Genomic DNA, 57,509 nt, shown 5'->3' with positions numbered 1-57,509 from the left:
AGCGCGAGATCGAGGTCGCGCGCGGCGATCGCTACGAGATTGCGCTCGACTGGCACGGGCCGCTGACGGTCGACGTCGGCCGCACGCTGCGCTACGCGTCGTCGCGGCAACTGCTGCGCGACGCGGGTGCGTGGCAGGACTAACGATCGACGGTTGGTTTCACGCACCGGCATTTCGACATCCATCACGATCATCAAGGAGACATCGCCATGACAGCCCCTCTCGAAGGACAGGTCGCCATCGTCACGGGCGGCGCGCGCGGCATCGGCCGCGGCATCGCGCTGACGCTCGCCGGCGCCGGCGCCGACATCCTGCTGGCCGACCTGCTCGACGACGCGCTCGACGCCACCGCGCGCGAGGTGCGCGCGCTCGGCCGGCGGGCCGCGATCGCGAAGGTCGACGTCACGCAGGCCGCGCAGGTCGACGCGATGGTCGCGCAGGCGCTCGCCGACCTCGGCGGGCTCGACATCCTCGTGAACTGCGCGGGCGTGATCAGCATTCATCCGGTCGCCGAACTGACCGAGCGCGACTGGGATTTCGTGATGGACGTGAACGCGAAGGGCACGTTCCTCGGCTGCCGGGCGGCGCTCGCGCACCTGAAGGCGCAGGGGCGCGGCCGGATCATCAACGTCGCGTCGATCGCGGGCAAGGAAGGCTTTCCGAATCTCGCGCATTACAGCGCATCGAAATTCGCGGTCGTCGGCTTCACCAACGCGCTGGCGAAGGAGCTTGCGCGCGACGGCGTGACCGTCAACGCGATCTGCCCGGGCATCGTCCGTACCTACATGTGGGACCGGCTGTCAGACGAATGGAAGACCGACGGCGAATCGGTCGAGGAATCGTGGCAGCGGCACCAGTTGACGCTGATTCCGCAGGGCCGCGCGCAGACCCCGGAAGACATGGGCCGGCTCGCGCTGTTCTTCGCGACGATGGACAACGTGACGGGCCAGGCCGTGAACGTCGACGGCGGCTTCACGTTCCACTGACGGCCCCAGGCCGTGCAATCCGCCGCCACGGCATGGCCGGGGCGGCATTCGCAGTCAGACCTACCAGGAGACACACATGACCGCTTCGACACAGCTCGGCAGGGACAAGCTGCTGGACGCCTATCGGCTGATGCGCACGATCCGCGAATTCGAGGAACGCCTGCACGTCGAATTCGCGACCGGCGAGATACCCGGCTTCGTTCACCTGTACGCGGGCGAGGAGGCGTCCGCCGTCGGCACGATCCTGCACCTCGGCCTCGACGACTACGTGGCCACCACGCACCGCGGCCACGGCCATTGCATCGCCAAGGGCGTCGACGTGCACGGGATGATGGCCGAGATCTACGGCAAGAAGACGGGCGTCTGCCACGGCAAGGGCGGCTCGATGCACATCGCCGACCTGTCGATGGGGATGCTCGGCGCGAACGGGATCGTCGGCGCGGGCGGCCCGCTCGTGTGCGGCGCGGCGCTCGCGGCCAAGCACAAGAAGACGGGCGGCGTCGGCGTGTGCTTCTTCGGCGACGGCGCGTCGAACCAGGGCGTGATCTTCGAATCGATGAACCTCGCGTCGGTGTGGCGGCTGCCCGCGATCTTCGTCGCCGAAAACAACGGCTATGCGGAAGCGACGTCGTCGAGCTGGTCGGTCGCGACCGACAACATCGCCGATCGCGCGAACGGGTTCGGGATGCCGGGCGTGATCGTCGACGGCTTCGACTTCTTCGCGGTGCACGAGGCGCTCGGCGAGGCCGTCGAACGGGCGCGCAACGGCGGCGGGCCGACGCTCGTCGAAGTGAAGTTCACGCGCTACTTCGGCCACTTCGAGGGCGATGCGCAAACCTACCGGGCGCCGGGCGAAGTGCAGAAGCTGCGCGACGAGAAGGACTGCCTGAAGCATTTCGAAGCCCGCGTCGTGCGCGCCGAAGCGCTGACGACCGACGACCTGCGTGCGGTCGACGCCCAGGTGAAGGCGCTGATCGACGACGCGGTCGCGCAGGCGAAGGCGGCGCCGCTGCCGGATGCCGCCGACCTGCTGGCCGACGTCTACGTGTCGTATCCGTGAGCGCGGCCTGATCCAGCAGCCGGCACGGCGAACCGAACATTCCAGGAGACAGACATGGCAAGGAAGATCACTTATTCGCAGGCGATCAACGAGGCGCTCGCGCAGGAAATGGCGCGCGACGACAGCGTGATCGTGATGGGCGAGGACAACGCGGGCGGTGCGGGCGCGCCGGGCGAGGACGACGCATGGGGCGGCGTGCTCGGCGTGACGAAGGGGCTGTTCCACAAGTTTCCGGGCCGCGTGCTCGATACGCCGCTGTCGGAGGGCGGCTACATCGGCGCGGCGGTCGGCGCCGCCGCGTGCGGGATGCGTCCCGTCGCGGAACTGATGTTCATCGATTTCATGGGCGTGTGTTTCGACCAGATCTTCAACCAGGCCGCGAAATTCCGCTACATGTTCGGCGGCAAGGCCGTGACGCCGGTCGTGATCCGCGCGATGTACGGCGCCGGCCTGCGCGCGGCCGCGCAGCACTCGCAGATGCTCACGTCGCTGTTCACGCATATCCCGGGGCTGAAGGTCGTGTGCCCGTCGACGCCGTACGACGCGAAGGGGCTGCTGATCCAGGCGATCCGCGACAACGATCCCGTGATCTTCCTCGAACACAAGCTGCTCTATACGCGTGAGGGCGACGTCCCGGAGGAATCCTATGCGATTCCGTTCGGCGAGGCGAACGTGCTGCGCGACGGCGACGACGCGACGATCGTCACGTACGGCCGGATGGTGCATCTCGCGATGGACGCGGCCGCGACGCTCGCGAAGGGCGGCATCCAGTGCGACGTGATCGACCTGCGCACGACGTCGCCGCTCGACGAGGAAACGATCCTCGAAAGCGCGGCGCGCACCGGGCGCGTGGTGGTGGTCGACGAAGCGAATCCGCGCTGCTCGATCGCGACCGACATCGCCGCGCTCGTCGCGCAGCGCGCGTTCCGGTCTCTGAAGGCGCCGATCGAGCTCGTCACCGCGCCGCATACGCCCGCGCCGTTCGCCGGCGTGCTGGAAGACCTGTATATCCCGTCCGCCGATGCAATTGCGCAGGCGGTACTCAAGACGAGGAGCTGACACGATGTCGATTCACATGATCACGATGCCCAAATGGGGGCTGTCGATGGAGCAGGGGCAGGTCAACGGCTGGCTGAAGGCGGTCGGCGAACGCGTGGCGAAGGGCGACGAAGTGCTCGACGTCGAGACCGACAAGATCTCGTCGGGTGTCGAATGCGCATTCGACGGCACGCTGCGCCGGCAGGTCGCGCAGGAGGGCGAGACGCTGCCCGTCGGCGCGCTGCTCGGTGTCGTCGCGGCCGCCGAGGCGAGCGATGCCGACATCGACGCGGCGATCGCCGATTTCCAGCGCGATTTCGTGCCGAGCGCGGCGTCCGACGAGGCGGCCGGCCCGCAGCCGGAGAAGGCGCAGATCGGCGGCCGCACGGTCCGCTTCCTGAAGCTGGGCGAGGGGTCGGGCACGCCCGCCGTGCTGATCCACGGCTTCGGCGGCGACCTGAACAACTGGCTGTTCAACCACGCGGAGCTCGCCGCGCACCGGCCGGTGTGGGCGCTCGATCTGCCCGGCCACGGCGAATCGGGCAAGGCGGTCGAGACCGGCAGCCTCGACGAACTGGCCGACGCGGTGCTCGCGCTGCTCGATGCGCAGCACATCGAGCGCGCGCACCTGATCGGCCATTCGATGGGCGGGGCGGTCGCGATGACGGTGGCCGAGCGCGCACCGCAACGCGTTGCATCGCTCACGCTGATCGCGAGCGCGGGGCTCGGCACCGACATCAACCGCGCGTACATCGACGGCTTCGTCGCCGGCAACAGCCGCAACACGCTGAAACCGCACCTCGGCGCGCTGTTCGCGGACGACGCGCTGGTCACGCGGCAACTCGTCGAGGACCTCGTCAAGTACAAGCGGCTCGAAGGCGTGCAGGCCGCGCTGGAGAAGATCGCGCACGCCGCGTTCGACGGCGCCGCGCAGCGGCGTGTGTTCCGTGACCGGCTCGCGACGCTGGCGCCGCGCACGCTCGTGATCTGGGGCGAGCGCGACCAGGTGATTCCCGCGCAGCATGCGCAGGGCTTGCCGGACGGCGTGCGTGCCGAGGTGATCGCCGGCAGCGGGCACATGGTGCAGATGGAAGCGGCCGCCGACGTGAACCGCCTGATCGTCGCGTTCCTCGGAGACTGACGATGACCGCCGCGCTCGAACGACCCAGCCGCACGGCGCTCGGCCAGCCCGGCGCGAGAAGTCGCGACAAGCTCGCGCGCATTCCGGTGCGCGTCGAGCCCGCGGCCGGCGCGGCGCTGCCGAAGCCGCCGTGGCTGCGCGCGCGGCCGATGATGAGCGCGGCGGTGGCCGACATGGCCGCCGTGCTGCGCGAGCATCGGCTGCATTCCGTCTGCGAGGAGGCGATGTGTCCGAACATCGGCGAATGCTTCGCGCAGCGCACCGCGACCTTCATGATCATGGGCGGACTGTGTACGCGGCGTTGCCCGTTCTGCGATGTCGCGCACGGCCGCCCCGAGCCGCTCGATCCCGACGAGCCCGCGCGGCTGGCCGACGCGGCGGCGGCGCTCGGGTTGCGCTACGTCGTGATCACGTCGGTCGACCGCGACGACCTGCGCGACGGCGGCGCCGCGCATTTCGCCGCGTGCATCGCGGCGGTGCGCGCGAGCGTGCCGGGTATCGGTGTCGAGGTGCTGACGCCGGACTTCCGCGGCCGTGTGGCGCGTGCGCTCGACGCGCTGTCGTCGGCGTGGCCCGATGTGTTCAACCACAACATCGAGACGGTGCCGTCGCTGTATCGCGCGGCGCGGCCGGGCGCCGACTATCGCGGCTCGCTCGAACTGCTCGCGCAGGCGAAGGCCGCGCGGCCGACGCTCGTGACGAAATCGGGCTTGATGCTCGGGCTCGGCGAGCGCGACGACGAGGTGCGCGACACGCTGCGCGACCTGCGCGCGCACGAGGTCGACGTGCTGACGCTCGGCCAGTATCTGGCGCCGTCGGAACACCATTTGCCGGTGCGGCGTTACGTGAGCCCGGAGGCTTTCGCCGCATGGCACGACGAGGCGCTCGCGCTCGGTTTCAGGGAAGTCGTCGCCGGCCCGCTCGTGCGGTCGTCGTATCACGCGGCCGACGTGCTGGAGAGCGCGTAGCGCGCCGCGCGTCAGGCCAAGGCGGCGTGCGCGCGACTGATGCGGCGCAGGTACAGCACGAGCCCCGCGCCCGCGAGCATCAGGCTGACCGTGTTCGCGAACCAGAAGCCGCGCGCGCCGGTCAGCCACGCGGGCGCGATCCCGCCCACGTCGAAGCCGAGCACGTAGCCGCCGCTGAGTCCGACACCCCACAGCGCGACCGCATAGATCACGGTCGGCACGACCGCCACCTTGTACGCGCGCAGCACGAACGCGGACGTGACCTGCAGCGCATCGAACATGTGGTAGCACGCGACGATCGCGACGAGCGGCATCGCGGCCGCGGCGACGGCCGGGTTCGGCGTATAGCCGCCGATGATCAGCGGGCGCAGCGCGAACACGAGCACGCCGTAGGCGGCCGCCACGCCGCACGCGAAGAACACGCTGTGCCGGCCGAGCAGCCGGGCTTCCTCGGCGCGTCCCGCGCCGAGCGCGCGCGCGACCAGCGTCGACGCCGCCACGCCGATCGACAGCGGCGTCATGTACAGCACCGCGCCGATGTTGCCGGCGATCTGGTGGCCGGCGAGCGTCGTCGTGCCGAACTGCGCGATGAACAGCGCCATGCACGTGTACGACGTGACCTCGATCAGGTACGACAGGCCCATCGGCACGCCGAGCTTCAGGATCGCCTTCTGGCGCGCCCAGACGGGCCAGCAGAAGCGCGAGAAGATCGCGAGCGGCGCGAACACGTCGAGCTTCGCGAGCAGCGTGTAGCCGATCAGCGCGAGCGCCCAGTTGATCAGCGTGCTGGCCAGCCCGCAGCCGGGGCCGCCGAGCGCCGGTACGCCGAAGCCGCCGAAGATGAACCACACGTTCAGCGGAAACTTGAGCAGCAGCGCGCCGATCTGGAGGATCATCGCGAGCCGCGGCTTGCCGGCCGCGTTGGTCAGCGCGTTATAGATGCGGAATACGAGGCTGGCGGGCAGCCCGTACGACAGGACGCGCAGGTAGTCGACGGTGCGATCGTGCAGCGCGGCGGGCGCGTGCGCGACGCGCAGCAGCGGCTCGGGAAAATGCAGCAGCAGGAAGCCCGGAATCGAGAGCAGCAGCGCGAGCCACAGCGCCTGGCGCACTTCCTCGCCGATCTCGGCATAGCGCCGCGCGCCGTACAGTTGCCCGGTGATCGGCTGCAGCGCGGACAGGATACCCGTCAGGCCGATGTAGATCGATACGTAGATCGACGAGCCGAGCCCGAGCGCGGCGAGATCGACGGCCGAGTAGCGGCCGACCATCGCGGTGTCGATCACGCCGAACGCGATGATCGCGAGCTGGCCGACCAGCACCGGCCACGCGAGACCGACGATCCGGCGGATGTCGCCGAACATCGTCAATCGGCCGCCTGGCGGCGCGGCGGACGCCGTTTGACGGGCGTCTTCGGCCGTTCGATGCGCTCGTACAGGCGGAAGCGCTCGTCGCGGTCGGCGACGCGGCGGCCTTCCCAGACGAGACGCCACACGTATTGCGACATCGCGCTCGGCTCGCCGAAGTCGGCGCGGTCCTGACGCAGGATCACGTCGCAGTCGCCGGAGAAATCGAAGCGCATGTTGCCGAAATACGCGAAGGTCGCGATCTGCGCGTCGCCGAGCCGCACCGGCGAAATGCACTCGTAGTCGGACGGCAGGTGCACGGCGATCTGTTGCGCGACGTCGCGATAGGTCCGGCCGTAGTTGACGATCGGCAGCCACAGCGTCATCAGCAGCACCCACATCAGCGTGGTGCCCGCGCTCGACAGCACGACGCTGCGCCACAGCACCTTAGGCTGTCGCGACACGCGCCAGCGCGCGAGGAAGCACCAGCACACGGTGACGATCACCGCGCAGATGAACGACAGGATCTTGAAATGCGGCTCGTAGCCGGGCACGAGGCGCGCGAGGTTGCGCGCGAGCGGATGCGGGAAGCCGGTGAGCGACGCGAGCCAGACGAGCCACACGAAGGTGCCGAGGATCGTGAAGCTCAGCACCGCGAACCAGTCGATCGCGTTGATCGCGCCGCGCTTGAGGGTCGGCAGCGCGAACGTCGCGAGCACCGCGAGCGGCGGTAGCAGCAGCATGTACATGCGGTTCGACTGCTGGCTTTGCAGGATCACGAGCGCGACGAGCGGCACGGCGACCGACAGCGGAATCGCGATGTGCGCCCGACGACGCATGCCGGCCCAGCTCCACCACGCCCAGATCGCGAGCGGCCACGCAGGCCACGTGAACAACGGCAGGTTCTTCGCCGCATAGCCGAGCACGGCCGTCGGCGGGCCCGAAAAGCGCATCAGGCTGCCGTGGATCCACTGGTTGAAGAACCACGCGGCGTCGTCGGGCGCCGCGACGAAGGCGGCGAGCGGCCACAGCGCGAAGATCGCGGCCGCGAGCGGCACGCCGACCAGCGGCAGGCGCAGGTTGCGCATCTCGGGCGTGACGAGCCACAGCGCGGCCGTGCCCGCGAGCAGTGCGACGACCAGCACCGGGTTGCCGGACAGCGCAACGAGGCCGATCGCGAGACCCCACCACAGTGCGCCTTGCAGCGGTTTGTCGATGCCGCGCACGATCCCGTACACGAGCATCGCGATCCACGCGAACTGCGCGAGCTGCGGCGTCGTTTCGTGCCCGCGTTCCGCGAGGCCGAAGCAGGCGACGAGCACCAGCAGCGCGCCGTCCGCGAGCGTGCGGCCGTAGTCGCGGGGCTCGGGTTCGCCGCCGAATGCGTATTTGAACGGTTGAACCTCGGCGCGCCGGCCGAGCAGGTAGGCCGCGTACCAGACGAATGCGCATGCGACGCAGAACAGCACGCCGGTATCGACGCGCGACGCGTTGCTCGCGTCGACCCAGGGGCCGAGGCCGCGGATCGACAGCGCACCGAGCCAGTAGCCGAGCGGCCCGTCGGTCGTGATGAACTTGCCGACCAGGTTCGGCAGCAGCCAGTCGTGCCAGCCGCCCTTGGCCATCGTCCACATCACGCCGAAGCCCGCCGCGTCCTCGTTTTTCCACGGGTCGCGGCCGAACAGGCCGAACGCCGCGTAGACGAAGCAGAGCGTGAGCAGCAGCCAGCGTGGCAGCGCACGCGTGGCGGAGGCGGTGAGGCGGACGACAGGCTTCATGCAGATGAGCGATTTGTTATGGGCAGGCGGCCGGCGCGGGTGCGCGCGGTCGAGCCGGTTTCGAGCATCCGGCATTGTAGTCGCGCCCGCTGTTGTGCGTCAGGTCGTTTCCCGGGCGCCGGGCGGCGTCTTTCCGGGCGAGCAGAGACAAAAAAGGGCAGCCTGGGCTGCCCTTTCGTGCGGTACCGGTGCGTAGCAACCACCGGAACGGTGCAAGGCTTACTTTGCTGCAGCCTTGCCGTTGGCGCGTGCGCCGAACTTGTTCTTGAACTTCTCGACACGGCCTGCCGTGTCCATGATCTTTTGCTGACCCGTGTAGAACGAGTGCGATTCCGACGACACTTCGATCTTGGCGAGCGGGTAGGTCTTGCCTTCGTGTTCGATGGTTTCACGCGTCTGGATCGTCGAGCGCGTGATGAACTTGAAGCCGTTCGACATGTCTTGGAAGACGACTTCGCGGTAGTCCGGGTGAATGCCAGGTTTCATGATTTTCCTTGGTGATAGCGGTAGCCAACCCGCCGCTTGCCGTGTCGAGCCGCCCCGATGGGAGCGATTCGGCCGACGCCAAGCCCGGCGCGAGCCACTTGCCTAAGGTCGAAAAACGGCGATTATGCCAGAAAATCAGACGGTTGACGAATAATTTTCACGGCGCGTCGAGGGCCCCGGTGCCGGCCGGGTCCTGCCGGTAGTAGCGCGCCAGCAGCCGGTACAGCTCCGGAAATTCGGACTCGAACGCTTTCGGCCGGACGAACAGCGCCTCGCTGCACACCGCGAAGAATTCCGACGGGTGATCGGCCGCATAGGGATCGATCAGCGAGTCCCGCTCGAAGCGCGCCCATGCGCGATCCGGCACCGCGTCGACGCGCGCGCAGAACTGGTCGTACGCATGTTCGAACACGTCGGCCCACGCCTGCGCGTCGAGGTGCGGCGCATGCCAGCGGCGAAACAGGGGCGGATAGCCGTCGGCCGCGCCGTTGACCATGTCGATCTTGTGCGCGAACTCGTGGATCACGACGTTGTACGCGTCCCGGCCGTCCGTCATCTGCGCGTCTTCCCACGACAGGATCACGGGGCCGCCTTCCCATGCCTCGCCGCTCGCATCCTGCTCGACTTCGTGGACGACGCCGTCCTCGTCCTGCACCGTCTTGCGGATCACGAATTCGCCCGGATACACGACGACGCCCACCCAGCCGTCGTACAGCGACAAATCGAGATTCAGCACGGGCAGGCAGGCCTGCGCGGCGATCGCGACGATCATCGCGTCGGTCAGTTCGAGCCCGTGCGCGGTCGAAAACGATTTTTTCGCGACGAACAGGCTCGTCAGCTCGCGCAGCCTGGCGAGCGCGTCAGGCGGCAGGGCGGCGAGGAACGGCAGGCGCTCGACGGTTTCCTGCCACAGCGCGTCGGGAACCGGATGGCTGCGCAGCGCGCGGTCGCGGCGGCGATCGTCGAACCAGCGGGTCAGTTTCGAAAGCATGGAGGCGGCGGACGAAAATCCAAAGCCTGTCTTTTAACTCAATCGATCTGTTTTTGCCATGCCGCGAAGAGACCGCCGACGAGCGCGACGCCCGCGAGGAAGTAAAAACCGTCGAGCGACGCGAGGAACGACGCCTGTTGCGCGACCATCCGCGCGATCGACGCGATCGCGAGGCCGTGCGCGTCGTTCAGCGCGTGGCCGGCGGCCGCATAGCTGCGCGTCAGTGCATCGACGGTCTGCTGGAACAGCGGGTCGAACACGCTCGCGCGCTCGACGAGCCGCGTCTGGTGCACGGCCACGCGGTGCTGCTCGACGATGATCACCGACGACGTCGCGAACGAGATCGTCAGTTGCCGCACGATGTTCTTCAGCCGGTAGCCGTGCGTGTATTCGTCGATCGCGAAGATCCGGAACGTGAGATTCGCGACCGGCAGCACGATGAAGAGCAGCAGCAGCCCGCGCAGCAGCAACGGGACGATCAGCGCGGCTTCGCCGATCTGCGGCGTCATCCGGGTCATCCACAGCGCGGCCGTGACGGCGATCGCGAACCCGGGCACGACGAACCACTTCTTGTGCGCGACGAATTTCGCGTAGCGCAGGTAGGCGAACAGCGCGGTGGCCGAGATCAGCGACATCGTGCCGACCAGGCGCCCGGCATTCTCGACCGGATAGCCGAGCCCGCCCTCGAGTAACCGGGACGTCAGGTAACTGAAGCCCGTCGTCTCGTAGTAATAGAACATGTAGAGCAGCAGCCCGACCTGGAACGTCCGCTCGCGAAACGCATGCAGCCGCACGAGCGGCGTCGGATGGTGCCACTGGTGATACGCGAACCACGCGAGCGCGCCGAGCCCGGCGAACGTCAGCATGATCAGCATCGGCGAGCCGCTGTAGAGCTGGTAATGCACCTGTTGCAGCACGATCTGCAGCGCCCCTTGCGCGAGCGCGAACACGACGTACGGCCAGAAATGTCCGGAACCGCGTTCGTCGTCCGGCGTGCGGCCGGAATCGGGCAGCGTGAGCAACGCGAGGATCGCGAACGCGATGCCGGCCGGCGCCGTGCACGCGAACAGTGCGCGCCACGTCGAATGCGCGACCAGCAGCCCGCCGACGATCGGCGCGAGCGCGCTGCCGAGCAGGATCATGATCAGGAACGCGCGCGTCGCGGGCGGCCGCTCCTGCGGCTTGAAGCTGATCTGGATCAGGATCCGGCACGCGCCCATCATCGGGCCGATGAAATAGCCCTGGAAGCCGCGCGCGAACGCGAGCTCCAGCGACGTGTCGGCCAGCGCCGCCGCGATCGCGCCGAACGAGAACATCAGCATGCAGCCCGCGACGTAGCGGCGATGGCCGAGCCGGTCGACCCACCATTGCTGCTGCAGGATGCCGAGCACGGCCGTGACCGCGTACGCGCTCGACGACCACACCAGTTCGTCGGGCGACGCGTTGATGCCGCCCGCGATGTAGCTCGCGAAGAACGAGAAGACGGCGTTGTCGAAGTAGTCGATGCCGGTGACGAGCGCGAGTGCCCACGGGAACAGGTCCCCCCGCAGGTTTGCGCGGCTCCACAGCGGCGGCCGGCCCGGCACCGCGTTCATTCGCGATCCTTGCGGGCGCGCCGCGCGCCGGCTTCGGCCCGCCGCTGCGCGATCAGTTCATCCGCGTTTTCGCCGGCGAGGCGCCGCTCGACGTAGTCGATGTCGTGCTGCAACTCCTTGCGCAGCGCGACGGCTTCCTTCAACTCGCGCTGGACGGCCGCGATCCGCCGGTCGAGCGTATCGATCTGCTCGGCGAGGCCGGTGCGGATGTCGCGCAGCGAGGCATCCGAATAGCGGCGCCGGCCGTCGCCCGTTTCTTCCAGCGGACGCTTCAGCATTTCGGTGATGCCGTGCAGCGAGAAGCCGAGCGCGCGCAGCCGCAGGATGCGCGCGAAGCGTTCGAGGTCGGCTTCGTCGTAGAGGCGGTAGCGGCCTTCGCTGCGCGATGGCGTGACGAGTCCGCGCTCTTCGTAATATTTGAGCGTGCGCGGCGTGACGCCGAGTCGCGACGCGGCGTCGCTGACGGTCAGGTGCGGGGTGGCTGCATCGTTCGGCATCGGGTGCGGGGAATTCGAAGGGACAATGACGCGATTATAGATCAACCTGTACGTTCACGTTCAGGTTGGGATCAAAAAACGGCCGCCGGGCAGGGTGCGCGGGCGGCCGTGTTGCGGAGCGGAGGCGATCAGCCGCCGCGGCGCATCAGGTCGAAGAACTCGGAGTTGCTCTTCGTCTGGCGGATCTTGTCGAGCAGGAATTCCATCGCCTCGACCTCGTCCATGTCGTGGATGAACTTGCGCAGCACCCAGATCTTCTGAAGGATCTCGGGTTTGATCAGCATTTCCTCGCGACGCGTGCCCGACTTGTTCAGGTTGATCGACGGGTACACGCGCTTTTCCGCGAGACGGCGCTCGAGGTGCACTTCCATGTTGCCGGTGCCCTTGAACTCTTCGTAGATCACGTCGTCCATGCGGCTGCCGGTTTCGATCAGCGCGGTGCCGATGATCGTCAGCGAGCCGCCTTCCTCGATGTTGCGCGCCGCACCGAAGAAGCGCTTCGGACGCTGCAGCGCGTTCGCGTCGACACCGCCCGTCAGCACCTTGCCCGACGCCGGGATCACGGTGTTGTACGCACGCGCGAGACGCGTGATCGAGTCGAGCAGAATCACGACGTCGTGCTTCATTTCGACGAGGCGCTTGGCCTTCTCGATCACCATTTCGGCGACCTGGACGTGGCGCGTGGCCGGTTCGTCGAACGTCGACGCGATCACTTCGCCGGCGACCGAGCGCTGCATTTCGGTCACTTCTTCCGGGCGTTCGTCGATTAGCAGCACGAACAGGATCACGTCCGGGTGGTTCTGCTTGATCGCGTGCGCGATGTGCTGGAGCATCACGGTCTTGCCCGACTTCGGAGACGCGACGAGCAGGCCGCGCTGGCCCTTGCCGATCGGCGCGATCATGTCGATGATGCGGCCCGTGACGTTTTCCTCGCCGCGCATTTCGCGTTCGAGCGACAGCGGCTTGTTCGGGTGCAGCGGCGTGAGGTTCTCGAACATGATCTTGTGTTTCGAGGCCTCGGGCGGCTGCCCGTTGACTTTGTCGACCTTCACCAGCGCGAAGTAGCGCTCGCCGTCCTTCGGCGTGCGGACTTCACCTTCGATGGTGTCGCCGGTGTGCAGGTTGAAGCGGCGGATCTGCGACGGGCTGATGTAGATGTCGTCGGTGCTCGCGAGGTACGACATTTCCGGCGAGCGCAGGAAGCCGAAGCCGTCCGGCAGCACTTCGAGCGTACCGTCGCCGAAGATCGTCTCTCCCGTCTTGGCGCGCTTTTTGAGAATGGCAAACATCAACTCCTGCTTGCGCAGGCGGTTCGCGTTTTCGATCTCCAGGCCATTGGCCATTTCGATCAGTTCGGAGACGTGCAGAGACTTGAGCTCGGATAAATGCATACGGAGAACCCGCCAGGGAGGAGATGCGACGAAAGAAATAAGGGAGGAGGGCGAGCGGAAGCGCTCAGAGACTTAAATGCGTCTTGTCGACGTTTTTTAATTCTAGCATAGCCCGATTCGCGCTTGAGCGAGCGATCGGCGGCTTGACGGCGGACGTGTTGCCGACTGACAACACGTCCGCGGAACTGCCAGTATTACAGGTGGCTGTCCAGGAATGCGGTGAGCTGCGACTTCGACAGCGCGCCGACCTTCTGCGCGGCGGCCGCGCCGTTCTTGAACAGGATCAGCGTCGGGATGCCGCGCACGCCGAATTTCGCGGGCGTGGCCTGGTTGTCGTCGACGTTGATCTTCGCGATCTGCAGCTTGTCGCCGTAGTCCTTCGCGACTTCGTCGAGGATCGGGGCGATCATCTTGCACGGGCCGCACCATTCGGCCCAGAAATCGACGAGTACGGGCTTGTCGGACTTGACGACGTCCTGTTCGAACGATGCGTCGCTGATGTGTTTGATCTGTTCGCTCATTGGGTCAATACCTCTTACGGTTCGGGGACTGCCTGCTTGCGCGTTGCGGCGTACCGGCCGCCGTAGGCTGCCGGCCGCTGCGGCAGGTCACTCCGCCTTTCCGGAAAGGAGGGGCGTAAGCGCTGCATGCCGCGGCTCGCGGGTCGTTCGGGCGTCATATTAGCCTAAATTGCTATCTGCTGCGGGCGGCGATAGTAGCCGCTACGCGAGTAGGGGTACGACGCGACGTTCGACCGTCGTGCCACGCAGATGGAGGCCGGTCCGCCAATTGCAAGGGGCGGGCCGCATCCCGCCCGCGCGAAGGGGCGATGCGCCGGTTTGCCCGGCGATATTCGCATTGATGCGAACAAACGGTCGCATTCGTCCGGAAGCGGTGATAGAATATGCCGTGACGGGCCTCCTCGCATGGTGGGGCGGTGAACCTGGTCAGGTCGGGAACGAAGCAGCCACAATCGTTTTCCGCCAGTGCCGAGGGTTGGGCTCGTCACCTTCCTTCTCGCCCCGTTCGCAGGGCGTTTTTTATTTCTGCGTCACACTCCGTTCGACCTGCCTCTTGCCCGTCTTCCGCACCGTTTCGCGTGTCGGCGCGACGCAGCGTTACTGATACAATTTCCCGATGACCTATCAAGTTCTCGCACGCAAGTGGCGTCCGAAGGATTTCGCTTCGCTCGTCGGCCAGGAGCACGTCGTCAGGGCGCTCACGCACGCGCTCGACGGCGAGCGTCTCCATCACGCCTATCTGTTTACCGGAACCCGCGGTGTCGGCAAGACGACGCTGTCGCGGATCTTCGCGAAGGCGCTCAACTGTGAAACCGGCGTCACGTCGCAGCCGTGCGGCGTGTGTCGTGCCTGTCGCGAGATCGACGAGGGCCGTTTCGTCGATTACGTCGAGATGGACGCGGCGAGCAATCGCGGCGTCGATGAAATGGCCGCGCTGCTCGAGCGCGCGGTGTACGCGCCCGTCGATGCGCGCTTCAAGGTCTACATGATCGACGAAGTGCACATGCTGACGAATCACGCGTTCAACGCGATGCTGAAGACGCTCGAAGAGCCGCCGCCGCACGTCAAGTTCATCCTCGCGACGACCGATCCGCAGAAAATCCCCGTGACTGTGCTGTCGCGCTGCCTGCAGTTCAACCTGAAGCAGATGCCGGCCGGGCACATCGTGTCGCATCTCGAGCGGATCCTCGGCGAAGAGCAGATCACGTTCGAGCCGCAGGCGCTGCGCCTGCTCGCGCGCGCCGCGCAGGGCAGCATGCGCGACGCGCTGTCCCTGACCGACCAGGCGATCGCCTATTCGGCGAACGAGGTGACCGAGTCGGCGGTGTCGGGCATGCTCGGCGCGCTCGACCAGACATACATGGTGCGCCTGCTCGACGCGCTCGCGGCGGCCAATGGCCCGGAAATCCTCGCGATTGCCGACGAGATGTCGTTGCGCAGCCTGTCGTTCTCGACCGCGCTGCAGGATCTCGCGAGCCTGCTGCACCGGATCGCCTGGGCGCAGTTCGCGCCGGGCTCGGTGCTCGACGAATGGCCGGAAGCGGCCGACCTGCGTCGTTTTGCGGAGACGCTGAGCCCCGAGCAGGTGCAATTGTTCTATCAGATCGCGACGGTCGGGCGCGCCGAGCTTGGCCTTGCGCCCGACGAATACGCCGGTTTCACGATGACGCTGCTGCGGATGCTCGCATTCGAGCCGGCCGTTGGCGCCGGCAGCGCGCCGGGCGGCCAGCCGTCCGTGCCGCCGCGTGCGGTGCCGGCCCCGCGTGCTGCCGCGGCGAAGCCGGTGTCGGCCACGCCCGCCGGCGCAGCGCGTCCGCAAGCTGCGGTGCCGGCTGCACCGGTTGCGCCGGTCGCCCGTTCGGCGCCCGCGCAGTCAAGCGATGAAGCCGAACGGCCGGCCGCCAAGCCGCCTGCCGCCCAGTCACCGGCAGAGGCTGCAGCCTCGGTACCGACAGCGGTCGACGCACAAGCGATCGAGGAGCCGTCGCAGCCGGAAACGAAGGCGGCGCCCGCTGGCGACGTGCCGCCTCCCGCCCGGAAGGAACCCGAGCCGCCTGCCGTTGCCGCCGTGCAGCGAAACGACGAACCGGCTCCGCAGGCCGAACCGGCGCCGCGCGCCGCATCGCCCGAGCCGGCCGCCGCACGGCCGGCGGCGCGCGCAGGCGGTGCCGCCGCCGCGCTCGACGTGCTGCGCAATGCGGGGATGCGCGTGTCGTCGGACCGCGGCGGGCGCGCAGGCGCAACAGCCAAACCGGCGGCGGCCCAGCCGGCCGCCGAGAAGCCGGCCGCGCCGCGTCCGGCCGTCCAGGTGCCGACGCCGCGTGCCGCTGCCCGCGCGCCGCAAGCAGCCGAGTCGCGCCAGCCGTCGCCGCCGTGGGAAGACATCCCGCCCGACGACTACGTGCCGCTCAGCGCCGACGAAATGTTCGGCGGTTCCGACGACGGCTTCGTGCCGGTGTTCGACAGCGGTCCCGACGATGTGCGCGTGACGCCGAAGCCGGCGGACGCGCGTCCGGCCGCGCCGATCGACACGCGGCCGCTGCCGCCCGCGATCGCGCTCGATCCGATCGGCTTCGACGGCGAATGGCCGGCGCTCGCCGCACGGCTGCCGCTGAAGGGCGTCGCGTACCAGCTCGCGTTCAACAGCGAGCTGACGGCCGTCGATGCGGGCACATTGAAACTGTCCGTGCCGGTGCCGCAGTATGCGGACGCCGCGCAGGTGACGAAGCTGAAGGCCGCACTGGCCGATGCGCTCGGCAAGCCGGTCGAGGTGAGCGTCGAGGTCGGGCCCGCACGGCGCACCGCGGCGGCGCTCGATGCGGCCGCGCGCGCGGCGCGCCAGCGCGAAGCCGAGCAGGAGATTCACGGCGATCCGTTCGTCCAGCAGCTCGTGCGCGACTTCGGTGCGCGCATCGTCGAGGGGTCGGTGCGTCCGCTCGCCGATTCGGCGCCGGACGGTGTGCCGCCCACACTCCATTGAACTGACCGCCCCGCGACAGGCACAATCACGCCCCGCACACATTGGCCGGCACGCGCCGCGTGCCGGTTTTCACACGATCAAGAAGGAGTATTCCCATGTTGAAAGGCAACCTCGCCGGACTGATGAAGCAAGCGCAGCAAATGCAGGAAAACATGAAGAAGATGCAGGAGCAGCTTGCGCTCATCGAAGTCGAAGGGCAGTCGGGCGCCGGCCTCGTGAAGGTGACGATGACGTGCCGCAACGAAGTGCGCCGCGTGTCGATCGACCCGAGCCTGCTCGCGGACGACAAGGACATGCTCGAGGATCTCGTCGCCGCTGCATTCAACGACGCGGTACGCAAGGCCGAAGCCACGTCGCAGGAAAAGATGAGCGGCATGACGTCGGGTCTGCCGCTGCCCCCGGGCTTCAAGCTGCCGTTCTGAACGCGGCGTCCTTGCCACTCTTTGCCGCCGTATGAAACAGCCGTCCGCCTTGTCCGCTCTCGTCGAAGCGTTGCGCGTGCTGCCCGGTGTCGGGCCGAAATCCGCGCAGCGCATGGCGGTTCACCTGATGCAGCACGACCGTGAGGGCGCGGAGCGGCTCGGCCGGTCGCTGCTGTTCGCGACCGAGCACCTGCAGCACTGCGAGAAGTGCAACACGTTCACCGAGGCGCAGATCTGCGAGGTCTGCAGCGACGAGGAGCGTGATCCGACGCTGCTGTGCGTCGTCGAGACGCCTGCCGACCAGATCATGCTCGAGCAGACGATGACCTACCGCGGGCTGTATTTCGTGCTGATGGGCCGACTGAGCCCGCTCGACGGAATCGGTCCGAAGGAAATCCATTTCGACCGCCTCGTGCGGCGCGCGTCGGACGGCGTCGTCAAGGAGGTCGTGCTCGCGACCAACTTCACGAACGAAGGCGAAGCCACCGCCCACTACCTCGGACAGACGCTCAAGGCGCGCGGGCTGGCGGTCACGCGCCTCGCGCGCGGCGTGCCGGTGGGCGGCGAGCTCGAGTACGTCGACGCGGGCACCATCGCCCGCGCAATGCTCGATCGTCGCACGATGTAAGCCGGGCGCCGCCTGCCGGCGGCGCCGTTCCTCATGCCAGGGAGACACATGAGCACCAGCCAGGGCCCGCTCGCGGGCGTCAAAGTGCTCGAATTCGGAACGCTGATCGCGGGGCCGTTCGCGTCGCGGCTGTTCGCCGAATTCGGCGCGGAAGTGATCAAGATCGAGGATCCGAACGGCGGCGACCCGCTGCGCAAGTGGCGCAAGCTCCACCCGGAGCAGGGCGGCACGTCGCTGTGGTGGTCGGTACAGGCGCGCAACAAGAAATCGGTCACGCTCAACCTGAAAGCTGACGCCGGCAAGGCGATCGCGCGGCAGCTCGCGAGCGAGGCCGACATCGTGATCGAGAACTTCCGCCCGGGCCTGCTCGAAAAGCTCGGGCTCGGCTACGACGTGCTGTCGGCCGACAATCCGGGCCTCGTGATGGTGCGCCTGTCCGGCTACGGGCAGACGGGCCCGTACCGCGACCGGCCCGGCTTCGGCGCGATCGCCGAATCGATGGGCGGGCTGCGCCACATCACCGGCTATCCGGATCTGCCGCCGCCGCGCATCGGCATCTCGATCGGCGACTCGATCGCGGCGCTGCACGGCGTGATCGGCGCGCTGATGGCGCTCCATCACCGCAAGGTTAACGGCGGCGCGGGGCAGGTGGTCGACGTTGCACTGTATGAAGCCGTCTTCAACATGATGGAAAGCGTGGTGCCCGAGTACGGCGTGTACGGGATGGTGCGCGAGCGCACCGGCGCGTCGCTGCCGGGCATCGTGCCGTCGAATACGTACGCATGCCGCGACGGCAGCATCGTGATCGGCGGCAACAGCGATCCGATCTTCAAGCGGCTGATGAAGGCGATCGAGCGCGACGACCTGGCCGACGATCCCGCGCTCGCGCAAAACGACGGGCGCGTGCCGCGCACGCAGGAAATCGACGACGCGATCGCCGCGTGGCTCGCGCCGCGCACGATCGACGAGGCTCTCGTCGTGCTCAATGCGGCCGACGTGCCGGCCGGGCGCATCTACAGCGCGGCCGACATGTTCACCGATCCGCAGTTCGTCGCGCGTCAGATGATCCAGCGTTTCAAGCTGGCCGACGGCACCGACATTCCGCTGCCGAACATCACGCCGAAACTGTCGGACACGCCGGGCGAAACACGCTGGCTCGGGCCCGAGCTCGGCGAGCATACCGACGAGGTGTTGCGCGGCCTCGGCTACGACGCACAGGCGATTGCCGCGCTGCGCGAGGCGGGCGCGATCTGAGTGCGCCGAGGCCTGCGCGCTTCGCGCCGGGCCTCCCGATGAGGGTTTCCCCAAGGCGATTTTCTTTGGGCGGAAAACCCGGTCGGCCCGGTGTTTTCCCCAGCGCGCGGAACGCCGCCGCGTCGTGCGGCGGCGCACCGCGTGTCCATGCGTATACCCGCCCGTCCGCGGTGGCCGGACTGTCGCTCTCGCGCCATCTTTCCTCGGTTACAATCGCCGGATGCGAATCCTACTCAGCAACGACGACGGCTATCTCGCCCCCGGTCTCGCCGCGCTCAGCGAAGCGCTGCAGCCGCTGGCCGAGCTTACGGTGATCGCGCCCGAGCAGAACTGCAGCGGCGCGTCGAATTCCCTCACGTTGTCGCGGCCGCTGTCGGTGCAGCGCGCAGCGGGTACGGGTTTCTTCTACGTGAACGGCACGCCGACCGATTCGGTGCACGTCGCGCTGACGGGGATGGCCGACGCGAAGCCGGACATCGTCGTGTCCGGCATCAACAACGGCCAGAACATGGGCGAAGACACGCTCTATTCGGGGACAGTTGCGGCCGCCACCGAAGGCATCATGTTCGGTGTGCCGGCCATCGCGTTCTCGCTGGTCGACAAGGGCTGGGCCCGTCTGGCCGACGCCGCGCGCGTCGCCGCGGAAATCGTCGCGCACTACCTCGCGCATCCGCTGCCGGGCAACCCGCTGCTGAACGTCAATATTCCGAATCTGCCGTACGACGAACTGAAGGGCTGGAAGGTCACGCGTCTGGGCAAGCGTCATCCGTCGCAGCCGGTGATTCGACAGACCGACCCGCGCGGCGAGCCGATCTACTGGATCGGCGCCGCGGGCGAGGCGCTGGACGCCAGCGAGGGCACCGATTTCCACGCCGTTGCAAACGGTTTCGTCTCGATCACACCGCTGCAACTCGATCTCACGCATACGCAGATGCTGCCCGCGATGCGCGAATGGGCGCGCGCCGGAGGGCGGGCTTCATGAGCGGCGAGCGCGCGAAGCGGTTCCCGCTCGCGCTCGAAGATCTCAAGCGAGCGCCACGCAAGTCGGAAGGTCGGCCCGGTGAACGCCAGACGGCGGGGGCGGTGCCGAAGGCTGCCGACAAACCCGCGGCCGTGCTGAAGCCGGTTGCGGTGAAGCCGGCCGCCGTGCGGGCGCCGCTGCCGGGTATCGCCGCCGCGAAGCCGGCGACCGCACCGAAGCCCACCGCGCTGAAGCCTGCGCTGCCGAAGCCGGCCGCGCCGAGCATCGCGCCGGCCGGCGCGTTCGCCCTCACGTCGGAACGTGTGCGCGAGCGGATGGTCGAACGCCTGCGCGCGAACGGCGTGACCGATGCGCGCGTGCTGGACGCAATGGCCGCGGTGCCGCGCCACCTGTTCGTGGATCCCGGGCTCGCGACGCAGGCCTACGAGGATTCGGCATTGCCGATCGGCCATCAGCAGACCATTTCAAAGCCGTCGGTCGTCGCGCGCATGATCGAGCTCGCGATGGCCGGCCGCACCCTCGAGCGCGTGCTCGAGATCGGCACGGGTTGCGGCTATCAGGCCGCCGTGCTGAGTCACGTGGCACGCGACGTGTATTCGATTGAACGCATCAAGCCGCTTTACGAGCGCGCGAAGCTGAACCTGCGGCCGCTGCGCGTGCCGAACATCCGTCTGCACTACGGCGACGGGCGTGTCGGCTTGCCGTCCGCGGCCCCGTTCGACGCGATCGTGATCGCGGCGGCGGGGCTCGACGTGCCGCAGGCGCTGCTCGAGCAGCTCGCGATCGGCGGGCGGCTCGTCGCGCCGGTCGGCGCGCAGAGCGGGCAGCACCAGGTGCTCACGCTCGTCGAGCGCGTCGCGCACGCGCAATGGCGAGAGTCCCGGCTTGATCGCGTTTTCTTTGTCCCTTTAAAATCCGGAGTGATTTGAAACCGATGAGTATGTTGCGCGCGATGCAAAACAACCGATCCAGGGAACCGCTCACGTTCGCCCAGCGCGCGATCTGTGTGGCTGCGTTCTCCACGCTACTGGCCGCCTGTGCGACGCGGCTCGACAACGCGCCCGTCGTCGACCGCTCCGGGTCGCTCGGCACGACTGCCGCCGCGCAGCCCGCGGTGCCGCTCGGTCCGCCGCCGCCGGGCTTCTATCGTGTGAAGCCGGGTGACACGCTGTACCGGATTGCGCTCGAGAACGGGCAGAACTATCGCGACATCGCGACGTGGAACAATCTGGCGAACCCGAACCAGATCGAAGTCGACCAGCTGCTGCGCGTGGCGCCGCCGGGCGGCGCTGCAGTGGCGGGCACGCCGGCCGCCGCGCCGATCGTCGGTGGTGCGGTCGCGACCGCGCCGCTGAGCAGCGGTCCGGCCGCGCCGGCCGCCGGCACGTCGTCGGCGCTCGCCGCCACGCCCCCGGCCGCGGCGACCGGATCGAGCGATACGGCGGCGGCGCCGAGCGGCCCCGTGACGTTCGCGTGGCCCGCGCGCGGCCCCGTGCTGAACGGGTTCGACGATGCGAAGAACAAGGGTGTCAATATCGGCGGGACGGCCGGCGAGGCCGTGAAGGCGGCGGCGGACGGCCGCGTCGTTTACTCCGGCAACGGTCTGCGTGGTTACGGCAACCTCATTATCATCAAACACGATGCAACTTACCTCACGGCGTATGCACACAATCGCGCTTTGATGGTAAAAGAGGGGGACGCGGTAACGAAGGGGCAGAAGATCGCCGAGATGGGTAACAGCGATGCCGACCGCGTGATGCTGCATTTCGAGGTTCGCCGGCAGGGTAAGCCTGTCGATCCGCTGAAGTATTTGCCGCCTCAATAACCGAGACGACCATGCCGAAATCGAAGCGCCACGAGCCGCAAGCCGAGTCTGAGAAGATCAGTCGTGCCACGCAAGCATCGGTGGGGCGAGTGGGTGCTTCGACGGACGACGAAGAGGATGTCGCGGAAAACGAACGTGATCTCGAGGCACGCGACGCCGACGCGGACGGTGGCGACGACGAGCGCGAAGGCCGCCAGGAAGCCGCGCCCGACGTCGACGATTTCCGCACGCTGCTGCAGGCCGAGCTCACGGCCGACACGATCCAGCATTACCTGAACCGCATCAGCGTGAAGCCGCTGCTGACCGTCGAGGAAGAGCAGCGTTATTCGCGTCTCGCGAAGGCCGGCGAATTCGAGGCGCGGCAGGTGATGATCGAGCGCAATCTGCGGCTCGTCGTCAGTATCGCGAAGGGCTACCTGAACCGCGGCGTGCCGCTGCTCGACCTGATCGAGGAAGGCAACCTCGGCCTGATGCACGCGATCGAGAAATTCGACCCGACGCGCGGTTTCCGTTTCTCGACCTACGCGACGTGGTGGATCCGGCAGAGCATCGAGCGGGCGATCATGAATCAGGCCCGCACGGTGCGCCTGCCCGTGCACGTGATCCGCGAACTGAACCAGGTGCTGCGCGCGAAGCGCCACCTCGAAAAGAACTCGATGTCGACGGGCGAAGCGGCCGAACGCCGCGAAGCCAGCATCGACGACATCGCCTATCTCACCGGCAAGACCGCCGAGGAAGTCACCGATATCCTCGCGCTCAACGAGCACACGGCGTCACTCGATGCGCCGCTCGACCTCGATCCCGCGAGCAGCCTGCTCGACCTGCTGCCCGACGACCAGAGTCAGTCGCCCGACGCCGAGGTGCAGCACCGCGAGCTCGAAACGCTGACGCGCGCGTGGCTGTCGCGTCTGTCCGACAAGCACCGGCACGTGATCGAGCGCCGCTTCGGTCTGAACCACATCGAACCGGCGACGCTCGAGGAGCTCGCCGACGAGATGGGGCTCACGCGCGAACGCGTGCGGCAGATCCAGCAGGAAGCGCTGGTGCGCCTCAAGCGGTTCTTCGCCTCCAACGGCGTGCGCAAGGACGCCGTTCTGTAACCGATGACCCCGATTCTTGTTTTTGACATCGAGACGATTCCCGATGTCGACGGCATTCGCCGTCTGGAAGACCTGCCCGCGACGCTCGACGATGCCGCGGTGGCCGAACACGCGTTCGCCGCACGCCGCGAGAAGACCGGCGGTGATTTCCTGCCGCACCACCTGCAGCGGATCGCGGCGATCTCGTGCGTGTTTCGCGACAACAACGGTTTTCGCGTGCGCTCGCTCGGGACGCCGCAGGACAACGAAGCGACGCTGATCCAGTCGTTCTACCGCGTGATCGAGAAATACACGCCGCAACTCGTGTCGTGGAACGGCGGCGGTTTCGATCTGCCGGTGCTCCATTACCGCGCGCTCGTGCACGGCATTCCCGCCACCCGCTACTGGGATCTCGGCGAGGACGACCGTGAATTCAAGTGGAACAACTACATTTCGCGCTATCACTCGCGGCATACCGACCTGATGGATGTGCTCGCGATGTATCAGGCGCGGGCGAACGCGCCGCTCGATGCGCTCGCGAAGCTGTGCGGCTTTCCGGGCAAGCTCGGAATGGACGGCAGCCAGGTGTGGCCGGCGTTCCGGGACGGGCGGATCGACGAAATCCGCAATTATTGCGAAACCGACGTCGTCAACACCTACCTGCTGTATTGCCGGTTCCAGTTGATGCGCGGCGGCCTGACGCCGAGCGAGTATGCGGACGAGATCCTGCTCGTGAAGAACGCGCTTGCGCAGGAACCGGCGCCGCACTGGGTCGAATACCTCGCCGGCTTCGACGCGTAGCGCGGGCGGCCCGCGCTGTCGCCGGTGCGATCAACCCAGTTCGAGCAGCACCGGCTGGTGATCGGATGCGCGTACGTCGCCGTCGATCTCGCAGCCGATGATGCGCGGCAACAGCGTGTCGGTCACGAACACGAAATCGCACGCGAGCGGCCCGTCCGACCATTGCACCGTATCGTAGACGCCGGCCGTCGGCGGCGGTGTATGGCCGGGGTGCCGCGCGACCCACGCGTCGACGAAACTCGGCGCGTCGGCAATCGGCTCCAGGAAGCGCCGGTACGCGTCGCTGTCGAATGCGCTGTTGAAATCACCGCAGACGATCGCATCGCGCGGCTGTCCGGTCGCGCTGAACGGCCCCTCGGGCGTTTCGGCGGGAGCGGGTTGATCCGCGTGCGCGCAGGCCTCGCGATGCCGGTCGCGGAGCGCGTCGACTTGAGCAAGCCGCTGGCGCGCCGAGTAGTACTCCAGATGCGTGGTGACCACGCGCAACGACCCGAAGGACGCTTGCAACTCGATATCCAGCGCGACGCGCGGCATCGACGGCGCGCCGGCGTCGGCCGGCCACGGCAGCGATTGGCGCAGCACACGGCCGACCGGCAGCCGCGTCGCGATCGCGTTGCCGAACTGGCGGCGCGGGGCGCCCGGCCGGATGGCCGGCAGATCGGCGCCGATGGCGTCGACGATCGTATAGCCGGGCAGCAGCGCCGCGAGTTCGGCGAACTGGTCGGGGCCGGGCCGGCCGGGTAGAGCATCGAAGCCGCGTGTAAGCTCCTGCAGGCAGAGCACGTCGAAATCGCCGAGCCGGCGGATGGCCGCGACGGTGCGGGGAAGATCGACGACGCCGTCCGCGTCCCGACCCCATTGGATGTTCCAGTCGATCAATCGCATGGCCGAGTCTCCTTGGTCTGGTGCTGCGAGCAGAACCCGTGCCGTCGGTGGGGCCGCGCTGCGGGCAATGGGAGGCGGTCCTCAGTCGCTCACGCGCGGCGCAGCGCGGCATCGGCCTGCGCATCGGCAGCGGCGCTTGCGCGACGAAAGCACGCGACGGGGGCCTTCGTCGTCTACAATCTCGCCTTCTTCAACGTTTGTCAGGAAAAGCTGGTGTCCGAAGCCGTCCCCACTTCTGCGCGCAAATCGAAAAATGCGCCCGTCGCGCCCGGGCCTGCCCCGGTTCTCGAGATCGAATCGCTCGACATGGAAGCGCGCGGTGTCGGCCGCACGATGACCGAGGACGGCGAGCCGGGCAAGGTGATCTTCGTCGAAGGCGCGCTGCCGGGCGAACGCGTGACCTATTCGAGCTATCGCCGCAAGCCGAGCTACGAGCAGGCGACGGTTGTCGACATTCTGCGCCCGAGCGTCATGCGCACCCAGCCGAAGTGCACGTTCTTCGGCACCTGCGGCGGCTGCTCGATGCAGCATCTCGACATGCGCGCGCAGGTGGCGGTCAAGCAGCGCGTGCTGGAAGATAATCTGTGGCACCTGGCGAAGCTGCGCGCGGAAACGATGTTCGCGCCGATCCACGGCCCGTCGTGGGGCTATCGCTACCGGGCGCGCCTGACCGTGCGCAACGTCGCGAAGAAGGGCGGCGTGCTGGTCGGCTTCCACGAGAAGAAGAGCAGCTACGTGGCCGACATGACGAGCTGCGAAGTGCTGCCGCCGCATGTGTCGGCGATGCTCGTGCCGCTGCGGCGGCTCGTCGAGGGGCTGTCGATTCGCGACCGGATGCCGCAGATCGAGCTCGCGGTCGGCTCGACCGTCACGGCGCTCGTGCTGCGCGTGCTGGAGCCGATCAACGCGGACGACGAAGCGCTGCTGCGCGCGTTCGCGGACGAGCACAAGGTGCAGTTCTGGCTGCAGCCGAAGGGGCCGGACACGGTGACGCCGTTCTATCCGCTCGACGTGTCGCTCGACTACACGCTGCCGGAATTCGGCATCCGCATGCCGTTCAAGCCGACCGATTTCACGCAGGTCAATCACCAGATCAACCGCGTGCTGGTGGGCCGCGCGCTGCGCTTGCTCGCGCCGTCGCGCGACGATCGCGTGCTCGACCTGTTCTGCGGGATCGGCAACTTCACGCTGCCGCTCGCGCGGCTGTCGCGCGAAGTGATGGGCATCGAGGGCAGCGACACGCTGACCACGCGCGCGCTGGCGAACGCACGCGAGAACGGTGTCGACGGCCACACGACGTTCGCGTGCCGGAACCTGTTCGAGGTGACGGGCGACGATCTCCGTGCGCTCGGCGCATTCGACAAGTTCCTGATCGACCCGCCGCGCGAAGGCGCGCTCGCGGTATCGAAGGCGCTGGCCGAGATCGCGCAGAGCGGCGCAGGCCCGTTGCCGAAGCGCATCGTCTACGTGTCGTGCAACCCGTCGACGCTCGCGCGCGATGCGGGCCTGCTCGTGCACGAGGCCGGCTACCGGCTGAAGGGCGCCGGGGTCGTGAACATGTTCCCGAATACGTCGCACGTCGAATCGATCGCGCTGTTCGAGCGCGACTGAGCCGGGCGGCGGACGTAAAAAAACCGGCCCGCGGGCCGGTTTTTCATGGTGCGTGCCGAACGTCAGTTGCGGTTGCCGCCGAAGATGCCGAGCAGCGCGAGCAGGTTCGTGAACACGTTGTACAGATCGAGGTAGATCGCGAGCGTGGCCGAGATGTAGTTCGTCTCGCCGCCGTTCACGACGCGCTGGACGTCGAACAGCATGTAGGCCGAGAAGATCGCGATCGCGAGCACCGACACGGTGAGCATCAGCGCGGGCAGTTGCAGGAAGATGTTCGCGACCGACGCGAGCAGGATCACGATCACGCCCATGAACAGCCACTTGCCGAGCCCCGAGAAGTCGCGCTTGCTGACGGTGGCGATCGTCGCCATCGTGGCGAAGATGATGCCGGTGCCGCCGAACGCGAGCATGATCAGCGACGGGCCGTTCGAGAAGCCGAGGATGAAGCTCAGCAGCCGCGACAGCATCAGGCCCATGAAGAACGTGAAGCCGAGCAGCACGAACACGCCGGCCGCGCTGTTTTTCGTCCGCTCGATCGCGAACATGAAGCCGAACGCGATCGCGAAGAACGCGAGCAGGCTCATCATCGGGCTCGTGGCCGCGAACAGCGAGAAGCCCGTCGCGACGCCGACCCAGGCGCCCAGCACGGTCGGCACCATCGATAGCGCGAGCAGCCAGTACGTGTTCCGCAGCACGCGGTTGCGAACCTCGGCGGTGCTGACGGAACCGCCGCGGCCGAAATTGTACGGATAGTCGTTCATGGTTTCTCCTAACATTGAACGCGTGGGCGTCCGGGGCCGGTTCGGCGCGCGCGATGTGCGGCGCAGCAAACCGGGGCAGCTATGGCTAAGATAGGTTCCGTACCGGGAGGTTTCAATGGCCCGGCGGCACAAAACATATGGATTCTGAACCTTTCATTCGTGTAAGGGTTCAATCGCAATGATACACGGGATCGTGCTACAATAGCGGATTCATTTGAACCTGTAACTTCTTAATTTTTTGGAGTTTTTATGGCAATCGAGCGCACCCTGTCGATCATCAAGCCGGATGCGGTGGCAAAGAACGTGATCGGCCAGATCTACAGCCGTTTCGAAGGCGCCGGCCTGAAGATCGTCGCATCGCGCATGGCACACCTGTCGCGTGCTGACGCAGAGAAGTTCTATGCAGTTCACGCAGCGCGTCCGTTCTTCAAGGATCTCGTCGATTTCATGATCTCGGGCCCGGTGATGATCCAGGTTCTGGAAGGTGAAGGCGCGATCCTGAAGAACCGCGACCTGATGGGCGCGACGGATCCGAAGAAGGCGGAAAAGGGCACGATCCGCGCCGACTTCGCCGACAGCATCGACGCGAACGCCGTGCACGGCTCGGACGCTGCGGAAACGGCAGCGGTCGAAATCGCGTTCTTCTTCCCGGAAATGAACGTTTACTCGCGTTAAGCCCTGGCTGACAGCAAGTAGGCAGGATTCAGCGCACGCGGCAAGGCAGCACATCATGACGAGCGAAACTTCCGTCAATCTTCTCGACTTCGACGCCGAGGGTCTTGTCGCGTACTGCGGCAGCCTGGGCGAGAAGCCGTTCCGCGCCAAGCAGTTGCAGCGCTGGATCCACCAGTACAACGCCGGCGATTTCGACGGCATGACCGATCTCGCGAAGTCCCTGAGAGAAAAGCTCAAGGGCCGCGCGTCGATCGTGATGCCGGACATCGCCAGCGATCACGTTTCCACCGACGGCACGCGCAAGTGGCTGATCGACGTCGGAAACGGCAATGCGGTCGAAACCGTGTTCATCCCGGAAGAGACGCGCGGCACGCTGTGCGTGTCGTCGCAGGCCGGGTGCGCGGTGAACTGCCGCTTCTGCTCGACGGGCAAGCAGGGCTTCTCCCGCAACCTGTCGACAGCCGAAATCATCGGCCAGCTCCGGATGGCCGAATTTGCACTGCGAGCGTCGCTGGGCCGCGCGCCCGGCCCGAACGGCAAGGCCGAACGGGTCGTCACCAACGTGGTGATGATGGGCATGGGCGAGCCGCTCCTGAATTACAGCGCGGTCGTCCCCGCGATGCGGCTGATGCTCGACGACAACGCGTACGGCCTGTCGCGCCGTCGCGTCACGCTGTCGACGTCCGGCGTGGTGCCGATGATGGACCGCCTCGGCGCCGAGTTGCCGGTCGCGCTGGCCGTTTCGCTGCATGCGCCGAACGACGCGCTGCGCGACGAGCTGGTGCCGCTCAACAAGAAGTATCCGCTTCGCGAGCTGATGGCTGCGTGCCAGCGTTATCTGAAGGTCGCGCCGCGCGACTTCATCACTTTCGAATACTGCATGCTCGACGGCGTCAACGACACCGAAGCGCATGCGCGCGAACTGCTGGCCGTCACGCGTGACGTGCCGTGCAAGTTCAACCTGATCCCGTTCAATCCGTTTCCGGAATCGGGCCTCATCCGCTCGAAGCCGGAGCAGATCAAGCGCTTCGCGCAAGTCCTCATCGACGCGGGTGTCGTCACGACCGTGCGCAAGACGCGCGGCGACGACATCGACGCCGCGTGCGGGCAGTTGGCCGGCGCGGTGAAGGATCGTACGCGCCTCGCGGAACGAACGGGCGCAGCAGGAAAAATCATCGAAGTTCGGGCAGTTTGACGGGGGCACCTGGCCGGGGTGCCCGAACCCTTTGGCGGTGCAACACGCGAATAGCGATCGGTCGCGGCGCCTCGGCGCCGCGCATGGTATGAACCGTTGCGGGTGCCGGCCGGCAGGAGTCGGCGGCAGCCGCCAGTGAAGAAGAATCGACGCGAGGACAAGGATGAGTGAGCCGCAGCCGTCTAACGGCGCAGAGACGAATGCCGCGAAGCCGGCACCGGCCGGACTGGAATCGCTGGCGGCGGTCGGCAGCCGGCTGGCGCAGCTTCGGGAGACGAAGGGCTGGTCGGTCGACGACGTGTCGGCGCGACTCAAGGTCGCGCCGCAAAAGCTCCGGGCGCTCGAGTCTGGCGACATCAGCCATTTGCCTGGGGTGACGTTCGCGCTCGGTGTCGTGCGCAGCTACGCGAAGATGCTCGGCGTCGATCCGGAACCGTTCGCGCAGGCGCTGCGCCGCGAGCGCGGGGTGCCGGAAGTCGACCTGTCGATGCCTGCGTCGTCGGGCACGGATCTGCCGCGCGGCCGCGTGTCGATTCCGCTGGGCGGCTCGTCGCGCCACCATCCTTGGCTGTGGGGAACGGGGATCGTTATCGTCGCGGTGGTCGCCGTACTGATGTGGCACACTGGCGGCGATTCGTCGAGCCTGCTCGCACGCTTCAAGGGCGGCGAGGCCGAGCATGCGTCGGCCGCGAGTGCGACGGCGGCATCGTCGTCGGCTGAAGAAGCGGCCACGAACGGCGCGTCGGCAGCGGTTGCGAATGAGGTTCCGGCCCCGGCTGCTGCATCGGCGACTCCGGCGCAGGCGATCGCGTCGGCCGTTCCGGCGCCTGCGGCCCCAGTCGCGACGGCGGCTGCGTCGCAGCCCGTGGCGGCAACGGCGGCGGCCAGCGCGGCCGCACCGGCCCAGCCGGCGAGCGTCGTGGTGGCGGCAGGCCAGTCGATGGTCGAACTGAAGGTCAAGCAGGATTGCTGGTTCAGCGTGCGCGACAAGAACGGCAAGGAGCTGTTCTCGGCGCTGGTGCGCGCCGGCGAAACGAAGCAGGTGGCCGGTGACGGGCCGTTCAAGGTCACGATCGGCAACAAGGCCGGCCTCGACGCGGTTGCGTTCGACGGAAAACCGGTCGATCCGGCAAAATATTCGGCAGCGCGGGGTAACGTGGCGCGGTTCACGTTGCCCTGACGTCAAGCGCCGTGGCGAAGGCCTGTCGTCGATCTCGGCAGGCCGTGAGGGCACGGCGCTTTTTCAATTCATGCGCCACGTTGCGGCGCATTCCGCGTAAATGGATCTATCGATGCAATCCGAAGCTCAATCCCCACGCAGCAGTCAGATTTGTTCAACCGAGCCGGTGTTCGGCGGGCATCAGCCGCGCCGCGTATCGCATGCGGTGGATGTCCGCTGGGGCGGGCAACTCGTGACGATCGGCGGCGACGCGCCGGTGCGCGTGCAGTCGATGACGAATACCGACACGGCCGATGCGATCGGCACGGCGATCCAGATCAAGGAACTCGCGAATGCGGGCTCCGAGCTGGTGCGCATCACGGTCAACACGCCCGAAGCCGCGGCCGCCGTGCCGGCGATCCGCGAGCAGCTCGACCGGATGGGCGTGACCGTGCCGCTCGTCGGCGATTTCCACTACAACGGCCACCTGCTGCTGCGCGACTATCCGGGCTGCGCCGAGTCGCTGTCGAAGTACCGGATCAACCCCGGTAACGTCGGTCAGGGTGCGAAGCGCGACACGCAGTTCGCGCAGATGATCGAGGCCGCGGCGAAGTACGACAAGCCGGTGCGGATCGGCGTGAACTGGGGCAGCCTCGACCAGGACCTGCTCGCACGCATGATGGACGAGAACGGCGCGCGCGCGCAGCCGTGGGACGCGCAGAGCGTGATGTACGAGGCGCTGATCCAGTCGGCCATCGGCTCGGCCGAACGCGCGGTCGAGCTCGGCCTCGGCCGTGACCGCATCGTGTTGTCGTGCAAGGTCAGCGGCGTGCAGGACCTGATCGCCGTGTACCGCGAACTCGGCCGCCGCTGCGGCTTCGCGCTGCACCTCGGGCTGACCGAGGCCGGCATGGGCTCGAAGGGGATCGTCGCGTCGACGGCCGCGCTCGGCGTGCTGCTGCAGGAAGGGATCGGCGACACGATCCGCATCTCGCTGACGCCGGAGCCGGGCGCGTCGCGCACCGGCGAAGTGATCGTCGGCCAGGAAATCCTGCAGACGATGGGCCTGCGCTCGTTCGCGCCGATGGTGATCGCGTGCCCGGGCTGCGGCCGCACGACGAGCACGCTGTTCCAGGAACTCGCGATGCAGATCCAGACCTACCTGCGCGAGCAGATGCCGGTCTGGCGCAAGGAATATCCGGGCGTCGAGAAGATGAACGTCGCGGTGATGGGCTGCATCGTCAATGGCCCGGGCGAATCGAAGCACGCGAACATCGGCATCAGCCTGCCGGGTTCGGGCGAGAACCCGGCCGCGCCTGTCTTCATCGACGGCGAGAAGGTCAAGACGCTGCGTGGCGAGCGGATCGCCGAGGAATTCCAGCAGATCGTCAGCGACTACGTCGCACGCAATTACGGCCGCACCGAGGCCCTGAACTAATTCGTCCACACACACGAACGATGACTGAACAGAAACGCAAGATCGAGAAGCTCACCGGCGTCAAAGGCATGAACGACATCCTTCCGCAGGATGCCGGCCTGTGGGAATTCTTCGAAGCTACCGTGAAATCGCTGCTGCGCGCGTACGGCTACCAGAACATCCGCACGCCGATCGTCGAACATACGCAGCTCTTCACGCGTGGCATCGGCGAGGTCACGGACATCGTCGAGAAGGAGATGTACAGCTTCACCGACGCGCTGAACGGCGAGAACCTGACGATGCGCCCGGAAAACACCGCGGCCGTCGTGCGTGCGTCGATCGAGCACAACATGCTGTACGACGGCCCGAAGCGCCTGTGGTACATCGGCCCGATGTTCCGTCACGAGCGTCCGCAGCGCGGCCGCTATCGCCAGTTCCACCAGGTCGGCGTCGAGGCGCTCGGCTTCGCGGGTCCCGATGCGGATGCCGAGATCATCATGATGTGCCAGCGCCTGTGGGACGACCTCGGCCTGACCGGCATCAAGCTCGAGATCAACTCGCTCGGCCTCGCCGAAGAGCGCGCCGCGCACCGCGTCGAACTGATCAAGTACCTCGAGCAGTTTGCCGACGTGCTCGACGAGGACGCGAAGCGCCGCCTGTATACGAACCCGCTGCGCGTGCTCGACACGAAGAACCCGGCGCTGCAGGACATCGCGCAAAACGCACCGAAGCTGATCGATTTCCTCGGCGACGAATCGCGCGCGCATTTCGAAGGGCTGCAGCGCCTGCTGCTCGCGAACAACATTCCGTTCAAGATCAACCCGCGTCTGGTGCGTGGCCTCGATTACTACAATCTGACCGTGTTCGAATGGGTGACCGACAAGCTCGGCGCACAGGGCACGGTCGCGGCCGGCGGCCGCTACGATCCGCTGATCGAGCAGCTCGGCGGTAAGCCGACCGCCGCGTGCGGCTGGGCGATGGGCATCGAGCGCATCCTCGAGCTGCTGAAGGAAGAGGATCTCGCGCCCGAGCAGGAAGGCGTCGACGTGTACGTCGTGCACCAGGGCGACACCGCGCGCGAACAGGCGTTCATCGCGGCCGAGCGTCTGCGCGACACGGGCCTCGACGTGATCTTCCACTGCAGCGCCGACGGCGCGCCGGCGAGCTTCAAGTCGCAGATGAAGCGGGCCGATGCAAGCGGCGCCGCGTTCGCGGTGATCTTCGGCGAAGAAGAGGTCGCGAACGGCACGGTGGGCGTGAAAGCGTTGCGCGGCGCGGGTGCGGAAGGGGAAAAGAACGTTCAGCAGACCGTACCGGTCGAAAGCTTGACCGAATTCCTAATCAATGCGATGGTTGCATCCGCCGAAGACGGCGACGACTGATCGCGCTGGCATCCGCTCGACAAGAAAAGCCTGAACAGGAAGGAATCGCTCGCCGATGAGTTATCACGACGAACAAGAATCGATTGAAAGTCTCAAGGCGTGGTGGGCCCGCTGGGGCAACCTCACCACGTGGATCGTGCTCGCGGCGCTCGTCGTCGCGGCCGGTTTCAACGGCTGGAACTACTGGCAGCGCCGTCAGGCTGCCGAGGCGTCCGGGCTGTACGAGCAGGTCCAGAAGGCTGCCGCCGCGAACGACAAGGCAACGATGGCCCGCGCGGCTGCCGACATGGAAGACAAGTTCGGCAGCACGCCGTATGCGCAGATGACGGCGCTCGCGGCCGCGAAGACGCTGTATGCGGCCGGCGATGCGGCCGGCGCGAAGGCTCAGCTGCAATGGGCCGTCGATCACGCCAAGGACGACGAGTACAAGCAGATCGCGAAGCTGCGTCTCGCGTCGCTGCTGCTCGACGAGAAGGCGTACGATGCGGGCCTCGCGCTGCTGTCGGGTACGCCAGTCGATGCATTCAAGGGCCTCGTGGCCGATCGTCGCGGCGATCTGCTTGCCGCGCAAGGCAAGACCGACGACGCGCGCGCGGCATACAAGCTCGCGCTCGACGGCCTGTCGAAGGACGACCAGTCCGCGCGCCAGCTCGTGCAGTTCAAGCTGGACGCGCTCGGCGGCTGAATTCCGGTCCCCTCAACCTCTTAACTCTGCTTCGCTAACCGATGAATTTGCTGAAACGTTACGCTGTGCCCGTTGCCTGCGCGGCGGCTGTCCTCGCTTTGACGGCTTGCTCGTCGTCGAAGGATGCGCGCCGCGTGCCGACGCCGCTCACCGAGTTCAAGCCCGTCATGGACGTGCAACAGGTCTGGAAGGCGAGCGTCGGCAAGGGCGGACGCTACCTGTTCTCGCCAGTGGCCGTGGGCGACGCGGTCTATGCGGCGGGCGAAAACGGTGCGGTCGAGAAGATCGACGCGAAGACGGGCCAGACGCTGTGGCGCTCGAAGGTCGGTTCGGACCTGTCGGCCGGGGTCGGCAGCGACGGCAACCTGACCGCGGTCGGTGCGTTGAAGGGCGGCGTGTTCGTGCTGGGCCCGGACGGCAAGCAACTGTGGAAGACCAGCGTGCAAGGCGAGATCTTCTCGCCGCCGCTCGTCGGCAACGGCCTCGTGGTCGTCCGCACGATCGACGGCCAGGTGATCGCGTTCAACGCGCAGACGGGCGAGCAGAAGTGGAACTACCGCAACCGTGCGGTGCCGCTGAACCTGCGCGTGTCGGCGGGCATGACGTTCGCGGGCGACGCGGCCGTGCTCGCGGGCTTCCCGGGCGGCGGTCTGGTCGCGATCAACCTGCAGACGGGTGAGCCGTTCTGGCAAACCCCGGTGTCGTTCCCGAAGGGCGTGACCGAAGTCGAGCGCATCAACGACGTCAGCGGCCCGCCGACGCTCGTGGGCGCGGAAGCCTGCGCGGTGACGTTCCAGGGGCAGCTCGGCTGCTTCGATGCAAACTCGGGCCGGCCGCTGTGGGAAAAGCCGTTCTCGAGCCGCAGCGGCCTTGCGCAGGACGATTCGGTGGTCGCCGGCGGCGACGACTGGTCGGTCGTCACCGCGTACGATGCGGCCACGGGCAACCAGCTCTGGCGCAACGACAAGCTGAAGAGCCGTGACGTCGGCGTGCCGTACCTGCTCGGGCATGCGGTCGTGATGGGCGACTACAAGGGCTTCGTGCACTTCCTGTCGCGCGAGGACGGCAGCTTCATCGCGCGGATGAAGACCGACGGCAGCGCGATTACGGCGGCGCCGGTCCTCGCGGGCAACACGCTCGTCGTGCAGACGAAGGACGGCGGCCTGTACGGGTTCCGTCCGCGCTGACGCGCAGGAAACAGGTGCGGCCGTGGCGCGGCGGGCAGGTCCCGCGTGCCGCGGCCGCGCGACTTGAAGGCGGCCGGCGTTCCCGGCCGCTCGGTATTTGAAAGGCAGTTCGAGACGAAAGACGACGGCGCGCAACGCGTGCCGGGCGCGCGCATCCGGCGCGGCGCGAATTCGTGATATTTTCATTCAGCGCAGCCGCCCGCAGCAGCGGGCCTCCCGCTGCTGCGCTTCACCGTAGAAAACACAGATGAAACCGGTCATTGCCCTCGTTGGGCGCCCCAATGTGGGGAAATCCACGCTGTTCAACCGGCTCACGCGCTCGCGCGATGCGCTGGTCGCCGACTTGCCCGGCCTGACGCGCGATCGCCATTACGGCGAAGGGCGCGTCGGCGAACGGCCTTACCTGGTCGTCGATACGGGCGGCTTCGAACCCGTCGCGAAGGACGGCATCCTGCACGAAATGGCGCGCCAGACGCGGCAGGCCGTCGAGGAAGCCGACGTCGTCGTGTTCATCGTCGACGGCCGTAACGGGCTCGCGCCGCAGGACAAGTCGATCGCCGACTACCTGCGCAAGACCGGCCGGCCGATCTTCCTGGTCGTCAACAAGGCCGAGGGGATGAAGTACACGGCGGTCGCGACGGACTTCTACGAGCTCGGGCTCGGCGATCCGCGCGCGATCTCGGCCGCGCACGGCGACGGCGTGACCGACATGATCAACGAGGCGCTCGAAGTCGCGTACGCGGGTCAGCCCGAGGAAGCGGACGAGGACGATCCGTCGCGCGGCATCAAAATCGCGATCGTCGGCCGGCCGAACGTCGGCAAGTCGACGCTCGTCAACGCGCTGATCGGCGAAGACCGCGTGATCGCGTTCGACATGCCGGGCACGACGCGCGATTCGATCTACGTCGACTTCGAACGTAACGGCAAGAAATACACGCTGATCGACACGGCCGGCCTGCGCCGCCGCGGCAAGGTGTTCGAGGCGATCGAGAAGTTCTCGGTCGTGAAGACGCTGCAGTCGATCTCCGACGCGAACGTCGTCATTCTTCTGCTGGATGCGCAGCAGGACATTTCCGACCAGGACGCACACATCGCCGGCTTCGTCGTCGAGCAGGGCCGCGCGCTCGTGATCGGCGTCAACAAATGGGACGGTCTCGACGACCACGCGCGCGACCGCGCGAAAGCGGATTTGACCCGCAAGCTGAAATTCCTCGACTTCGCGAAATCGCACTTCATTTCGGCCGCGAAGAAGACGGGCATCGGCGCGCTGATGCGCTCGGTCGACGACGCGTACGCGGCCGCGATGGCGAAGCTGCCGACGCCGAAGCTCACGCGCGCGCTGATCGAGGCCGTCGAGTTCCAGCAGCCGCGCCGTCGCGGCCCGGTGCGTCCGAAGCTGCGCTATGCGCACCAGGGCGGCCAGAATCCGCCGATCATCGTGATCCACGGCAACGCGCTCGACGCGGTGACGGAAACGTACAAGCGTTACCTCGAAAACCGATTCCGCGAAACTTTCTCGCTGACCGGGACTCCATTGCGCATAGAGTTCCGTTCGTCGAACAACCCGTACGCGGACAAGGGCTGAAGCACGCCCCGCAAGGCATCGGCCCCATGGCCAGTGGCCGGGCGGGGCAGGCAAAATCAGCTATAGTGTAGCGATTGGCGCCGGATCTCTTTTTCTTCGTCGCCAATCCAGATCAACCTGCAAAAAAAGATGGAGTACGCCATGAGCAACAAAGGGCAATTGTTACAAGACCCGTTTTTGAACGCACTGCGCAAAGAGCACGTTCCCGTTTCGATCTACCTCGTCAACGGCATCAAGCTTCAAGGGAACATTGAATCGTTCGACCAGTACGTCGTGTTGCTCCGTAATACGGTGACCCAGATGGTTTACAAGCACGCCATCTCGACGGTCGTGCCGGCGCGCCCGGTGAATTTCCACCCGGACGCGGAAGCCTCGTCCTAACTTATCGCAGCGGCCGGCATCCGGTCGCCGCGAGCGACCGATGCCAGCCGCCTTATCTTGACACCCGATAATTTGATCAACGCAGCGCTCGTCGGCATCGATTTCGGCAAGACCGATTTCGAAGCCAGTCTCGAAGAACTCAGTCTTCTCGCCTCCAGCGCGGGGGCCCGTCCCGCCGTCACCCTCACCGGTCGTCGCGCCAGTCCCGATGCCAAGATGTTCATCGGCAGCGGCAAAGCCGATGAATTGCGGCTTGCCTGCGACGCGCACAACGTCGAAATCGTCATCTTCAACCACGCGTTGGCGCCCGCCCAGCAACGCAATCTGGAGCAGGCACTTAACAGGCGCGTGGTCGATCGCACGAGCCTCATCCTCGACATTTTCGCGCAGCGTGCCCGCAGCCACGAAGGCAAGCTGCAGGTGGAGCTCGCGCAACTTCAATACCTGTCGACCCGGCTCATTCGCGCGTGGACCCACCTCGAGCGGCAAAAGGGCGGTATCGGCCTGCGCGGCCCCGGCGAAACCCAGCTCGAAACCGACCGTCGGCTGATCGGCGAACGCATCAAGATGCTGAAGTCGCGGCTCGATCGGCTGCGCCGCCAGCACAGCACGCAGCGCCGGCAGCGCGCGCGCAGCGGCACGATGTCGGTGTCGCTCGTCGGCTATACGAACGCGGGCAAGTCGACGTTGTTCAATGCGCTGACGAAAGCGCAGGCATACGCGGCCGACCAGCTGTTCGCCACGCTCGATACGACGTCGCGGCGCGTGTATCTCGGCGACGAGGTCGGTCAGATCGTGGTGTCCGATACGGTCGGGTTCATCCGCGAGCTGCCTCACCAGCTCGTCGCGGCGTTCCGCGCGACCCTCGAGGAAACGATCCATGCGGATCTGTTGCTGCACGTGGTCGATGCGTCGAGCGCGGTCAGGCTCGAGCAGATCGAGCAGGTCAACGGCGTGCTGCACGAGATCGGCGCGGACACGATCCGACAGGTGCTGGTGTTCAACAAGATCGACGCCGTGCCCGAGCTGGCGGCCCGCGGCGACGCGGTCGAGCGGGACGAGTATGGTAATATTTCGCGCGTCTTTTTGAGCGCACGCACCGGTCAGGGTCTTGATACGTTGCGTGCCGCCATCGCCGAAATCGCCTCCGCGGAACACCTTTCCAGCGCGACGTTACCCGACGCGCTCGATGGCACGTCCGCTGAACCACACGAAGACCACGCGATTTCCGAACACGGGCGCTAACCGGTCCCGGCCGGTTCGCCGGCGTCCAATCTGGTGAACAAACTCTGGTGAACGAATACAACGAGCGGAGTACCTGGCGGCGGATGCGCGCCTTGCTGTCGATCAACGATCCCCGCTGGGGACGCGGCGAAGGCAATGGCAAGGACGGGTCCCGCCCGCGCGCGAACGAATCGAAGCGTCCGCAAGGCGGCGACGGCGATGGTCCGCCCGATCTCGACGAGATGTGGCGCAACTTCAACCGGCGCCTGAGCGGCCTGTTCGGCGGCAAGGGCGGCAACGGCTTCCGTCCCGACAACGGCCGGGCCGCACGGGTCGGCGTCGGCATCGTGATCGGCGTACTGGTCGCGGTGTATGCGGGCAGCGGGCTGTTCGTCGTGCAGGAAGGCCAGACGGGCGTCGTGCTGCAGCTCGGCAAGCTGTCGGGCACGGTCGGCCAGGGCGTGCATTGGCGCGCGCCGTATCCGTTCGCGTCGCACGAGATCGTCGACACGTCGCAGGTGCGCTCGATCGAGATCGGCCGCAACAACGTCGTGCGCCTTGCAAACGTGAAGGAAGCCGCGATGCTGACGCGCGATGCCGACATCGTCGACGTGCGCTTCATCGTCCAGTACCGGATTCGTTCCGCCACCGATTACCTGTTCCGCAGCGTCGATCCCGAACGCAGCGTGTCGCAGGCCGCGCAGGCCGCGGTGCGCGCGATCGTCGGCACGCGTAGCGCGGCCGACATGCTGAACCAGGATCGCGATGCGCTGCGCGAGCAGCTTTCCACCGCGATCCAGCGCGACCTCGACCGCTACCAGTCGGGGCTCGAGGTGACGGCCGTCACGATGCAGAGCGTCGCGGCGCCCGAGCAGACCCAGGCCGCGTACGCCGAAGTCGCGAAGGCGCGGGACGAGCGCGAGGCCGCGAAGCGCGCCGCGCAGGCGTATGCAAGCGACCTGCTGCCGAAGGCGCAGGGCGATGCGGCGAAGCTCATCGACGAAGCGAAGGCGTATGCCGATCGCGTGGTCACCGAAGCCGAAGGCGACGCGGACCGCTTCAAGCAGGTCTACGCGCAGTATTCGAAGGCGCCGGCGGTCATCCGCGAGCGGATGTACCTCGAGACGATGCAGGAAATCTATTCGAACGCGACGAAGGTGTTCGTCGGCAACAAGGGCGGCAACAGCGTCGTGTATCTGCCGCTCGACAAGCTCGTCGAGCAGGGGCGGCAAAACGCCGCGGCGTCGACCGGCGCATCCGCGCCCGATGCGGCGTCGGCACCGGCCGCAACGGCGCCCTCGGCAGCCGCTGCCGCGCCGGCGAGCGCCGCACCGGCCGCCACCGCGTCGGGTGTCGACGTGCTGCGATCGCGGGACGCGTTTCGCAGCCGGTCGCGTGAAGACGATACGAAGTAACGGGGAGCGCAGAACATGAACCGAATCATTGCGCTCGTCGTCGCAATCGTGATCGTTGCCTTCGCGGCATCGTCGACGGTCCTGACCGTCGATCCGCGCCATGCGGCCGTGCTGTCGGGCCGCGACGGTACGCAGCCGGAGCTCGCGGGCCCCGGCGTCCACTTCAAGCTGCCGCCGCCGCTGCAGACGGCCACGCTGATCGACACGCGCCTGCAGTCGCTCGAGTCGGCCGATCCGCTGCAGCTGGCAACCGAAGACAAGCATGACCTGCTCGTCGCGTATGCGGTGAAGTACCGGATCAGCGATCCGATGAAATATTTCACGGCGACGGGCGGCGATCCGGCCGCGGCGGTCGAACGACTGTCGGGCGCGCTGAAGAGCGCGCTCGGCGACGCATTCGGCAAGCGCGCGCTCGACGATGCCCTCGGCGGTCAGCGTGCGATCGCCGATGCGGCGCGCGATACGGCGAAGGCGCAAGCGTCCGGTTTCGGCGTCGACGTCGTCGACGTCCAGCTGACGCGGGTCGACCTGCCGGCCGCGCAGACGGACGCCGTCTATCAACGGATGATCGGCGCGTTGCGCGACCAGGCGGCCCAGGTGCGTGCGCAAGGCGCGGCCGACGTCGAGCAGATCAAGGCCGACGCCGAACGCGAGCAGCAGGCCGTGCTTGCGAACGCATACAAGTCCGCGCAGACGATCAAGGGCGAGGGCGATGCGAAGGCCGCGACGATCGCCGCCGATGCGTTCGGCCGCGATCCGCAGTTCTATCAGTTCTACGCGAGCCTGCAGGCCTACCGGAATACGTTCAAGCGCAACGACATCATCGTCGTCGATCCCGACAGCGAGTTCTTCCGCTTCATGCGCAGCCCGACGGGCGGTGCCGCACCGGCGGCGCCTGCTCCCCGCAAACATTGACCTTGGGGCGCCGCGTCGAGCGGCGCCGTCGCTCGCATGGACCTGGCTGGCTCGTTGTTGCTCGCAGTAGCGCTGATGCTGATCATCGAGGGGGCGTTCCCCTTCGTGTTTCCCGTCGCCTGGCGCGACACGTTTCGTAGAATAGCCGAGCGGCCGCCGCATCATATCCGGATCGGCGGGCTGATCGTGATGGTGCTCGGGCTCGTGCTGCTGCTGCTCGCGACCTGACGGAGCCCCGATCCGGACGGCGCATCCGCCGTTCGTCCCGCCCGATTTCGAAGTTCCGATTCAACTCGCGGCGCGCGTGTCGCGCGCCGTTTCCCGTCGTAGGACCGTACCGATGTCGACCTGGTTACTTCCCGAGAATATCGCCGACGTGCTGCCGTCGGAAGCGCGCAAGATCGAGGAGCTGCGCCGCAGGCTGCTCGACCGCTTCCGTTCGTACGGCTACGAAATGGTGATGCCGCCGCTGCTCGAGTATCTCGAATCGCTGCTGACGAGCGGCGGCGCCGATCTGCGCCTGCGCACCTTCAAGCTGGTCGACCAGTTGTCGGGTCGCACGCTCGGCCTGCGCGCGGACATCACGCCCCAGGTCGCGCGGATCGACGCGCACCTGTTGAATCGTCAGGGCGTGACGCGCCTCTGCTATGCGGGCCACGTGATGCATACGCGTCCGCGCGGGCTGCACGCGACCCGCGAGCAGATCCAGATCGGCGCCGAAATCTACGGGCACGCGGGGCTGGAAGCCGATCTCGAGATCCAGCAACTGATGCTCGACGCGCTGCACCTCGCGGGCCTGTCGCGCATCCGCCTCGACCTCGGTCACGCGGGCGTGCTCGCGGCGCTGCTGGCGCGCGACGCGCAGGCCGCCGAGCGCGGCGAGTCGCTGTACGACGCGCTGTCGGGCAAGGACGTGCCGCTGCTGAACGAACTCACCGACGATCTCGGCGCCGACACGCGTGCCGCGCTGCGCGCGCTGCCGAACCTCTACGGCGACGCGAGCGTGCTCGCCGAGGCGCGCACGCGCCTGCCGGTGCTGCCGGAAATCACGCGGGCGCTCGACGATCTCGCGCAGCTTGCGTCGCAGGCGAAGGGCGTCGAAGTCGCGATCGATCTCGCCGACCTGCGCGGTTACGCGTATCACAGCGGCGCGATGTTCAGCGCCTACATCGACGGCGTGCCGAACGCGATCGCGCGCGGCGGCCGTTACGACCACGTGGGGCAGGCCTATGGCCGCTCCCGTCCGGCAACCGGCTTCTCGCTCGATCTGCGCGAGCTCGCACGGATTTCGCCGGTCGAGGCGCGCGGCACCGCGATTCTTGCGCCGTGGGCGCAGGACGACGCGCTGGGCGCGGCGGTCGCGGCGCTGCGCGATGCGGGCGAGGTCGTGATCCAGGCGCTGCCGGGCCACGACCACGTGCTCGACGAATTCGCATGCGATCGTTCGCTCGTCGAGCGCAACGGCGCATGGGTGGTCGAACCCCGATAAAGAGGCGTTCGCGGGCCGTGCTTCGGCGTGCATATCGTTGAAGCGAAACGGAAAAATTCGGAATCGCCCGCGAACATAGGTAGAATACGTTTTTAACCAGCTAACGAATCAACATGTCTGCCAGCGCAGTGAACGTGACTCCCGGGCGCAATGTCGTCGTCGTGGGAACGCAATGGGGTGATGAAGGCAAGGGCAAGATCGTCGACTGGCTGACGGACCACGCTCAGGGCGTCGTGCGTTTCCAGGGCGGTCACAACGCCGGCCACACCCTCATCATCGGCGGCAAGAAAACGATCTTGCGCCTCATTCCGTCGGGCATCATGCGTGAAGGCGTCGCCTGCTACATCGGCAACGGCGTCGTTCTGTCCCCCGAAGCACTGTTCAAGGAAATCGGCGAGCTCGAAGAAGCCGGCGTGAACGTGCGCGACCGTCTGTTCATCTCCGAAGCCACGACGCTGATCTTGCCGTACCACATCGCGATCGACCAGGCGCGCGAAGCGCGCAAGGGCGCGGGCAAGATCGGCACGACGGGCCGCGGCATCGGCCCTGCGTACGAAGACAAGGTCGGCCGCCGCGCGCTGCGCGTGCAGGACCTGTTCGACGCGAAGACCTTCGCCGATCGCCTGCGCGAAAATCTCGATTACCACAACTTCGTGCTGACCCAGTATCTGGGCGGCGCGGCCGTCGACTTCCAGGCCACGCTCGATACGATGCTCGGCTATGCCGACCGCCTGAAGCCGATGGTGGCCGACGTGTCGCGCCGCCTGTACGACGCGAACAATGCGGGCCAGAACCTGCTGTTCGAAGGTGCGCAAGGCACGCTGCTCGACATCGACCACGGCACCTATCCGTTCGTCACGTCGAGCAACTGCGTCGCCGGTGCGGCGTCGGCTGGCGCGGGCGTCGGTCCGCAGAAGCTCAACTACATTCTGGGCATCACGAAGGCGTATTGCACGCGCGTCGGCTCGGGCCCGTTCCCGAGCGAGCTGTACGATGCGGACAACCCGCAGCGCCAGGACCAGATCGGCGTCACGCTCGCGAACGTCGGCAAGGAATTCGGCTCGGTCACCGGCCGTCCGCGCCGCACCGGCTGGCTCGATGCGGCTGCGCTGCGCCGCTCGATCCAGATCAACGGCGTGTCGGGCCTGTGCATGACGAAGCTCGACGTGCTCGACGGCCTCGACGAAGTGAAGCTGTGCGTCGGCTACAAGGTCGACGGCAAGGACGTGGACATCCTGCCGCGTGGCGCGGTCGATGTCGCGCGTTGCGAACCGGTGTACGAGACGTTCGCCGGCTGGAAGGAAAGCACGGTCGGGATCAACACGTGGGACGCACTGCCGGCGAACGCGCAGGCCTACCTCGCACGCGTCCAGGAAGTGGCTGGCGTGCCGGTCGACATGGTGTCGACGGGCCCGGACCGCGACGAAACGATCCTGCTCCGCCATCCGTTCAAGGTGTAATTCCGAGATGACGCAGCAAATCACGATGACGGCGGCAGACTTGATGACCGATCCGCGCAACGACGACAAGAACCTGTGGGTAGGCTGGGACGAGTATCATCGTCTGATCGAGCTGCTCGCGCTCCAGGTGCACGCCTCCGGCTGGAAGTTCGACCAGATCCTGTGCCTCGCGCGCGGCGGCCTGCGCGTCGGCGACCAGCTGTCGCGCATCTATGACGTGCCGCTCGCGATTCTCGCGACGAGCTCGTACCGGGAAGCGGCCGGCACCGAGCAGGGCGAGCTCGACATCGCGCAGTACATCACGATGACGCGCGGCCATCTCGCGGGCAACGTGCTGCTGGTCGACGACCTCGTCGATTCCGGCGTCACGCTCGCACGCGTGCAGGAGCATCTGAAGGAGCGCTATCCGGCGGTCACGGCCGTACGTTCGGCCGTGCTCTGGTACAAGGGTTGCTCGAAGGTCAAGCCCGACTATCACACGCAGTTCCTGCCGACGAATCCGTGGATTCATCAGCCGTTCGAGGAGTGGGACACGGTTCGTCCGCACAACCTCGAGGCGTGGATCAAGCGCGGTCGCGCACAGCGCGACGGTTCGGGCGCGTAAGCGGCCGGCCGATCGAAGGAAAGCCTTGGTACGGCGCCGCTTGCGGCGCCGTTTTTCATTGGCGCGCGCGTGGCGCCACGCGGGGCGCCTTGCGGACCCGATAGGCAGGCGGCGCGGCCCCGGCTATGATGGCAGCCCTGCCACAGGTCGCGCCGGATTGCATGCGCAGCGTGGATCACGTGGTTCCACGGCAACACGGCAGGGCGGCGTTTCACGGGGGCGCGAGTAGAATAGCGCTCGTTTTGTCCGACCCGGACCCGATTATTACGCTTCATATGAACGACACGACTCACGCGACCGACGCCGCACACTCGCCGCATTCGACGCAACAACACTCGATGCGGGCGCTAGCGATAGCAGCCATCGGCGTCGTGTTCGGCGACATCGGTACCAGCCCGCTGTATTCGCTCAAGGAAGCGTTCAGCCCCGCGCACGGCATTCCGCTGACCGAAGGGTCGATTCTCGGCGTGATCTCGTTGCTGTTCTGGGCCATCTTGCTGGTGGTCGGCGTCAAGTACCTGCTGTTCGTGATGCGGGCGGACAACAACGGCGAAGGCGGCGTGCTCGCGCTGATGGCGCTGTCGCTGCGGCCGCTCGATTCGAAAACCCGTGTCGCGGGCGCGCTGATGGCGCTCGGGATATTCGGCGCGTGCATGTTCTACGGGGACGCGGTGATCACGCCGGCGATTTCCGTGATGTCGGCCGTCGAAGGTCTCGAGATCGCGACGCCGCACCTGTCCCATCTCGTGCTGCCGATCACCATCGTGATCCTGATCGCGCTGTTCTGGATCCAGCGGCACGGTACCGCGCTGGTCGGCAAGCTGTTCGGCCCGATCATGGTGCTGTGGTTCGTCGTGATCGCGGCGCTCGGTGTGTACCACATCGTTCGCGTGCCGGGCATCATCGCGGCAATCAATCCGTATTACGCGGCGTCGTTCATGGCCGACCACCTGCTGCAGGCCTACGTCGTGCTCGGCTCGGTCGTGCTGGTGCTGACCGGCGCGGAAGCGCTCTATGCGGACATGGGCCACTTCGGTGCCAAGCCGATCCGGTACGCCGCGTACGGGCTCGTGATGCCGTCGCTCGTGCTGAACTATTTCGGTCAGGGCGCGCTGCTGATCCAGAATCCGAAAGCGATCGAAAACCCGTTCTTCCTGCTGGCACCCGAATGGGGGCTGCTGCCGCTCGTCGTGCTGTCGACGGTCGCGACCGTGATTGCGTCGCAAGCGGTGATTTCCGGCGCGTACTCGCTGACGTCGCAGGCGATCCAGCTCGGCTACGTGCCGCGCATGAAGGTGCTGCATACGTCCGAGCTCGCGATCGGCCAGATCTACGTGCCGGTCGTGAACTGGCTGCTGCTGGCCGTGATCCTCTGTATCGTCGTCGGTTTCAAGAGCTCGGACAACCTCGCGGCTGCGTACGGCATCGCGGTGACGGCGACGATGGTGATCACGACCGTGCTCGCGTGCGTCGTGATGGTGAAGGTGTGGAACTGGAACCGGCTGCTGGTCGGCGCGATCATCGCGGTGTTCCTTGCGATCGACCTCGGCTTTTTCGGCGCAAACCTGCTGAAGGTCGCGCAGGGCGGCTGGCTGCCACTCGGCATCGGCGCGTTGCTGTTCTTCCTGCTGATGACCTGGTACAAGGGGCGTCACATCGTCAAGGAACGCACGGCGGCCGACGGTATTCCGCTGGAGCCGTTCCTGCAGGGGCTGCTCGCGCATCCGCCGCACCGGGTGTCCGGCACCGCGATCTACCTGACCGGCAACGACAAGCTCGTCCCCGTCAGCCTGCTGCACAACCTGAAGCACAACAAGGTCCTGCACGAGCGGACCATTTTCCTGACGTTCGTCACGCGCGACATTCCGTACGTGCGCGACGACAAGCGCCAGAGCGCGCGCGACGCGGGCGGCGGGCTGTACATCGTCAAGGCCGAGTACGGCTTCAACGAGACGCCGGACGTGAAGGCCGTGCTCGAGGAATTCGGCCGGACGCACGACATGACGTTCGAGCTGATGGACACGTCGTTCTTCCTCGCGCGCGAAACGGTCGTGCCGACGCATTTGCCGGGGATGTCGATCTGGCGCGAGCGCGTATTCGCGTGGATGCACCAGAATGCCGCGAAGCCGACCGATTTCTTCGCGATTCCGGCGAACCGCGTCGTCGAGCTCGGGACGAAGATCGAGATCTGACGAGCGCGGCGCGCGCCGCGTTTGTCCAGATAATGAAAAAGCCCGCCTTTCGGCGGGCTTTTTTGTACGTCGACGGCTGTTCGCGTGCTCAGCGCTTCAGCTTCGCGAATGCCGCGGCCATCGCGCCGGCCGGCTCCGGTTCGCGCGAACGCTGCGGGCGGGCGGCGCCGCGCCCCGCATTGCCGCGATCCTGGCCGCCGCGCGAGGTCATGCCGGGCGCTGCCGCGTCGTCGTCGAGGCGCATCGTCAGCGCGATGCGCTGGCGCTTCACGTCGACGTCGATCACCTTCACCTTGACGACCTGGCCGGCCTTCACGACTTCGTGCGGGTCCTTGATGAACTTCGTCGACATCGCCGACACGTGGACGAGGCCGTCCTGGTGCACGCCGATATCCACGAACGCGCCGAACGCCGCGACGTTCGTCACGACGCCTTCGAGCATCATGCCCGGCACGAGGTCCGAGACCTTCTCGACGCCTTCGCGGAACGTGGCCGTCTTGAATTCCGGACGCGGATCGCGGCCCGGTTTCTCCAGTTCGGCCAGGATGTCGCGCACGGTCGGCAGGCCGAAACGTTCGTCAACAAATTCCGTCGGCGACAGACCCGACAGCGCTTCGCGGTTGCCGAGCACGTCGTCGATGCGCTTGTTGATCTTCGCGAGCATCCGCTCGACGACCGGATACGCTTCCGGGTGCACCGACGAGCGGTCGAGCGGGTTCTCGCCGCCGTTGATGCGCAGGAAGCCGGCGGCCTGTTCGAAAGTCTTGTCGCCGAGGCGCGGCACCTTGCGCAGGTGCTCGCGCGACGGGAACGGGCCGTTTGCATCGCGATAGTCGACGATGTTGCGCGCGAGCGTCGCGTTCAGGCCCGACACGCGGGCGAGCAGCGGGGCCGACGCGGTGTTCGCGTCGACGCCGACCGCGTTCACGCAATCCTCGACGACCGCGTCGAGCGAGCGGGCGAGTTCGCGCTGGTTCACGTCGTGCTGGTACTGGCCGACGCCGATCGCCTTCGGCTCGATCTTCACGAGCTCGGCGAGCGGGTCCTGCAGGCGGCGGGCGATCGACACGGCGCCGCGCAGCGACACGTCGAGATCCGGGAATTCCTTCGCGGCGAGCTCGGACGCCGAGTAGACCGACGCGCCGGCCTCCGACACGACGATCTTCTGCAGGCGCAGCTCCGGGTGTTTCGCGATCAGTTCGCTCGCGAGCTTGTCGGTTTCGCGCGATGCGGTGCCGTTGCCGATGCTGATCAGCTCGGCCTGCGTCTGCGCGGCGATGCGCGCGAGTTTCGCGATCGAGCCGTCCCAGTCGCGGCGCGGCTCGTGCGGGTAGATCGTGTCGGTCGCGAGCACCTTGCCGGTGCGGTCGACGACCGCGACCTTCACGCCCGTACGCAGGCCGGGGTCGAGGCCGATCACGGCCTTCGGGCCGGCCGGCGCGGCCAGCAGCAGGTCGTTCAGGTTGCGCGCGAACACGCGGATCGCTTCGGTTTCGGCCGTTTCGCGCAGCTGCGTGAGCAGTTCGTTCTCGATATGCGGCTGCACCTTCACGCGCCAGCACCAGCGGCAGACGTCGGACAGCCATTTGTCGGCCGGGCGATTCTGGTTCGCGATGCCGAAATGGCGCGCGATCATCGCCTCGCCGGGATGCGGCACCTGCGCGTCAAGCTCTTCGCCGAGGCCGAGCTTGATCGTCAGCACGCCGGCGTTGCGGCCGCGGAACAGCGCGAGCGCACGGTGCGACGGCACGGTCTTGATCGTTTCCGCGTAGTCGTAATAGTCGCGGAATTTCTCGCCTTCCTCGTTTTCCTTGCCCTCGACGACGGCCGACGACACGACGCCCTGGTTGTGCAGGTAGTCGCGCAGCTTGCCGAGCAGTTCCGCCGTCTCGCCGAACTGTTCGGACAGGATGTCGCGCGCGCCGTCGAGCGCGGCCTTCACGTCGGCGACGCCCTTGTCGGCGTCGACATACGCGGCCGCCTCGGCCTGCGGGTCGAGCAGCGGGTTCGCGAGCAGCGCCTGCGCGAGCGGCTCGAGGCCGGCTTCGCGGGCGATCTGTGCGCGCGTGCGGCGCTTCGGCTTGTACGGCAGATAAAGGTCTTCGAGCACCTGTTTGCTGTCGGCCGCGTCGATCGCGGCACGCAGTTCGTCGGTCAGCTTGCCCTGTTCGTCGATGCTCGACAGGATCGCGGCGCGGCGATCCTCGAGTTCGCGCAGATACAGGAGGCGTTCCTCGAGGTTGCGCAGCTGCGTGTCGTCCAGGTTGCCGGTCACTTCCTTGCGGTACCGGGCAATGAACGGAACGGTCGAGCCTTCGTCGAGGAGTTGCACGGCCGCCGCGACCTGGCGCGGCTGGACGGACAGTTCGGTGGCGATGCGCTGTACGATCTTGAGTGCTACGGTTTCCGTCATGTCGTGGATGGTCTGTCTGCCTGCTGAAATCGCGGCGCGGGCCGGCAGGCCCGAAGCGGCGGGCTGCCCGGCGGGCCCGACGGGCCAGAGGCCGCGGGTGAATGAAGCGGGGCATTTTGCCATAAATGGCGGAGCGTCCAGCCGGGGGTGATAGAATTTGACACATGTCCCGCAGCTTTCCTACGACGTTGCCAACTTCCCGCATTTCTCTCGTCGCGCTCGGCGCAGCGCTCGCCGCGGCTTTGTCTGCCGGGCCTTCCGGTGCATTTGCGCAGGCCACTGGCGCCAGCGCGCCGGACACCGGCGCGTCCGCACCCGCTGCAGCCTCCGCCGCCCCGGATTTCGACGCCCGTCAAAAAGTGCTCAATCAACGCTCCGCGGAAAACGATTATCGTTATGCGGTGGCGGAGCACGATTGTTACAGCAAGTTCTTCGTCAACCACTGTCTCGGCAAGGCACGCGACCAGATGCGCGAGGAGCGGGCGAGCATTCGCCAGGAACAGCTCGCGCTGAACGACGAGCAGCGCGCGGTGCGGGCGCAGCAGCGCGACCAGCAGCAGGCGTTGAAGCAGGCCCGGAACGAGGCGGAAGCGCCGCAGCGGGCGGCGAACGACGCGGCGAACGCGGCTGCATTCCGCGACAAGCAGGAGCAGAATGCACTGAAGCAGGCGCAGCGCGGCGCGGAAGGGCCACAACGCGCGGCGAGCAAGCAGGCATACGACCAGAAGCAGGCGGATTTCCAGCGCAAGCTCGACCAGGCGCACCAGCAGGCGGCGCAGAAGGCGCAGGAGCGGGCGGACAACGCCACGCGCTACGAGCAGAAGCAGAAGGAAGCCGCGCAGCACAAGGCCGATGTCGAGCGGCGTCAGCAGGAAGCGGCCGAGAAGGCCAGGCAGCAGCAACAGCAGGGGCAGTAACGTGTTGAATTGATCGGGATCAGTCTCGGGCGCGTCGGCACGCCAGTCGTCGCGCTGCTTCGATGAGGAGGCAAGTATGCAAAACCGTCACACGGAACAGCAGCAGGAATTGCACAACCGTTTGGCTGCATTGCAGGAGCAGCACCAGCAGCTCGCTCGGGAGATCGAGCTGAAGGAAGGACACTCCGACATCGACGACATCACGCTGCACCGGCTGAAGAAGGAAAAGCTGGCGGCCAAGGACAAAATCATTTTGCTGCAATCGCAGCTCGAACCGGATAAGCGCGCCTGAGCGCGGCCTGGCAAGCGCCGGCGCCGCCCGGGCGCTGGACACAGGAACGCTTGCCTTGAATTCACCGCTTGAAGCCACCCCCGATGCCCGGCGTGACACGACGTCCGCCGGGCGCGTTCGTGCGTCCGAAGGCACCTTTGAGCTGAGCCGCAAGCGCGTCGACGAGCTCGACACGATCTTTGGCGAAGGCGGGTTGCTGGCGCGCTCGCTCGATGGGTACCGGCCGCGTACGTCACAGATCGAGATGGCGCGCGCGGTCGCGTCCGCGATGGAGGCATCCGCGCGCCGGATGCCCGAGCCCGAGATCTTCGAAACCCGCAAGCGGCCGGCACGCCGCTTGGGCGACGCCGACAAGACGGCCGGGGCGGCCGCGGACGATGCCGCGGCAACCGAATCCGACAGCGACGCAGGCGACAACACACTGATCGTCGAGGCCGGCACGGGTACCGGCAAGACCTACGCGTATCTGGTGCCCGCAATGCTGTGGGGCGGCAAGGTGATCGTGTCGACCGGCACGAAGCACTTGCAGGATCAGCTGTTCCAGCGCGACATCCCGACCGTGCGCAATGCGCTCGCGGTGCCGGTGTCGGTCGCGATGCTCAAGGGCCGCGCCAACTACCTGTGCCACTACTACCTGCAGCGCACGGCCGACAACGGCCGGCTGCCGTCGCGGCAGGACACGGCCTATCTGCAGGAAATCGTCCGCTTCGCGAAGATCACGAAGAGCGGCGACAAGGCCGAACTCGCGAGCGTGCCGGAAAACGCGCCCGTGTGGTCGATGGTCACGTCGACGCGCGACAACTGCCTCGGCCAGGAATGCCCGCACTACAAGGAATGCTTCGTGATGCAGGCGCGGCGCGAGGCGCAGCAGGCCGACATCGTCGTCGTCAACCATCACCTGTTCTTCGCGGACATCATGCTGCGCGACACGGGGATGGCCGAGCTGCTGCCGAACGCAAACACGATCATCTTCGACGAAGCGCATCAGCTGCCGGAGACGGCGACGCTGTTCTTCGGCGAGACGCTGTCGACGACGCAGATCCTCGAACTCGCGCGCGACACGGTCGCCGAAGGCCTGAGCCATGCGCGCGACGCGGTCGAGTGGGTGAAGCTCGGCGGCGATCTCGAGCGCGCGGCGCGCGACTTGCGCCTGGCGTTCGCCGACGGCCAGATCGTGCGCATGTCGCTTGCGCAGCTCGGCGACGATCACCCGATGTTCGGTGCGCTCGACGCGCTCGACGTGGCGCTCGATGCGCTCGCCTCGGCGCTCGCGAGCCAGGCCGAGCGCGCGGAATCGCTCGGCGCGTGCCTGCGGCGCGCGCGCGAGCTGCAGGACCTGCTGGCCGGCTGGGTCGCGCCCGGCGCGGCGGAAGCGGCCGCGCAAGCCGACGCGGCAGCGGCGGGCGACAAGGCGGCAGCCGACGGCGATCCGAACGAGAAGGTGCGCTGGGTCGAGGTGTTCGCGCATACCGTCCAGCTGCACGAAACGCCGCTGTCGGTCGCGCCGATCTTCGCGAAGCAGCGTGCGGGCGTGCCGCGTGCATGGGTGTTCACGTCGGCGACGTTGTCGGTGCGCGGCGATTTCACGCACTACGCGGCGCAGATGGGCCTCAGCTCGCGTCGTTCGATGACACTCGCCAGCCCGTTCGATTACCAGTCGCAGGGGCTGCTGTACGTGCCGCGCAACCTGCCGCAGCCGTCTTCGCCGGCGTTTACCGACGCCGTGTTCGATGCCGCGCTGCCGGCGATCGAGGCATCCGGCGGCGGCGTGTTCATGCTGTGCACGACGCTACGTGCGGTCGACCGGATCGCGTCGAAGCTGCGCGACGTGATCGAATCGCGCGGCTGGAACACGCCGCTGCTCGTGCAGGGCGACGCAAGCCGCACCGAGTTGCTCGACCGCTTCCGCGCGTACGGCAATGCGATCCTGGTCGGTAGCCAGAGCTTCTGGGAAGGCGTCGACGTGCGTGGCGATGCGCTGTCGCTGGTCGTGATCGACAAGTTGCCGTTCGCGCCGCCGGACGATCCGGTGCTGGCCGCGCGGCTCGATGCATTGACGAAGAAGGGGCTGAGCCCGTTCGCGGTGCACCAGTTGCCGCAGGCCGTGATCACGCTGAAGCAGGGCGCGGGCCGGCTGATTCGTGCGGAGACGGATCGCGGCGTGCTGATGATCTGCGACACGCGGCTCGTCGACAAGCCGTACGGGCGCCGGATCTGGCAAAGCCTGCCGCCGTTCAAGCGCACGCGCGAGATCGCGGTGGTGCAGGACTTCTTCGACGAGCATCGCTCGGGCAAGCACGCTTGATTGCACGCGCGGCGCTTGTCGCTTGATCGTCCCGGTGCCGCTTGTATGCGGCGCCAATAAAAAACCCGGCTCGATGGCCGGGTTTTTTGTGTGCGCACGGATGTTACATCGCGCCGTGCTTCAGAACTGCCACCATGACTTTTTCGCACCGGGGCGCGAATGGCCCGTCACGTACGGACTGTCGGGGAACGTGCCGGCAAGCACGCGCTTGGTGTCCTCGGCGAGTTCCGGCTGGTTCAGCTTGCCGTACGACAGGATCATGATGTGCAGCGCATCCTCGATCGCCGGCGCGCCCTTGTAGTCCTTGATCGCGAGCTGCGCGCGGTTGATGGCCGCGACATACGCGCCGCGACGGTAGTAGTAGTCGGCCGCGTGCACTTCGTGCGACGCGAGCGCGTTGACGATGTAGCGCATCCGCGCGGCCGCATCGGGCGCGTACTTGCTCTTCGGGAAGCGATCGACCACGACCTTGAACGCATCGTACGATTCGCGCAGCGCCTGCGGATCGCGCTCGCTCATGTCCTGGCCGGAGAAGCGCCCGAACAGGCCGAGATCGTCGTTGAAGTGGATCATCCCCTTCAGGTAGTACGCGTACGGGATGTCCGGATGATCGGGGTGGAGCTGGATGAAGCGATCGACGGCCTGGTCGGCCGCTGCTGCTTCGTTATCCTTCCAGTTGCAGTATGCAACGTTGATCTGCGCTTGCTGCGCGAAATGGCCGAACGGATCGCGGCCTTGCAGCGATTCGAAATATTTCGCGCACTTGCCCCAGTCGCCGCCGGACAGTGCGTCCTGGGCCTCTGAGTATAATTTGTTGTTCGACCAGGTAGCCGTCTCGTCCTGCTTCTGCGGCAAGCCGTGGCAGCCGGCGATGAGGGCCGCGGCCGCTACCGCCGCAGCCCGGGCGGCGACGGTTCTGGCCGTGCGTTTGGTCGAATTCATCATGCTCGCATGTCCTAGCTTCAAGTCTCGGTGACCCAGTCTAAATGACCCGTTCAAGTTCGCAGAATGCCCAGCCGGGCACACCAAATCGCGAAGATTATAGCCCAAGCGATCGGCCCGCCGACGCTGCGTCGGGGGATTCCCTCGATGACGATCTGGCCGGCGACGCGATGCAGCCGCCCGTCGTGCCGTCCGCGGCGGTCGACGAGGCGCCGCGCGTCGTCGAAGTGCCGCTGTCGCTCGCGGGTGAACGCCTCGACAAGGCGCTTGCCCAACTGTTCCCCGAATTCTCGCGCAGCCGCCTGCAGAGCTGGATCGAGGCGCAGCGCGTGCTCGTCGACGGCGCGCCGGCGAAGATCCGTCAGCCGGTGCCGCTCGGCGCGAAGATCGCGCTCGTGCCCGATCTGCTGCCCGAGCAGCTCGCGTTCACGCCGGAGCCCGTGCCGCTCGACGTGATCTACGAGGACGACGCGCTCGTCGTCATCAACAAGCCGGCCGGCCTCGTCGTGCATCCGGCCGCCGGCAACTGGAGCGGCACGATCCTCAACGGTCTGCTGCATCGCTACGGCGACGCGGCGGCCGGCCTGCCGCGCGCGGGGATCGTCCATCGGCTCGACAAGGAAACCTCCGGGTTGATGGTCGTGGCGCGCACGCTGGCGGCGCAGACCGACCTCGTGCGCCAACTGCAGGCCCGCACGGTGAAGCGCCGCTATTTCGCGCTCGTGTGGGGCACGATGCCCGAGGAGGGCACGATCGACGCGCCGATCGGCCGCGATCCGCGCGAGCGTACGCGCATGGCCGTCGTCACCGGCGCGTCTGGCAAGCCCGCGCGCACGCATTTCCGCACGGTTGACACATGCCTGTGGCAACGTCAGCCGGTTTCGGCGATTCAGTGCGATCTCGAAACCGGCCGCACGCACCAGATCCGCGTGCACTGCGCGCACGCCGGGCATCCGCTGCTCGGCGATCCGGTCTACGGGCGGGCGCGCGGCAAGCGCTCGGTCACGCCGCTGCCGGACGGGTTCGCACGACAGGCGCTGCATGCGTGGCGGCTCGGCCTCGTGCATCCGGTCACGGGCAAGGCGATGCAGTGGCGCTGCCCGCTGCCGGACGACATGAACACGCTGGTCGCCGCGCTGGGCTTTGGGCAGGGCGACGAGGAATTCGACGACGACGACGGTGTCTACGACGATGACGACTTCGGCGGCGAGTATCACGACGACGAGCCGTACCTGGACGACGAGGAGGAGTGAGTGCCGATGACGAACCTGGCGCCGTTGACGTGGCAGGACTGCGTGCAGCCCGACTGGCAGGTGTCGCCGCGCGTGCGCGCGCTGATCACGACGCGCGACGGTGGGGTGAGCGAGGGCCCGTACGGGCGCTGGCAGGACGGTGTGGCGCTGCCGGGCGGGATGAATCTCGGCCTGCATACCGGTGACGATCCCGACCATGTCGCCGTCAATCGCGCACGCGTGCTCGCCCTCGCCGGGCAGTCGAGCGCCGCATGGCTCGAGCAGGTTCACGGTGCGCGGATCGTGCAAGCGGACGAGGTGATCGCCGCGGCGCCTGCGGCCACGGCGCCGGTGCAGGCCGACGCGAGCGTCACGAACCAGGCGGGCGCCGTCTGCGTGGTGATGGTGGCGGATTGCCTGCCCGTGCTGCTGTGCGACGCGCAGGGCCGCGCGGTCGGCGCCGCGCATGCGGGCTGGCGCGGGCTTGCGGCCGGCATCGTCGAGCAGACGGCGGCGCGCGTCGCGGCGCTCGCGGGCGGCGCGACGGACGCGCTCCATGCGTATCTCGGCCCGGCGATCGGCCCGCGGGCGTTCGAGGTCGGCGCCGAGGTGCGCGACGCGTTTCTCGACACGGCTGCGCAGTCGGAGCATGATGAAACCCGTCATGCGTTCGTTGCCATCGACGGCGCGCCCGGCAAGTTTCTTGCCGATCTCTACGCGCTCGCGCGCCTGCGACTCGTGCGTGCGGGCGTGGTGCACGTGAGCGGCGGGACGGCCTGCACGGTCGCCGAACCCGCGCGCTTCTATTCGTACCGACGCGACCGTGTGACGGGCCGCATGGCCGCGGCAATCTGGCTGGCCGATTGATCGCATGTGGATGCGCGCCGGTTTTGTTGCGTCGCGAAATCGGGTTATCTCGATATTGAGGCGGCTATGCGGCGTTGCATGCGCAACTGAATGAAAAATCCGGGAGTCAAGTCAAACAAAATGTTTTATGTTTCGCCGGAACCCTTGTCCCGTCTGTCGCGCGCGGATTATCTCCATGAAATGTTCAGTGGTTTGATCGGGCGCTTCACATGGGGAAAACGATAATGATAAAAATACCGCACTGCGGCAGAATCTGGAGACGCCTCTCCAGAGCATGACGGCCCGGCTCGCAGCCGGCACGCCGCGCGCGAGCAGGATTTCACGATTGACGCTCACGAATCACCGGTAAGGCAGGTAATGACAGCATCGAAAAATTCGTCGACGTCCGCGCATGCGGGCACTTCCGCGGGCAGCACCGGTTTCGATCCGGCCGCCCAGCCGATGCAGCAGATGTTCGAGTCGTGGTTGAACGCGTGGCGCGGTTTTGCCGATCCGGCGCGTGCCGCGACGGCCTCGGCCACCGTCAATCCGTTCGCGACATTCCAGTTCCCGACGTCGTTTCCGTTTCAACTGCCGTCGATGCCCGACTTCGGCGCGATGGCGTCGCCGTTCGCGGGGCTGAAGCTGCCGGTCGCCGCGATTCCGCCCGAACGGCTCCAGGCATTGCAGGCCGACTACGCGCGCGATTGCATGACGCTGATGCAGCAGGCGGCCGCCGCGAAGCTCGAGTCGCCGGAGTTGAAAGACCGCCGCTTCAGCGGCGACGCATGGAAGGCGTCGCCCGCGCATGCGTTCGCGGCTGCGTGGTATCTGCTCAACGCGCGCTATCTGCAGGAACTGGCCGACGCGCTTCAGACCGATCCGAAGACGCGCGAGCGCATCCGCTTCACGGTCCAGCAATGGACGGCCGCCGCCGCGCCGAGCAACTTCCTCGCACTCAATCCCGATGCACAGAAATCGATCCTCGAGACGCAGGGCGAAAGCCTGCGGCAGGGGATGATGAACCTGCTCGGCGACCTGCAGCGCGGCAAGATTTCGCAGACCGACGAATCGCAGTTCGTGGTCGGCAAGAACCTCGGGTGTACCGCGGGCGCGGTCGTGTACGAGAACGACCTGATCCAGCTGATCCAGTACACGCCGAAGACGGACAAGGTGTTCGAGCGGCCGCTGCTGATCGTGCCGCCGTGCATCAACAAGTTCTACATCCTCGACCTGCAACCCGAGAATTCGCTCGTCGCGCACGCGCTGTCGAACGGCCATCAGGTATTCCTCGTGTCGTGGCGCAACGCGGATGCGTCGGTCGCGCACAAGACGTGGGACGACTACATGAACGAAGGGCTGCTCGCGGCGATCGACGCGGTGCAGCAGATCAGCGGCCGCGAGCAGATCAACACGCTCGGCTTCTGCGTCGGCGGCACGATGCTCGCGACCGCGCTCGCGGTGCTCGCCGCCCGCGGCGAACATCCGGCCGCATCGATGACGCTGCTCACCGCGATGCTCGACTTCACCGACACGGGCATCCTCGACGTGTTCGTCGACGAGGCGCACGTGCAGATGCGCGAGCAGACCATCGGCGGCAAGAACGGTACGCAACCGGGGCTGATGCGCGGCATGGAGTTCGCGAACACGTTCTCGTTCCTGCGGCCGAACGATCTGGTGTGGAACTACGTCGTCGACAACTACCTGAAGGGCCGCACGCCCGCGCCGTTCGACCTGCTGTACTGGAACAGCGATTCGACGAGCCTGCCGGGCCCGATGTACGCGTGGTACCTGCGCCATACCTATCTCGAAAACAAGCTGCGCGAACCGGGTGCGTTGACCGTGTGCGGCGAATCGGTCGACCTGTCGCTGATCGACGTGCCGACCTTCATCTACGGGTCGCGCGAGGATCACATCGTGCCGTGGCAGACCGCCTACGCATCGACGTCGATCCTGTCGGGTCCGCTGAAATTCGTGCTCGGCGCATCGGGGCACATCGCGGGCGTGATCAATCCGCCGGCGAAGAAGAAGCGCAGCTACTGGGTCAACGAGGGCGACCTGCCCGAATCCGCGGACGACTGGTTTGCCGGGGCGACCGAGCAGCCGGGAAGCTGGTGGACGACGTGGGTCGAGTGGCTCGACGCGTACGGCGGCCGCAAGGTCGCGCCGCCGGCCCAGCCGGGTTCCGCGCAATTCCCGGTGATCGAGCCGGCGCCCGGGCGCTACGTGTTGCAGCGCGATTGACGAAAACCGGACAGCGGCGCACGCTGTCCGGTGCACCGCAGTTTTTTTAACAGGGCCGGTAACGATGCGCCGTGTCGTGCGGGCCTGGAGGAAAGGGAAATGACGGATGTAGTGATCGTATCGGCCGCGCGGACCGCGGTCGGCAAATTCGGCGGCTCGCTCGCGAAGATTGCGGCGCCCGAACTGGGCGCGACGGTGATCCGCGCGGTGCTGGAGCGTGCGGGCGTGAAGCCCGAGCAGGTCAGCGAAGTGATCATGGGTCAGGTGCTGACGGCCGGCTCCGGGCAGAACCCGGCGCGGCAGTCGCTGATCAAGGCGGGGCTGCCG

General features: G+C 67.0%; 51 protein-coding genes, 1 other RNA gene and 1 pseudogene (1 of these 53 running past the window's edge). 41 read left to right on the top strand and 12 right to left on the bottom strand.

Annotated elements, in window-relative coordinates; translation table 11 throughout:
- The 6 genes from AP428_RS06775 to lipA all read left to right on the top strand — a co-directional run.
- Window positions 1-143: the final stretch of an ATP-NAD kinase family protein gene (locus AP428_RS06775; protein ID WP_054927898.1), read on the top strand. 916 nt of this gene lie to the left of the window's left edge; the window shows 143 of its 1,059 coding nt (coding positions 917-1,059); its start codon lies off the left edge, out of view; its stop codon occupies window positions 141-143.
- Between the two features lie 66 nt (window positions 144-209).
- A complete protein-coding gene (locus tag AP428_RS06770) occupies window positions 210-986 on the top strand; it encodes an SDR family NAD(P)-dependent oxidoreductase (protein WP_011549670.1) in 777 nt (258 codons plus the stop codon).
- A gap of 76 nt (window positions 987-1,062) precedes the next feature.
- Window positions 1,063-2,046: a thiamine pyrophosphate-dependent dehydrogenase E1 component subunit alpha gene (locus AP428_RS06765; RefSeq protein ID WP_011549671.1), complete on the top strand. Its 984-nt coding sequence runs from the start codon at window positions 1,063-1,065 to the stop codon at window positions 2,044-2,046.
- A 54-nt stretch (window positions 2,047-2,100) separates the two neighbouring features.
- Window positions 2,101-3,105: an alpha-ketoacid dehydrogenase subunit beta gene (locus AP428_RS06760; protein ID WP_011549672.1), complete on the top strand. Its 1,005-nt coding sequence runs from the start codon at window positions 2,101-2,103 to the stop codon at window positions 3,103-3,105.
- A 4-nt stretch (window positions 3,106-3,109) separates the two neighbouring features.
- Entirely contained in the window at window positions 3,110-4,225 is a 1,116-nt protein-coding gene (locus tag AP428_RS06755; RefSeq protein ID WP_011549673.1) for an acetoin dehydrogenase dihydrolipoyllysine-residue acetyltransferase subunit, read from the top strand.
- Between the two features lie 2 nt (window positions 4,226-4,227).
- Window positions 4,228-5,193: a lipoyl synthase gene (lipA, locus tag AP428_RS06750; protein WP_011549674.1), complete on the top strand. Its 966-nt coding sequence runs from the start codon at window positions 4,228-4,230 to the stop codon at window positions 5,191-5,193.
- Window positions 5,194-5,204: 11 nt separating this feature from the next.
- Here lipA and AP428_RS06745 read toward each other — a convergent pair whose 3' ends face one another.
- The 8 genes from AP428_RS06745 to trxA all read right to left on the bottom strand — a co-directional run bounded on the left by AP428_RS06745 (window position 5,205) and on the right by trxA (window position 13,798).
- Entirely contained in the window at window positions 5,205-6,557 is a 1,353-nt protein-coding gene (locus tag AP428_RS06745) for an MATE family efflux transporter (RefSeq protein WP_011549675.1), read from the bottom strand.
- A gap of 2 nt (window positions 6,558-6,559) precedes the next feature.
- The gene (locus AP428_RS06740; protein ID WP_006478657.1) at window positions 6,560-8,392 is read right to left on the bottom strand and encodes a glycosyltransferase family 39 protein; all 1,833 of its coding nucleotides are present in this window, start codon (window positions 8,390-8,392) and stop codon (window positions 6,560-6,562) included.
- A gap of 144 nt (window positions 8,393-8,536) precedes the next feature.
- On the bottom strand, window positions 8,537-8,803 hold the full coding sequence (locus AP428_RS06735; RefSeq protein WP_011549676.1) for a type B 50S ribosomal protein L31: 267 nt from the start codon (window positions 8,801-8,803) through the stop codon (window positions 8,537-8,539).
- A 157-nt stretch (window positions 8,804-8,960) separates the two neighbouring features.
- Entirely contained in the window at window positions 8,961-9,794 is an 834-nt protein-coding gene (locus AP428_RS06730; RefSeq protein WP_011549677.1) for a zinc-dependent peptidase, read from the bottom strand.
- A 38-nt stretch (window positions 9,795-9,832) separates the two neighbouring features.
- Entirely contained in the window at window positions 9,833-11,389 is a 1,557-nt protein-coding gene (locus tag AP428_RS06725) for an MFS transporter (protein ID WP_011549678.1), read from the bottom strand.
- Window positions 11,386-11,886, bottom strand: a complete 501-nt coding sequence (locus tag AP428_RS06720; RefSeq protein WP_011549679.1) for a MerR family transcriptional regulator — start codon at window positions 11,884-11,886, stop codon at window positions 11,386-11,388. The genes AP428_RS06725 and AP428_RS06720 overlap by 4 nt, the downstream gene beginning before the upstream one ends.
- A gap of 128 nt (window positions 11,887-12,014) precedes the next feature.
- Window positions 12,015-13,277, bottom strand: a complete 1,263-nt coding sequence (gene rho, locus AP428_RS06715; RefSeq protein WP_006478662.1) for a transcription termination factor Rho — start codon at window positions 13,275-13,277, stop codon at window positions 12,015-12,017.
- 194 nt (window positions 13,278-13,471) lie between these two features.
- Window positions 13,472-13,798 carry a thioredoxin TrxA gene (trxA, locus tag AP428_RS06710; RefSeq protein WP_006402348.1) on the bottom strand — a complete coding sequence of 109 codons (327 nt, stop codon included), beginning with the start codon at window positions 13,796-13,798 and terminating at the stop codon, window positions 13,472-13,474.
- A gap of 390 nt (window positions 13,799-14,188) precedes the next feature.
- Between trxA and ffs the strand changes: the two genes are divergently transcribed.
- The 10 genes from ffs to AP428_RS06665 all read left to right on the top strand — a co-directional run bounded on the left by ffs (window position 14,189) and on the right by AP428_RS06665 (window position 23,769).
- Window positions 14,189-14,287, top strand: an RNA gene (gene ffs, locus AP428_RS34340) — signal recognition particle sRNA small type.
- Window positions 14,288-14,414: 127 nt separating this feature from the next.
- Window positions 14,415-16,778: a DNA polymerase III subunit gamma/tau gene (locus AP428_RS06705; RefSeq protein WP_011549680.1), complete on the top strand. Its 2,364-nt coding sequence runs from the start codon at window positions 14,415-14,417 to the stop codon at window positions 16,776-16,778.
- A gap of 95 nt (window positions 16,779-16,873) precedes the next feature.
- Window positions 16,874-17,200 carry a YbaB/EbfC family nucleoid-associated protein gene (locus tag AP428_RS06700; protein ID WP_006482124.1) on the top strand — a complete coding sequence of 109 codons (327 nt, stop codon included), beginning with the start codon at window positions 16,874-16,876 and terminating at the stop codon, window positions 17,198-17,200.
- 31 nt (window positions 17,201-17,231) lie between these two features.
- Window positions 17,232-17,828 (top strand): recombination mediator RecR, encoded by a 597-nt coding sequence (gene recR / locus AP428_RS06695; protein ID WP_006478665.1) that lies wholly within the window; start codon window positions 17,232-17,234, stop codon window positions 17,826-17,828.
- A gap of 48 nt (window positions 17,829-17,876) precedes the next feature.
- Entirely contained in the window at window positions 17,877-19,082 is a 1,206-nt protein-coding gene (locus AP428_RS06690) for a CaiB/BaiF CoA-transferase family protein (protein ID WP_006496407.1), read from the top strand.
- Between the two features lie 220 nt (window positions 19,083-19,302).
- Complete coding sequence (gene surE / locus AP428_RS06685; protein ID WP_011549681.1) at window positions 19,303-20,064, top strand: 5'/3'-nucleotidase SurE; 762 nt, start codon at window positions 19,303-19,305, stop codon at window positions 20,062-20,064.
- Window positions 20,061-20,993, top strand: coding sequence for a protein-L-isoaspartate(D-aspartate) O-methyltransferase (locus AP428_RS06680; protein WP_011549682.1), 933 nt, complete (start codon window positions 20,061-20,063; stop codon window positions 20,991-20,993). Before surE ends, AP428_RS06680 begins: the two co-directional genes overlap by 4 nt.
- 5 nt (window positions 20,994-20,998) lie before the next feature.
- On the top strand, window positions 20,999-21,889 hold the full coding sequence (locus AP428_RS06675; RefSeq protein WP_006478669.1) for a peptidoglycan DD-metalloendopeptidase family protein: 891 nt from the start codon (window positions 20,999-21,001) through the stop codon (window positions 21,887-21,889).
- 11 nt (window positions 21,890-21,900) lie between these two features.
- The gene (gene rpoS, locus AP428_RS06670; RefSeq protein ID WP_011694300.1) at window positions 21,901-22,989 is read left to right on the top strand and encodes an RNA polymerase sigma factor RpoS; all 1,089 of its coding nucleotides are present in this window, start codon (window positions 21,901-21,903) and stop codon (window positions 22,987-22,989) included.
- A 3-nt stretch (window positions 22,990-22,992) separates the two neighbouring features.
- Window positions 22,993-23,769, top strand: a complete 777-nt coding sequence (locus AP428_RS06665) for a 3'-5' exonuclease (protein ID WP_054927897.1) — start codon at window positions 22,993-22,995, stop codon at window positions 23,767-23,769.
- A gap of 30 nt (window positions 23,770-23,799) precedes the next feature.
- Here the strand turns inward: AP428_RS06665 and AP428_RS06660 are convergent, their stop codons facing one another.
- Complete coding sequence (locus AP428_RS06660) at window positions 23,800-24,654, bottom strand: endonuclease/exonuclease/phosphatase family protein (protein ID WP_054927896.1); 855 nt, start codon at window positions 24,652-24,654, stop codon at window positions 23,800-23,802.
- A 306-nt stretch (window positions 24,655-24,960) separates the two neighbouring features.
- On the opposite strand from AP428_RS06660, the gene rlmD reads away from it, so the two are divergent.
- Entirely contained in the window at window positions 24,961-26,265 is a 1,305-nt protein-coding gene (gene rlmD, locus AP428_RS06655; protein WP_034174708.1) for a 23S rRNA (uracil(1939)-C(5))-methyltransferase RlmD, read from the top strand.
- Between the two features lie 62 nt (window positions 26,266-26,327).
- On the opposite strand, the gene AP428_RS06650 is transcribed toward rlmD, so the two are convergent.
- Window positions 26,328-27,026 carry a Bax inhibitor-1/YccA family protein gene (locus AP428_RS06650; RefSeq protein ID WP_006484459.1) on the bottom strand — a complete coding sequence of 233 codons (699 nt, stop codon included), beginning with the start codon at window positions 27,024-27,026 and terminating at the stop codon, window positions 26,328-26,330.
- 249 nt (window positions 27,027-27,275) lie between these two features.
- Between AP428_RS06650 and ndk the strand changes: the two genes are divergently transcribed.
- The 17 genes from ndk to AP428_RS06565 all read left to right on the top strand — a co-directional run bounded on the left by ndk (window position 27,276) and on the right by AP428_RS06565 (window position 45,991).
- Window positions 27,276-27,701: a nucleoside-diphosphate kinase gene (ndk, locus tag AP428_RS06645; RefSeq protein WP_006478674.1), complete on the top strand. Its 426-nt coding sequence runs from the start codon at window positions 27,276-27,278 to the stop codon at window positions 27,699-27,701.
- Window positions 27,702-27,756: 55 nt separating this feature from the next.
- Window positions 27,757-28,896, top strand: a complete 1,140-nt coding sequence (rlmN, locus tag AP428_RS06640; RefSeq protein ID WP_011549686.1) for a 23S rRNA (adenine(2503)-C(2))-methyltransferase RlmN — start codon at window positions 27,757-27,759, stop codon at window positions 28,894-28,896.
- 163 nt (window positions 28,897-29,059) lie between these two features.
- Window positions 29,060-30,076, top strand: coding sequence for a helix-turn-helix domain-containing protein (locus tag AP428_RS06635; protein WP_054927895.1), 1,017 nt, complete (start codon window positions 29,060-29,062; stop codon window positions 30,074-30,076).
- A 112-nt stretch (window positions 30,077-30,188) separates the two neighbouring features.
- A complete protein-coding gene (gene ispG / locus AP428_RS06630) occupies window positions 30,189-31,493 on the top strand; it encodes a flavodoxin-dependent (E)-4-hydroxy-3-methylbut-2-enyl-diphosphate synthase (RefSeq protein ID WP_006483314.1) in 1,305 nt (434 codons plus the stop codon).
- 20 nt (window positions 31,494-31,513) lie between these two features.
- A complete protein-coding gene (hisS, locus tag AP428_RS06625; protein WP_011549689.1) occupies window positions 31,514-32,854 on the top strand; it encodes a histidine--tRNA ligase in 1,341 nt (446 codons plus the stop codon).
- Window positions 32,855-32,909: 55 nt separating this feature from the next.
- Entirely contained in the window at window positions 32,910-33,539 is a 630-nt protein-coding gene (locus AP428_RS06620) for a tetratricopeptide repeat protein (protein ID WP_006478678.1), read from the top strand.
- Window positions 33,540-33,580: 41 nt separating this feature from the next.
- Window positions 33,581-34,726: an outer membrane protein assembly factor BamB gene (bamB, locus tag AP428_RS06615; RefSeq protein ID WP_011549691.1), complete on the top strand. Its 1,146-nt coding sequence runs from the start codon at window positions 33,581-33,583 to the stop codon at window positions 34,724-34,726.
- Window positions 34,727-34,973: 247 nt separating this feature from the next.
- Entirely contained in the window at window positions 34,974-36,311 is a 1,338-nt protein-coding gene (der, locus tag AP428_RS06610; protein WP_011549692.1) for a ribosome biogenesis GTPase Der, read from the top strand.
- A gap of 141 nt (window positions 36,312-36,452) precedes the next feature.
- Complete coding sequence (gene hfq, locus AP428_RS06605) at window positions 36,453-36,692, top strand: RNA chaperone Hfq (protein WP_006399927.1); 240 nt, start codon at window positions 36,453-36,455, stop codon at window positions 36,690-36,692.
- Window positions 36,693-36,764: 72 nt separating this feature from the next.
- Window positions 36,765-37,937: a GTPase HflX gene (gene hflX / locus AP428_RS06600; RefSeq protein ID WP_197285586.1), complete on the top strand. Its 1,173-nt coding sequence runs from the start codon at window positions 36,765-36,767 to the stop codon at window positions 37,935-37,937.
- A 47-nt stretch (window positions 37,938-37,984) separates the two neighbouring features.
- Window positions 37,985-39,331 carry an FtsH protease activity modulator HflK gene (gene hflK / locus AP428_RS06595; RefSeq protein WP_054927893.1) on the top strand — a complete coding sequence of 449 codons (1,347 nt, stop codon included), beginning with the start codon at window positions 37,985-37,987 and terminating at the stop codon, window positions 39,329-39,331.
- A gap of 15 nt (window positions 39,332-39,346) precedes the next feature.
- Complete coding sequence (gene hflC / locus AP428_RS06590; RefSeq protein WP_011549694.1) at window positions 39,347-40,246, top strand: protease modulator HflC; 900 nt, start codon at window positions 39,347-39,349, stop codon at window positions 40,244-40,246.
- 36 nt (window positions 40,247-40,282) lie between these two features.
- Window positions 40,283-40,474 carry a DUF2065 domain-containing protein gene (locus AP428_RS06585; protein WP_006478685.1) on the top strand — a complete coding sequence of 64 codons (192 nt, stop codon included), beginning with the start codon at window positions 40,283-40,285 and terminating at the stop codon, window positions 40,472-40,474.
- Window positions 40,475-40,586: 112 nt separating this feature from the next.
- On the top strand, window positions 40,587-41,735 hold the full coding sequence (locus tag AP428_RS06580; protein WP_011549695.1) for an ATP phosphoribosyltransferase regulatory subunit: 1,149 nt from the start codon (window positions 40,587-40,589) through the stop codon (window positions 41,733-41,735).
- Window positions 41,736-41,848: 113 nt separating this feature from the next.
- Entirely contained in the window at window positions 41,849-43,195 is a 1,347-nt protein-coding gene (locus tag AP428_RS06575; protein WP_006478687.1) for an adenylosuccinate synthase, read from the top strand.
- A 7-nt stretch (window positions 43,196-43,202) separates the two neighbouring features.
- Window positions 43,203-43,799: a phosphoribosyltransferase gene (locus AP428_RS06570; protein WP_006478688.1), complete on the top strand. Its 597-nt coding sequence runs from the start codon at window positions 43,203-43,205 to the stop codon at window positions 43,797-43,799.
- Window positions 43,800-44,074: 275 nt separating this feature from the next.
- Window positions 44,075-45,991, top strand: coding sequence for a potassium transporter Kup (locus AP428_RS06565; RefSeq protein WP_006478689.1), 1,917 nt, complete (start codon window positions 44,075-44,077; stop codon window positions 45,989-45,991).
- Between the two features lie 88 nt (window positions 45,992-46,079).
- On the opposite strand, the gene AP428_RS06560 is transcribed toward AP428_RS06565, so the two are convergent.
- Window positions 46,080-48,404 (bottom strand): Tex family protein, encoded by a 2,325-nt coding sequence (locus tag AP428_RS06560; protein WP_011694298.1) that lies wholly within the window; start codon window positions 48,402-48,404, stop codon window positions 46,080-46,082.
- 164 nt (window positions 48,405-48,568) lie between these two features.
- Here AP428_RS06560 and AP428_RS06555 point away from each other — a divergent pair, with 164 nt between their 5' ends.
- From AP428_RS06555 to AP428_RS06545, 3 genes are all read left to right on the top strand, one after another.
- Window positions 48,569-49,321 (top strand): hypothetical protein, encoded by a 753-nt coding sequence (locus tag AP428_RS06555; RefSeq protein ID WP_011549698.1) that lies wholly within the window; start codon window positions 48,569-48,571, stop codon window positions 49,319-49,321.
- A 76-nt stretch (window positions 49,322-49,397) separates the two neighbouring features.
- Window positions 49,398-49,613: a YdcH family protein gene (locus tag AP428_RS06550; RefSeq protein WP_006478692.1), complete on the top strand. Its 216-nt coding sequence runs from the start codon at window positions 49,398-49,400 to the stop codon at window positions 49,611-49,613.
- A gap of 55 nt (window positions 49,614-49,668) precedes the next feature.
- On the top strand, window positions 49,669-51,918 hold the full coding sequence (locus AP428_RS06545) for an ATP-dependent DNA helicase (RefSeq protein WP_054927892.1): 2,250 nt from the start codon (window positions 49,669-49,671) through the stop codon (window positions 51,916-51,918).
- 120 nt (window positions 51,919-52,038) lie between these two features.
- Here the strand turns inward: AP428_RS06545 and AP428_RS06540 are convergent, their stop codons facing one another.
- The gene (locus AP428_RS06540; protein ID WP_011549700.1) at window positions 52,039-52,863 is read right to left on the bottom strand and encodes an outer membrane protein assembly factor BamD; all 825 of its coding nucleotides are present in this window, start codon (window positions 52,861-52,863) and stop codon (window positions 52,039-52,041) included.
- A 41-nt stretch (window positions 52,864-52,904) separates the two neighbouring features.
- Here AP428_RS06540 and AP428_RS06535 point away from each other — a divergent pair, with 41 nt between their 5' ends.
- The 4 genes and pseudogenes from AP428_RS06535 to AP428_RS06520 form a co-directional block, all read left to right on the top strand.
- Complete coding sequence (locus AP428_RS06535; RefSeq protein ID WP_006478695.1) at window positions 52,905-54,113, top strand: RluA family pseudouridine synthase; 1,209 nt, start codon at window positions 52,905-52,907, stop codon at window positions 54,111-54,113.
- A gap of 6 nt (window positions 54,114-54,119) precedes the next feature.
- Entirely contained in the window at window positions 54,120-54,959 is an 840-nt protein-coding gene (pgeF, locus tag AP428_RS06530; protein ID WP_054927919.1) for a peptidoglycan editing factor PgeF, read from the top strand.
- 357 nt (window positions 54,960-55,316) lie between these two features.
- Window positions 55,317-57,182, top strand: a complete 1,866-nt coding sequence (gene phaC / locus AP428_RS06525) for a class I poly(R)-hydroxyalkanoic acid synthase (protein WP_027806063.1) — start codon at window positions 55,317-55,319, stop codon at window positions 57,180-57,182.
- A gap of 99 nt (window positions 57,183-57,281) precedes the next feature.
- A pseudogene (locus AP428_RS06520) lies at window positions 57,282-57,509 on the top strand (acetyl-CoA C-acetyltransferase); the annotation flags it as partial.

The organism is Burkholderia sp. E168m22, from assembly GCF_001319805.1.
Taxonomy (GTDB): Bacteria; Pseudomonadota; Gammaproteobacteria; order Burkholderiales; family Burkholderiaceae; genus Burkholderia; species Burkholderia orbicola.
This window is presented reverse-complemented; position numbering and strand designations above follow the sequence as displayed.

Coding starts and splice junctions, on each gene's coding strand:
- AP428_RS06700 (WP_006482124.1), top strand. CDS start 16,874: ATGTTGAAAGGCAACCTCGCCGGACTGATGAAGCAAGCGCAGCAAATG.
- AP428_RS06745 (WP_011549675.1), bottom strand. CDS start 6,557: ATGTTCGGCGACATCCGCCGGATCGTCGGTCTCGCGTGGCCGGTGCTG.
- trxA (WP_006402348.1), bottom strand. CDS start 13,798: ATGAGCGAACAGATCAAACACATCAGCGACGCATCGTTCGAACAGGAC.
- AP428_RS06535 (WP_006478695.1), top strand. CDS start 52,905: ATGACCCGTTCAAGTTCGCAGAATGCCCAGCCGGGCACACCAAATCGC.
- AP428_RS06725 (WP_011549678.1), bottom strand. CDS start 11,389: ATGAACGCGGTGCCGGGCCGGCCGCCGCTGTGGAGCCGCGCAAACCTG.
- AP428_RS06730 (WP_011549677.1), bottom strand. CDS start 9,794: ATGCTTTCGAAACTGACCCGCTGGTTCGACGATCGCCGCCGCGACCGC.
- AP428_RS06620 (WP_006478678.1), top strand. CDS start 32,910: ATGAGTTATCACGACGAACAAGAATCGATTGAAAGTCTCAAGGCGTGG.
- phaC (WP_027806063.1), top strand. CDS start 55,317: ATGACAGCATCGAAAAATTCGTCGACGTCCGCGCATGCGGGCACTTCC.
- AP428_RS06740 (WP_006478657.1), bottom strand. CDS start 8,392: ATGCCGGATGCTCGAAACCGGCTCGACCGCGCGCACCCGCGCCGGCCG.
- rho (WP_006478662.1), bottom strand. CDS start 13,277: ATGCATTTATCCGAGCTCAAGTCTCTGCACGTCTCCGAACTGATCGAA.
- hisS (WP_011549689.1), top strand. CDS start 31,514: ATGACTGAACAGAAACGCAAGATCGAGAAGCTCACCGGCGTCAAAGGC.
- hfq (WP_006399927.1), top strand. CDS start 36,453: ATGAGCAACAAAGGGCAATTGTTACAAGACCCGTTTTTGAACGCACTG.
- lipA (WP_011549674.1), top strand. CDS start 4,228: ATGACCGCCGCGCTCGAACGACCCAGCCGCACGGCGCTCGGCCAGCCC.
- rlmN (WP_011549686.1), top strand. CDS start 27,757: ATGACGAGCGAAACTTCCGTCAATCTTCTCGACTTCGACGCCGAGGGT.
- AP428_RS06580 (WP_011549695.1), top strand. CDS start 40,587: ATGTCGACCTGGTTACTTCCCGAGAATATCGCCGACGTGCTGCCGTCG.
- AP428_RS06735 (WP_011549676.1), bottom strand. CDS start 8,803: ATGAAACCTGGCATTCACCCGGACTACCGCGAAGTCGTCTTCCAAGAC.
- ispG (WP_006483314.1), top strand. CDS start 30,189: ATGCAATCCGAAGCTCAATCCCCACGCAGCAGTCAGATTTGTTCAACC.
- recR (WP_006478665.1), top strand. CDS start 17,232: ATGAAACAGCCGTCCGCCTTGTCCGCTCTCGTCGAAGCGTTGCGCGTG.
- AP428_RS06720 (WP_011549679.1), bottom strand. CDS start 11,886: ATGCCGAACGATGCAGCCACCCCGCACCTGACCGTCAGCGACGCCGCG.
- AP428_RS06755 (WP_011549673.1), top strand. CDS start 3,110: ATGTCGATTCACATGATCACGATGCCCAAATGGGGGCTGTCGATGGAG.
- AP428_RS06555 (WP_011549698.1), top strand. CDS start 48,569: ATGTCCCGCAGCTTTCCTACGACGTTGCCAACTTCCCGCATTTCTCTC.
- AP428_RS06650 (WP_006484459.1), bottom strand. CDS start 27,026: ATGAACGACTATCCGTACAATTTCGGCCGCGGCGGTTCCGTCAGCACC.
- bamB (WP_011549691.1), top strand. CDS start 33,581: ATGAATTTGCTGAAACGTTACGCTGTGCCCGTTGCCTGCGCGGCGGCT.
- AP428_RS06635 (WP_054927895.1), top strand. CDS start 29,060: ATGAGTGAGCCGCAGCCGTCTAACGGCGCAGAGACGAATGCCGCGAAG.
- AP428_RS06770 (WP_011549670.1), top strand. CDS start 210: ATGACAGCCCCTCTCGAAGGACAGGTCGCCATCGTCACGGGCGGCGCG.
- AP428_RS06705 (WP_011549680.1), top strand. CDS start 14,415: ATGACCTATCAAGTTCTCGCACGCAAGTGGCGTCCGAAGGATTTCGCT.
- AP428_RS06540 (WP_011549700.1), bottom strand. CDS start 52,863: ATGATGAATTCGACCAAACGCACGGCCAGAACCGTCGCCGCCCGGGCT.
- AP428_RS06585 (WP_006478685.1), top strand. CDS start 40,283: ATGGACCTGGCTGGCTCGTTGTTGCTCGCAGTAGCGCTGATGCTGATC.
- surE (WP_011549681.1), top strand. CDS start 19,303: ATGCGAATCCTACTCAGCAACGACGACGGCTATCTCGCCCCCGGTCTC.
- AP428_RS06565 (WP_006478689.1), top strand. CDS start 44,075: ATGAACGACACGACTCACGCGACCGACGCCGCACACTCGCCGCATTCG.
- rpoS (WP_011694300.1), top strand. CDS start 21,901: ATGCCGAAATCGAAGCGCCACGAGCCGCAAGCCGAGTCTGAGAAGATC.
- AP428_RS06690 (WP_006496407.1), top strand. CDS start 17,877: ATGAGCACCAGCCAGGGCCCGCTCGCGGGCGTCAAAGTGCTCGAATTC.
- pgeF (WP_054927919.1), top strand. CDS start 54,120: ATGACGAACCTGGCGCCGTTGACGTGGCAGGACTGCGTGCAGCCCGAC.
- rlmD (WP_034174708.1), top strand. CDS start 24,961: ATGGAAGCGCGCGGTGTCGGCCGCACGATGACCGAGGACGGCGAGCCG.
- AP428_RS06675 (WP_006478669.1), top strand. CDS start 20,999: ATGAGTATGTTGCGCGCGATGCAAAACAACCGATCCAGGGAACCGCTC.
- der (WP_011549692.1), top strand. CDS start 34,974: ATGAAACCGGTCATTGCCCTCGTTGGGCGCCCCAATGTGGGGAAATCC.
- AP428_RS06660 (WP_054927896.1), bottom strand. CDS start 24,654: ATGCGATTGATCGACTGGAACATCCAATGGGGTCGGGACGCGGACGGC.
- AP428_RS06570 (WP_006478688.1), top strand. CDS start 43,203: ATGACGCAGCAAATCACGATGACGGCGGCAGACTTGATGACCGATCCG.
- AP428_RS06680 (WP_011549682.1), top strand. CDS start 20,061: ATGAGCGGCGAGCGCGCGAAGCGGTTCCCGCTCGCGCTCGAAGATCTC.
- AP428_RS06665 (WP_054927897.1), top strand. CDS start 22,993: ATGACCCCGATTCTTGTTTTTGACATCGAGACGATTCCCGATGTCGAC.
- hflC (WP_011549694.1), top strand. CDS start 39,347: ATGAACCGAATCATTGCGCTCGTCGTCGCAATCGTGATCGTTGCCTTC.
- AP428_RS06560 (WP_011694298.1), bottom strand. CDS start 48,404: ATGACGGAAACCGTAGCACTCAAGATCGTACAGCGCATCGCCACCGAA.
- AP428_RS06760 (WP_011549672.1), top strand. CDS start 2,101: ATGGCAAGGAAGATCACTTATTCGCAGGCGATCAACGAGGCGCTCGCG.
- AP428_RS06575 (WP_006478687.1), top strand. CDS start 41,849: ATGTCTGCCAGCGCAGTGAACGTGACTCCCGGGCGCAATGTCGTCGTC.
- AP428_RS06550 (WP_006478692.1), top strand. CDS start 49,398: ATGCAAAACCGTCACACGGAACAGCAGCAGGAATTGCACAACCGTTTG.
- AP428_RS06765 (WP_011549671.1), top strand. CDS start 1,063: ATGACCGCTTCGACACAGCTCGGCAGGGACAAGCTGCTGGACGCCTAT.
- ndk (WP_006478674.1), top strand. CDS start 27,276: ATGGCAATCGAGCGCACCCTGTCGATCATCAAGCCGGATGCGGTGGCA.